This is a genomic window from Haloechinothrix alba, from assembly GCF_900188115.1.
Taxonomy (GTDB): Bacteria; Actinomycetota; Actinomycetes; order Mycobacteriales; family Pseudonocardiaceae; genus Haloechinothrix; species Haloechinothrix alba.
On the sequence record NZ_FZNW01000001.1, the window covers coordinates 283,813 to 336,263 of the forward strand.

At 69.6% G+C, this 52,451-nt stretch carries 48 protein-coding genes and 1 tRNA gene (1 of these 49 running past the window's edge); 22 read left to right on the plus strand and 27 right to left on the minus strand.

The annotated features are described in order from the left end of the window. A protein-coding gene (locus CHB84_RS01340; protein WP_089299593.1) for a histidine phosphatase family protein crosses the window boundary here: on the plus strand, positions 1–464 show its 3' portion. Its footprint begins 166 nt before the window's first position; the window shows 464 of its 630 coding nt (coding positions 167–630); its start codon lies off the left edge, out of view; it ends in the stop codon at positions 462–464. A gap of 42 nt (positions 465–506) precedes the next feature. Here the strand turns inward: CHB84_RS01340 and CHB84_RS01345 are convergent, their stop codons facing one another. The 5 genes from CHB84_RS01345 to CHB84_RS01365 all read right to left on the minus strand — a co-directional run bounded on the left by CHB84_RS01345 (position 507) and on the right by CHB84_RS01365 (position 5,601). Then, positions 507–1,781 carry an MFS transporter gene (locus CHB84_RS01345; RefSeq protein WP_089299594.1) on the minus strand — a complete coding sequence of 425 codons (1,275 nt, stop codon included), beginning with the start codon at positions 1,779–1,781 and terminating at the stop codon, positions 507–509. Positions 1,782–1,931: 150 nt separating this feature from the next. Beyond that, positions 1,932–3,389 (minus strand): hypothetical protein, encoded by a 1,458-nt coding sequence (locus CHB84_RS01350; RefSeq protein ID WP_089299595.1) that lies wholly within the window; start codon positions 3,387–3,389, stop codon positions 1,932–1,934. Positions 3,390–3,401: 12 nt separating this feature from the next. Continuing rightward, a complete protein-coding gene (locus CHB84_RS01355) occupies positions 3,402–4,067 on the minus strand; it encodes a hypothetical protein (RefSeq protein ID WP_089299596.1) in 666 nt (221 codons plus the stop codon). A 136-nt stretch (positions 4,068–4,203) separates the two neighbouring features. After that, the gene (locus CHB84_RS01360; RefSeq protein WP_089299597.1) at positions 4,204–4,554 is read right to left on the minus strand and encodes a metallopeptidase family protein; all 351 of its coding nucleotides are present in this window, start codon (positions 4,552–4,554) and stop codon (positions 4,204–4,206) included. Between the two features lie 39 nt (positions 4,555–4,593). After that, positions 4,594–5,601, minus strand: coding sequence for a septum formation family protein (locus tag CHB84_RS01365; protein WP_089299598.1), 1,008 nt, complete (start codon positions 5,599–5,601; stop codon positions 4,594–4,596). Positions 5,602–5,695: 94 nt separating this feature from the next. On the opposite strand from CHB84_RS01365, the gene CHB84_RS01370 reads away from it, so the two are divergent. Continuing rightward, the gene (locus CHB84_RS01370; RefSeq protein ID WP_089299599.1) at positions 5,696–6,604 is read left to right on the plus strand and encodes a haloalkane dehalogenase; all 909 of its coding nucleotides are present in this window, start codon (positions 5,696–5,698) and stop codon (positions 6,602–6,604) included. An 82-nt stretch (positions 6,605–6,686) separates the two neighbouring features. Further along, entirely contained in the window at positions 6,687–7,952 is a 1,266-nt protein-coding gene (serS, locus tag CHB84_RS01375; protein WP_089299600.1) for a serine--tRNA ligase, read from the plus strand. A 216-nt stretch (positions 7,953–8,168) separates the two neighbouring features. Here the strand turns inward: serS and lhgO are convergent, their stop codons facing one another. Further along, complete coding sequence (lhgO, locus tag CHB84_RS01380; RefSeq protein WP_089299664.1) at positions 8,169–9,359, minus strand: L-2-hydroxyglutarate oxidase; 1,191 nt, start codon at positions 9,357–9,359, stop codon at positions 8,169–8,171. Between the two features lie 112 nt (positions 9,360–9,471). On the opposite strand from lhgO, the gene CHB84_RS01385 reads away from it, so the two are divergent. Genes CHB84_RS01385 through CHB84_RS01400 form a run of 4 tightly spaced genes read left to right on the plus strand, consistent with a single transcriptional unit; the run spans position 9,472 to position 13,306 of the window. Beyond that, positions 9,472–10,629 carry a DegT/DnrJ/EryC1/StrS family aminotransferase gene (locus tag CHB84_RS01385; RefSeq protein WP_089299601.1) on the plus strand — a complete coding sequence of 386 codons (1,158 nt, stop codon included), beginning with the start codon at positions 9,472–9,474 and terminating at the stop codon, positions 10,627–10,629. Between the two features lie 28 nt (positions 10,630–10,657). Beyond that, on the plus strand, positions 10,658–11,614 hold the full coding sequence (locus tag CHB84_RS01390; protein WP_089299602.1) for an NAD-dependent epimerase/dehydratase family protein: 957 nt from the start codon (positions 10,658–10,660) through the stop codon (positions 11,612–11,614). Then, on the plus strand, positions 11,607–12,122 hold the full coding sequence (locus CHB84_RS01395) for an acyltransferase (RefSeq protein WP_217898436.1): 516 nt from the start codon (positions 11,607–11,609) through the stop codon (positions 12,120–12,122). The genes CHB84_RS01390 and CHB84_RS01395 overlap by 8 nt, the downstream gene beginning before the upstream one ends. Positions 12,123–12,127: 5 nt before the next feature. Next, positions 12,128–13,306 (plus strand): glycosyltransferase family 4 protein, encoded by a 1,179-nt coding sequence (locus CHB84_RS01400; protein WP_089299604.1) that lies wholly within the window; start codon positions 12,128–12,130, stop codon positions 13,304–13,306. Between the two features lie 4 nt (positions 13,307–13,310). On the opposite strand, the gene CHB84_RS01405 is transcribed toward CHB84_RS01400, so the two are convergent. Continuing rightward, the gene (locus CHB84_RS01405) at positions 13,311–14,267 is read right to left on the minus strand and encodes a Gfo/Idh/MocA family protein (protein ID WP_089299605.1); all 957 of its coding nucleotides are present in this window, start codon (positions 14,265–14,267) and stop codon (positions 13,311–13,313) included. Beyond that, positions 14,264–15,370 (minus strand): DegT/DnrJ/EryC1/StrS family aminotransferase, encoded by a 1,107-nt coding sequence (locus CHB84_RS01410; RefSeq protein WP_089299606.1) that lies wholly within the window; start codon positions 15,368–15,370, stop codon positions 14,264–14,266. Before CHB84_RS01410 ends, CHB84_RS01405 begins: the two co-directional genes overlap by 4 nt. Positions 15,371–15,613: 243 nt before the next feature. On the opposite strand from CHB84_RS01410, the gene CHB84_RS01415 reads away from it, so the two are divergent. Further along, positions 15,614–16,336, plus strand: a complete 723-nt coding sequence (locus tag CHB84_RS01415; protein WP_089299607.1) for an acyl-ACP--UDP-N-acetylglucosamine O-acyltransferase family protein — start codon at positions 15,614–15,616, stop codon at positions 16,334–16,336. Between the two features lie 8 nt (positions 16,337–16,344). Further along, complete coding sequence (locus tag CHB84_RS01420; RefSeq protein ID WP_245818481.1) at positions 16,345–17,322, plus strand: lysylphosphatidylglycerol synthase domain-containing protein; 978 nt, start codon at positions 16,345–16,347, stop codon at positions 17,320–17,322. Here the strand turns inward: CHB84_RS01420 and CHB84_RS01425 are convergent. Further along, a complete protein-coding gene (locus tag CHB84_RS01425) occupies positions 17,264–19,396 on the minus strand; it encodes a DUF6541 family protein (RefSeq protein WP_176439734.1) in 2,133 nt (710 codons plus the stop codon). The two genes, CHB84_RS01420 and CHB84_RS01425, sit on opposite strands and share 59 nt — an antisense overlap. A 257-nt stretch (positions 19,397–19,653) precedes the next feature. Here CHB84_RS01425 and CHB84_RS01430 point away from each other — a divergent pair, with 257 nt between their 5' ends. Next, complete coding sequence (locus CHB84_RS01430) at positions 19,654–20,358, plus strand: lysophospholipid acyltransferase family protein (protein ID WP_089299609.1); 705 nt, start codon at positions 19,654–19,656, stop codon at positions 20,356–20,358. 8 nt (positions 20,359–20,366) lie between these two features. On the opposite strand, the gene CHB84_RS01435 is transcribed toward CHB84_RS01430, so the two are convergent. Beyond that, positions 20,367–21,182, minus strand: a complete 816-nt coding sequence (locus CHB84_RS01435; protein ID WP_089299610.1) for an HAD family hydrolase — start codon at positions 21,180–21,182, stop codon at positions 20,367–20,369. A 168-nt stretch (positions 21,183–21,350) separates the two neighbouring features. Here CHB84_RS01435 and CHB84_RS01440 point away from each other — a divergent pair, with 168 nt between their 5' ends. The 4 genes from CHB84_RS01440 to CHB84_RS01455 all read left to right on the plus strand — a co-directional run bounded on the left by CHB84_RS01440 (position 21,351) and on the right by CHB84_RS01455 (position 26,540). Then, the gene (locus CHB84_RS01440) at positions 21,351–22,232 is read left to right on the plus strand and encodes an LLM class flavin-dependent oxidoreductase (RefSeq protein WP_089299611.1); all 882 of its coding nucleotides are present in this window, start codon (positions 21,351–21,353) and stop codon (positions 22,230–22,232) included. Next, positions 22,229–23,092 carry an alpha/beta fold hydrolase gene (locus tag CHB84_RS01445; RefSeq protein WP_089299612.1) on the plus strand — a complete coding sequence of 288 codons (864 nt, stop codon included), beginning with the start codon at positions 22,229–22,231 and terminating at the stop codon, positions 23,090–23,092. Before CHB84_RS01440 ends, CHB84_RS01445 begins: the two co-directional genes overlap by 4 nt. A gap of 119 nt (positions 23,093–23,211) precedes the next feature. After that, positions 23,212–24,441 (plus strand): UDP-galactopyranose mutase, encoded by a 1,230-nt coding sequence (glf, locus tag CHB84_RS01450; RefSeq protein WP_089299613.1) that lies wholly within the window; start codon positions 23,212–23,214, stop codon positions 24,439–24,441. A 242-nt stretch (positions 24,442–24,683) separates the two neighbouring features. Beyond that, positions 24,684–26,540, plus strand: a complete 1,857-nt coding sequence (locus CHB84_RS01455; protein ID WP_245818482.1) for a glycosyltransferase — start codon at positions 24,684–24,686, stop codon at positions 26,538–26,540. An 80-nt stretch (positions 26,541–26,620) separates the two neighbouring features. Here the strand turns inward: CHB84_RS01455 and glfT1 are convergent, their stop codons facing one another. The 4 genes from glfT1 to CHB84_RS01475 form a co-directional block, all read right to left on the minus strand. Further along, complete coding sequence (glfT1, locus tag CHB84_RS01460; protein ID WP_245818483.1) at positions 26,621–27,562, minus strand: galactofuranosyltransferase GlfT1; 942 nt, start codon at positions 27,560–27,562, stop codon at positions 26,621–26,623. Positions 27,563–27,575: 13 nt separating this feature from the next. Next, positions 27,576–28,397 (minus strand): galactan export ABC transporter ATP-binding subunit Wzt/RfbE, encoded by an 822-nt coding sequence (gene wzt / locus CHB84_RS01465; protein ID WP_089299615.1) that lies wholly within the window; start codon positions 28,395–28,397, stop codon positions 27,576–27,578. A gap of 3 nt (positions 28,398–28,400) precedes the next feature. Continuing rightward, on the minus strand, positions 28,401–29,345 hold the full coding sequence (gene wzm / locus CHB84_RS01470; protein WP_425432258.1) for a galactan export ABC transporter permease subunit Wzm/RfbD: 945 nt from the start codon (positions 29,343–29,345) through the stop codon (positions 28,401–28,403). A 100-nt stretch (positions 29,346–29,445) separates the two neighbouring features. Beyond that, positions 29,446–30,300, minus strand: coding sequence for a class I SAM-dependent methyltransferase (locus CHB84_RS01475; RefSeq protein ID WP_089299616.1), 855 nt, complete (start codon positions 30,298–30,300; stop codon positions 29,446–29,448). 107 nt (positions 30,301–30,407) lie between these two features. Here CHB84_RS01475 and CHB84_RS01480 point away from each other — a divergent pair, with 107 nt between their 5' ends. Together CHB84_RS01480 and CHB84_RS01485 are read left to right on the plus strand one after the other, a co-directional pair. Beyond that, on the plus strand, positions 30,408–31,604 hold the full coding sequence (locus CHB84_RS01480) for a polysaccharide pyruvyl transferase family protein (RefSeq protein WP_089299617.1): 1,197 nt from the start codon (positions 30,408–30,410) through the stop codon (positions 31,602–31,604). A 92-nt stretch (positions 31,605–31,696) separates the two neighbouring features. Next, positions 31,697–33,418, plus strand: a complete 1,722-nt coding sequence (locus CHB84_RS01485) for an acyl-CoA dehydrogenase family protein (protein ID WP_176439736.1) — start codon at positions 31,697–31,699, stop codon at positions 33,416–33,418. 115 nt (positions 33,419–33,533) lie between these two features. Here CHB84_RS01485 and CHB84_RS01490 read toward each other — a convergent pair whose 3' ends face one another. Together CHB84_RS01490 and CHB84_RS01495 are read right to left on the minus strand one after the other, a co-directional pair. After that, positions 33,534–34,121, minus strand: coding sequence for a bacterial proteasome activator family protein (locus tag CHB84_RS01490; RefSeq protein ID WP_089299619.1), 588 nt, complete (start codon positions 34,119–34,121; stop codon positions 33,534–33,536). A 187-nt stretch (positions 34,122–34,308) separates the two neighbouring features. Beyond that, a complete protein-coding gene (locus tag CHB84_RS01495; protein WP_089299620.1) occupies positions 34,309–35,292 on the minus strand; it encodes an NAD(P)H-quinone oxidoreductase in 984 nt (327 codons plus the stop codon). A 200-nt stretch (positions 35,293–35,492) separates the two neighbouring features. Between CHB84_RS01495 and CHB84_RS01500 the strand changes: the two genes are divergently transcribed. Then, positions 35,493–37,034 (plus strand): M28 family peptidase, encoded by a 1,542-nt coding sequence (locus tag CHB84_RS01500; RefSeq protein ID WP_089299621.1) that lies wholly within the window; start codon positions 35,493–35,495, stop codon positions 37,032–37,034. Between the two features lie 129 nt (positions 37,035–37,163). Beyond that, positions 37,164–37,248: transfer RNA gene (locus CHB84_RS01505), tRNA-Ser, on the plus strand. Between the two features lie 101 nt (positions 37,249–37,349). Here CHB84_RS01505 and CHB84_RS01510 read toward each other — a convergent pair. From CHB84_RS01510 to CHB84_RS01520, 3 genes are read right to left on the minus strand one after another with little or no spacing between them, the layout of a single operon-like run. After that, on the minus strand, positions 37,350–38,636 hold the full coding sequence (locus CHB84_RS01510) for a tyrosine-type recombinase/integrase (protein ID WP_089299622.1): 1,287 nt from the start codon (positions 38,634–38,636) through the stop codon (positions 37,350–37,352). Between the two features lie 27 nt (positions 38,637–38,663). Further along, a complete protein-coding gene (locus tag CHB84_RS01515) occupies positions 38,664–38,864 on the minus strand; it encodes an excisionase family DNA-binding protein (RefSeq protein ID WP_089299623.1) in 201 nt (66 codons plus the stop codon). A 15-nt stretch (positions 38,865–38,879) separates the two neighbouring features. Beyond that, a complete protein-coding gene (locus tag CHB84_RS01520; RefSeq protein WP_089299624.1) occupies positions 38,880–39,302 on the minus strand; it encodes a single-stranded DNA-binding protein in 423 nt (140 codons plus the stop codon). Between the two features lie 617 nt (positions 39,303–39,919). Between CHB84_RS01520 and CHB84_RS01525 the strand changes: the two genes are divergently transcribed. Continuing rightward, positions 39,920–40,375 (plus strand): hypothetical protein, encoded by a 456-nt coding sequence (locus tag CHB84_RS01525; RefSeq protein WP_089299625.1) that lies wholly within the window; start codon positions 39,920–39,922, stop codon positions 40,373–40,375. 20 nt (positions 40,376–40,395) lie between these two features. Here the strand turns inward: CHB84_RS01525 and mobF are convergent, their stop codons facing one another. The 7 genes from mobF to CHB84_RS01560 form a co-directional block, all read right to left on the minus strand. Then, the gene (mobF, locus tag CHB84_RS01530; RefSeq protein ID WP_089299667.1) at positions 40,396–44,970 is read right to left on the minus strand and encodes a MobF family relaxase; all 4,575 of its coding nucleotides are present in this window, start codon (positions 44,968–44,970) and stop codon (positions 40,396–40,398) included. Positions 44,971–45,223: 253 nt separating this feature from the next. Continuing rightward, entirely contained in the window at positions 45,224–46,129 is a 906-nt protein-coding gene (locus CHB84_RS01535) for a prolipoprotein diacylglyceryl transferase (RefSeq protein WP_089299626.1), read from the minus strand. Beyond that, positions 46,126–46,743 carry a GGDEF domain-containing protein gene (locus CHB84_RS01540; protein WP_089299627.1) on the minus strand — a complete coding sequence of 206 codons (618 nt, stop codon included), beginning with the start codon at positions 46,741–46,743 and terminating at the stop codon, positions 46,126–46,128. Before CHB84_RS01540 ends, CHB84_RS01535 begins: the two co-directional genes overlap by 4 nt. After that, on the minus strand, positions 46,740–47,390 hold the full coding sequence (locus CHB84_RS01545) for a hypothetical protein (protein WP_245818484.1): 651 nt from the start codon (positions 47,388–47,390) through the stop codon (positions 46,740–46,742). Before CHB84_RS01545 ends, CHB84_RS01540 begins: the two co-directional genes overlap by 4 nt. Further along, positions 47,383–47,646: a hypothetical protein gene (locus CHB84_RS01550; protein WP_089299629.1), complete on the minus strand. Its 264-nt coding sequence runs from the start codon at positions 47,644–47,646 to the stop codon at positions 47,383–47,385. The genes CHB84_RS01545 and CHB84_RS01550 overlap by 8 nt, the downstream gene beginning before the upstream one ends. After that, positions 47,646–49,445, minus strand: a complete 1,800-nt coding sequence (locus CHB84_RS01555) for a type IV secretory system conjugative DNA transfer family protein (RefSeq protein WP_176439737.1) — start codon at positions 49,443–49,445, stop codon at positions 47,646–47,648. The genes CHB84_RS01550 and CHB84_RS01555 overlap by 1 nt, the downstream gene beginning before the upstream one ends. After that, the gene (locus tag CHB84_RS01560; RefSeq protein WP_176439738.1) at positions 49,442–49,699 is read right to left on the minus strand and encodes a helix-turn-helix transcriptional regulator; all 258 of its coding nucleotides are present in this window, start codon (positions 49,697–49,699) and stop codon (positions 49,442–49,444) included. Before CHB84_RS01560 ends, CHB84_RS01555 begins: the two co-directional genes overlap by 4 nt. A gap of 195 nt (positions 49,700–49,894) precedes the next feature. Between CHB84_RS01560 and CHB84_RS01565 the strand changes: the two genes are divergently transcribed. Beyond that, on the plus strand, positions 49,895–50,257 hold the full coding sequence (locus tag CHB84_RS01565) for a GntR family transcriptional regulator (protein WP_089299669.1): 363 nt from the start codon (positions 49,895–49,897) through the stop codon (positions 50,255–50,257). Between the two features lie 38 nt (positions 50,258–50,295). Here the strand turns inward: CHB84_RS01565 and CHB84_RS01570 are convergent, their stop codons facing one another. After that, the gene (locus CHB84_RS01570) at positions 50,296–50,493 is read right to left on the minus strand and encodes a hypothetical protein (RefSeq protein WP_089299631.1); all 198 of its coding nucleotides are present in this window, start codon (positions 50,491–50,493) and stop codon (positions 50,296–50,298) included. Positions 50,494–50,699: 206 nt separating this feature from the next. Between CHB84_RS01570 and CHB84_RS01575 the strand changes: the two genes are divergently transcribed. Together CHB84_RS01575 and CHB84_RS01580 are read left to right on the plus strand one after the other, a co-directional pair. Then, entirely contained in the window at positions 50,700–51,479 is a 780-nt protein-coding gene (locus CHB84_RS01575) for an aminotransferase class IV family protein (RefSeq protein ID WP_089299632.1), read from the plus strand. A gap of 55 nt (positions 51,480–51,534) precedes the next feature. Then, positions 51,535–52,383, plus strand: a complete 849-nt coding sequence (locus CHB84_RS01580) for an SUMF1/EgtB/PvdO family nonheme iron enzyme (protein ID WP_089299633.1) — start codon at positions 51,535–51,537, stop codon at positions 52,381–52,383. Positions 52,384–52,451: the final 68 nt, after the last annotated feature.

A 52,451-nucleotide genomic window follows, 5' to 3' on the forward strand; every position in this document is an offset into this window, starting at 1 on the left:
CCACGCGCGCCCAGCAGACCGCGACGCCGGTGGCCGCGGCGCACGGGGTGGACCTTCAGGTCATCGACGGGGTGCACGAGGTGTTCGTCGGGCAGCTGGAGGACCGCACCGATCGCGAAGGGGTGGAGGCCTACGCGCAGGTGTTCCTCCCGTGGATCCAGGGCGAGCTGCACCACACGATGCCGGGCGGGGAGAGCGGCATCGAGGTTCGCGACCGGTTCGTGGCCGCGATCTCCGAGGTCAGGGCCAAGCATGAGGAGGAGGACCCGGACGGCACCGTCGTCATGGTCAGTCACGGCGGTGTCATGCGTCTCGGTGTGGAGTTGCTCGCCGACAACGTTCCGCGGTCGGGCCGGGTGTCCGGGTTGATCGCCAACACCGGAGCGGTGGTGCTGGAAGCGCATCGCGACGGTCGCTGGCGGTGTGTCGCCTGGGACGGTGTCGACCTGTCCGGTCACGGTTGATCGCTGCCGGGCCGGGCGGCCCGAGCTCGAGCGTACGGCTGATCATGCACGGTCGGCACTGGAGTCGGTGCCTGCCGCGTCCACCTCGGGACGGAAACGGCGCAGCATGAGCAGTACGGCGGCTGCGAGGAGCAGCTGGCTGCATCCGGAGACGACGAACGTCATGCTCGGGCTGTCCAGCAGCCTGGTGAGAACACCGCCGATCATCGCGCCCGCCGGGATGGAGCCCCACACCAGGGTGCGCCATACGCCGATAATCCTGCCGAGCACGCCGTCGGGTACCAGCAGTGCGCGCAGGGTGGCCAGGATGACGTTGACCGTCACCACCGCCGCCGCGAACAGGCCGAACAGCGCGGCTCCCACGACGGGGTTGCTCGTGAGGCCCATGGCGGCGAATCCGATACCGGCGGCGGCGACGCCACCGACGAGCACGGGTACGCGACGGAATCGCCTGATCATCCTCGGGGCGATCGCCGCCCCGCCGAGACCGCCGAGCCCACCGATGAAGGCGAACATCCCGAATGCGGCCTCGCTGAGCTCGAGGTCCTCGAGCGCGTACAGCACGAGCTGCGCCTGGGCGAGTTCGGCGAGCAGGTTCAGTGCCGTGGCGATGAGGACGAGCCGCAGCATCAAGGGGCTGTTCACCAGCCAGCGCATACCGTTGCCGAGCTCGCTGCGCAGGCGAGCGCGGGGCGTGCCTTCTCCAGATCCGTCCTGCTGGTCTGCTCCGGCCGCGCGCTGCGGGTGGTAGGAACCGAGTAGTCCGAGCAGCAGCACGGCCGCGATGGCGTAGGCGATCGAGTTGAGCAGGAACGGGAAGGCAGCGAACAGCGCGAAGGTCAGGCTGCCGACGGGTCCGCCCGCGAAGGTCTGCCCGACGATCTCCACGGACTGCAGCTTGCTGTTGGCGCCTTCCAGGTTCCGGCGGGGTACGACCGCGGGGATCAGCACGTTGCTCGCGGTGTCGGCGACGGTCTCGGCGGAGCCGATCAGCATCGCTGCCGCGTACACCGTCCAGATGGAGATGGCGTCGAGGTAGACGAACCCCGCCGTGAGCCCCACGACGAGCGCGCGGGTCACATTGGCGATGATCATCGCCTTCTTGCGGTCGACCCGGTCGAGGACCGTGCCGGCGAGTACCCCGAACAGTAGCCACGGGAGGAACTGGATGGCCGCCAAGCCCGCGATGAGCAGGGGGTCGCGGGTGAGGGTAGCGGCCAGCAGCGGGAAGGCCACCTTGCCTATGCCGTCACCCAACTGGGAGAGCGTACTCGAGGACAGCAGCCAGTTGAGCCGGTTGTCGCGCTTACCACTCATCGCCGTGTGGCCAGCCTGAAACGACAGGTCTGCCTCCCTCGCCAACAGTCAATCTCATCATCGTGTCACGACGAGGGGTGATTGTGCACCGTCGGAAAGTAGCGACGCCAAGGCTTCGCTAGAGGCGCACCCGCACGGCCGGCGGGGGACCTACCGTTCGTAGCTTTCCGTGGGTGTGCTCTCGCCGATCACCGGGGGGACGATGGGGTTTCCGGTGTCCGGGTCGCGCTCGATGTCCCCGTCGTGCGTGGTCTCGAACAGGTGCTCGTTCTTGAGGATCTCGGCCGCGCCGCGTTCGGTGCTGTCGTCCTTGCCTGAGCCACGGCCTGCCCCGCCACCAGCCATTCCTCCGGCGCGTGACCCGCCTGCGGCCTGCTGCGCGGCCGCTGCGCCTCCGCGGGTGACGCCGTCGCCACGGGCAGGCGCCCCCTGGCCGCCGGCGTGTCCGGCGGCGCGGCCGGCCGCACCGCCCCCGGGGCGACCCCCGGCGGTCTGCCCCCCGGAACCCCCCGAGACTCGTTGCCCGGCATAGCCACCGCGCGGAGTCCCGGCACGCGGCCCGCTCCGGGTGCGATCCCCGCCTGCGCCGCTGGTGCCCGCACCCCCGACTGGCATACCGCCCACTGCGCCCTGGCGTGTGCCTGCAGGTGCACCCGAGCCGGCGCCGGCGCCCTGACCGGCACCGGAACCGGCGAGGTGGCTCGCAGCCGACTGCGCACCCGGAGCAGGCGCCGCACCTGCGCCGCCTGCTCCCGACGCGACACCCGCACCGGGCGCAGGCACGTTCCCACCGGCAGCCGCAGGCACACCCCCGCCCGCGGAGCCGCCCGCGAAGCTGGAGTGGGTGGCCCCGTCGGTGCCTCCCGCCAGGTCCGGTGGGGCGGTGAAGGCCGGTTGTTGCGCTGCCGCGGCCTGGTACCCGCTGTCCAGCTCGTGCATCACCCGTGCCGCCTCGGCGTGCTTCTCCTGCGCCTCGTCCTGTTTGCGCTGCAGTTCCAGGTAGCGGGTCGCCGCGCCGACGGCACTGCCGGCGCTCGCCTGCTCCCGCACCGCCGCCAGCTCCGCGTTCTGGTCGAATCCCGTCGGTTCCGGCATCGCGTTCTTGCCGGTGGATGCCGCGTCGGCCTCCTCGGCCAGCCGGTTGGACCCGAGGTGGATGCCTTGAGCGGTGGAGTCGCTCCACGTCGCCGCGGAGCGGAAGAACCCGTGCGCGGCATCGGCGGCCGCGCCCTGCCACAGGCTCTGCTCGGCATTGGCGGCGTCACTCAACGCCTGTGCGACGTCGCTGAGCCAGTTGCCGAACTCGTTGGCCACGCGCCCCTTCTCGTGTATGTCCTCCGGGGACATGTTCTGGTGCGCGAACCGGTACAGCTGCTCGTGGGAGTAGCCCAGGTAGTCCGAACCGGCGTAGGGAGCGTCGCCCCGGGTGTCCTGGCCCTGCGCCAACGAACGCTGCTGCTCGTCCCGGTATCGCGCGGCTTCCCGCTGCGCGTGGTACTCGGCGATGACGGGGCCGCCGAAAGAGGGGCTTTCCTCCAGGGCTTCGTCGTGGGCCTGTTCCTGTACATCCGCCTCGTACTCGCGCGGACCCGGCTGCTGCTCACCCATCACAGCTCACCTCTATCGCGTCCCTTCGGGCAGCAACGGCTCGAGTCGTTCGGCCGGCTCCTCGACGAACCCGCAGGCGTCGTCTGTGTCGCCGTGCCGCATTGTTGCGCCGACGGTCGCACGGGATTCGGGTTCGACCTCCATGGAGATGTCGCAGCTGACTTTGGCGCCGACGCCGGCACGGATCTGCACTGCGGGGCGATCGTTGACCTCGCCGGGGAAGATACGTACGGGATCGTGTGCGGATAGCTCGTCGTGAACGTAGCCTGCCTGCAGGTTCACTCCGGCGGTACCCGTACCTTGCTTGCTCGCCTGGCAATTGTTGTCCACGCCTGCAGTGGATGCTTCGCCTGGAGGGAAATCCTCGGCGGCGAGGATGTCATCAAGCAGTGCCTCCCTGGCGTCCTCGAATGCTGCCTTCATCTTGGCCAGGTTCGGCAGCAGCGACCGCTCGTCCCCGTCGATCACCCGCACGTTGTGTTCGGCGACCTGGTAGGCGTACGGACTGGAGTCCAACATCGCCCGCTGTGCCAGATACTCCACGTTTCGGACCTGTTCGCTGTCGGTGACATCGGTGGCGAACCCCGAGGTGACGAACTCGGCACCCGCGCTACCACCGGAAGCCTCGCCCTCGCTTCCGGCAAGCGACTCGTCGGCGAAGCTCGCCCCGTCCGCCATGAACCGTCACCTTCCCGGACACAACTCGACCCGCATCCCGGCCGACCCGCTACGCTGTGCGACCAGCCGGGCAGGTTCCGTCACTACTGTAATGGCTCCGGCGCGTCCGGTGGGACGATTCGCCGAACTCGCCCGGTCAGCCCCAGCCCAGCTCGTGCAGGCGCTCGTCGTCGATGCCGAAGTGGTGCGCGATCTCGTGTACGACGGTGACGACGACCTCGCGGACGACCTCGTCCTCGGAGTCGCACATGGCGAGGATGGGGTCCCGGTAGATCGAGATCCGGTCCGGAAGGAACCCCCCGTAATCGTGCATGCGCTCGGTGAGCGCGACACCGTGGTACAGGCCGAGAATGTCCGGCTCCTCCTCGTTGCGCTCCTCCACGAGCACCACCACGTTGTCCATCGCCTCGGCGAACTCGCGTGGCACCTGGTCGAGCGCTTCGGACACCAGCTCCTCGAAGCGGCTTCGCGGCATGTCGACCGGCATGGGTGTCACCGGGCCATCGGAACGTAGCGGGCCGGATGGTCACTCATCGCCGGACTCACCATCCTCATCGGACTCGGCGTCCTCGCCCTCCTCGCTGTCCTCGGCGACGCTACCGGTCACCGGCGCCAGGCCGGAACCGTCGTCGAGGACAGCCCCCACCTTGCAGTTGACCAGGTGCGATCCCGCGTCCCAGCTTGCCTCCTCGCGGGTGTCCCACGCGACGATCAGGTCGTTGTCCTCGAGGTCCTCCCCGCCCGTGTAGTCGTCGGCCCGGTCGGCGCAGACGGTGTCGAGCCATTCCATCTGCTCGTCCTCGCTCGGGTAGTCGTCGAACTCCTCGGACAGATCGACGACAGCGATCATCTCGTAGGCATGCGGTTCGGAGCAGTCGATCGGGTCACCCACGGCCTTGTCGTCGAGCGCGAGGCACGTCCCTTCCTCCCACACGTCGGACTGGTCCTGCGACGCGACGGAGTCCGTCAGGTCCTGGAGCTCCCCGCCAGGGGCGGGCCTCCACAGGCCGCAGTGCACCTTCCGTTGACCGGCCTCCCAGTCGGTCTCGTTCGGGAAGATCGCGCTGACCTGGAACTTGCCGGACGGGTCCAGCCCGCCTTCCATGTACTCGTCCGCGGGGCCAGTGCATCGCTCGTCGACGATGTCCTGCCACTCCTCCAGGTCGGGGGGCGGGCTCGAGTCCGGGTAGTCGGTCGATACGTCGATCACCGCGGTGACCTGGAACTGGTGGGGTTCGTCACACTGTACGGTTTCCATATCACGTGCGTCACCGGCCGACCACGCCACGCAGCTTCCCGGGTGTGCGGAGAACTCCGCCGGGACATGAGTGCCGTCCCCGTCCGGTTCGCCGCCCGCTCCGGGATGGGGCTGCTCGGGGGCCGGGGCCTCGGGTTCGAAAGGCGCGCTGAACACGAAGGTCGAGGTCAGGGCAAGCATCGCCCCGAGTGTCGCGCCGACCATCAACAGCCGGGCGTACGTCAGCCGGTTCCGCGCCTGGAACCGATCGGTCCCGGTCCACATCGCTTCCATCATGCCTTACGCCTCGGTCATGCACCTGCACATGCGCGGATTCGAGTCGCACTCGCGCACGGTGTGGTAGCTCCGGCATTCCCGCTAGCCTGAACGAATGCGCTCCTTGAGAACTCCCGCCGCGCGGTTCGCCGACCTGCCCGACTTCTCGTACGCACCACGCTACGCGGGGGTCGCCGATGGCGAGGGTGGTTCGTTGCGCATCGCATACGTCGAGGCGGGTCCCGCGGACGGTCCGCCTGTCCTGCTACTGCACGGTGAACCAACCTGGTCGTACCTGTACCGCAAGATGATCCCGATCCTCGCCGAGGCAGGCCTGCGGGTGATCGCTCCCGACCTGGTGGGGTTCGGTCGCTCGGACAAACCGACCGAGGTGAGCGACCACAGCTATGCCCGGCACGTCGAGTGGGTGCGAGAGCTGATCTTCGACCACCTCGGTCTCCGCCAGGTCACGCTGGTCGGGCAGGACTGGGGTGGGCTGATCGGGCTGCGCCTCGTCGCGGAGCACCCGGACCGGTTCGCTCGCGTTGTTGCGGCGAACACCGGCCTGCCCACCGGGGATCACGGCATGCCCGATGTGTGGTGGGCGTTCCGGGATGCCGTGGTCGGGGCCGAGACGCTCGATATCGGCAGGTTCGTGCAGTCCGGTTGCCAGACGACACTGCCGGACGGCGTGCGAGCGGCGTATGACGCCCCGTTCCCCGACGAGAGCTACAAAGCAGGCCCCCGTGCGATGCCGACGCTGGTGCCGACCAGCACCGACGACCCGGCTACCCAGGCCAACCGCGCCGCGTGGCGCACCCTCGCGCGCTGGCCGGGCCCGGTGCTCTGCGCTTTCTCCGACGGTGACCCGATCACCGGCGCGATGGCGCCCATACTGCGCCGCAAGCTCGCCGGTGCGGTGGGGCGCGAGCATCCCACCATCACCGGCGCCGGACACTTCCTCCAGGAGGACGCGGGTGAGCGCCTCGCCAAGTCGGTGCTGAACTTCGTGCGCGGGCGCTGACGGGTGACGCCGTCCGCCTGCCTGTGACGAGGCCGACGGCCCGAAAGTATCCGGGTGGTACCGCCCGGATACGCTGCACACCGTGATCGATCCACGGATTCTGCGCGAGGAGCCGGAGACCGTGCGCGCCTCGCAGCGCGCGCGGGGTGAGGACGAGAGCATCGTCGACGAGCTGATCGAGCTGGACGAACGCAGGAGGTCGGCGATCGCGCGCGCGGACTCGCTGCGTGCCGAGCAGAAACAGCTGGGCAAGAGCATCGGCAAGGCCGACGGTGACGAGCGCGAGGCCCTGCTGGCGCAGGGCAAGGACCTGGCCGCTCAGGTCAAGAGCGCGGAGTCCGAGCAGTCCCTCGCCGAGGAGTCGTTCGGCGAGCTGCACGCCAAGCTGCCGAACGTGGTGCACCCGGACGCCCCGCCGGGCGGCGAGGACGACTTCGTGACGCTCAAGCACGCCGGGACTCCCCGTGAGTTCGACTTCACCCCTGCCGACCACCTCGATCTCGGCGAGCGGTTGGGCGCGCTGTCCACCGAGCGCGGCGCGAAGGTCTCCGGGGCGCGCTTCTACTTCCTCACCGGCGTCGGCGCGCAGCTGCAACTGGCGTTGCTGAACCTCGCGGCGGCGCAGGCGGTCGAGAACGGCTTCCAGCTGATGATCCCGCCGGTGCTGGTGCGTCCGGAGATCATGGCGGGTACGGGCTTTCTCGGTGAGCACGCGAGCGAGGTGTACCGGCTGGAGCAGGACGACCTCTACCTGGTGGGCACCTCTGAGGTGTCGCTGGCGGGCTACCACTCCGAGGAGATCATCGACCTGTCCGCGGGCCCGGTCCGGTACGCGGGCTGGTCGACGTGTTTCCGGCGGGAAGCCGGTTCCTACGGGAAGGACACCCGCGGCATCATCCGGGTGCACCAGTTCGACAAGGTCGAGATGTTCGTGTTCTGCCGTCCCGAGGAGGCCGAGGCCGAGCACGCCCGGCTGCTCGCCTGGGAGGAGGAGATGCTCGGCAAGGTCGAGCTGCCGTACCGCGTCATCGACGTGGCCGCGGGCGATCTGGGCACCTCGGCTGCCCGCAAGTACGACTGCGAGGCGTGGGTTCCGACCCAGGGCGCTTACCGGGAGATGACGTCGACGTCGAACTGCACGACGTTCCAGGCGAGGCGGTTGAACACCCGCTACCGGGACGCGGACGGCAAGCCGCAGCTCGCCGCGACGTTGAACGGGACGCTGGCGACCACCCGGTGGATCGTCGCCATCCTGGAGAACCACCAGCAGGACGACGGGTCCGTACGTGTGCCCGCGGCGCTGCGCCCGTATCTCGGTGGCAAGGAGCTCCTCCGGCCCGTCTCCTGACAGCCTGTCCCGGCACTGGGTACCGGCAGCTTCACGCTGCGTACGCCCCTCGGCGAGTTCGACGGCACGTTCCGGGGTTCGCCGTTCAAGCCAGGGCACGGCCCGCCGTCGAAGGCCACCGGTAGGTGGTCCGTTTCCGGCGGCACGACGCAGCTGACCGGAACGTTCGTCGCCACGCTGCGCTGAGCAGCCGTGCGGTAGCGCACCCGCCCCGCGTCACCGCGACGCGGCGAGCGAGTCGCAGATGTGCTCGGCGATCTGCAACGCGCTCGTCGCGGCCGGTGAGGGCGCGTTGAGCACGTGCACCTGGTGCCGGGCGCGTTCGATGAGGAAGTCGTCGACGAGGGAGCCGTCCGGCCGCAGCGCCTGCGCGCGGACACCGGACCCGAGCGGGACGATGTCGGCCGGTCGGATGGCGGGCACCAGTCGCGCGAGGCTCGCTGCGAACCGCCGGACGGACAGCGACCGGCGCACCTCGTCGATCCCGGTCGGTAGCGCGTACCGGCGCGCGAGCCGCCACAGCCCCGGGTAGCGGGCGATCTCGGCGAGGTCGCGCACGGAGACGTCCCGCCAGCGGTAGCCCTCCCTGCGCAGCGCGAGCACCGCGTTGGGCCCGGCGTGCACGCTGCCGTCGAGCATGCGTGTCAGGTGGACACCCAGGAACGGCAGGCTCGGGTCGGGAACCGGGTAGATGAGCCCGCGCACCAGGTTCCGTCGCTGCGGCCGCAGCTCGTAGTACTCCCCGCGGAACGGCACGATCCGTGCGCTCGGGGACACGCCCGCCAGCCGCGCGACCCGGTCGGCATGCAGGCCGGCACAGTTGACGAGCCCGTCGGTGCGCAGTGTCTCGGAGGCTGTCACTACTTCCACGCCGCCGGAGGTGCGGCTGTGCATACCAAGCACCCGCGTGTCGAGCCGTAGGTCGGCACCCGCGCCGGTCAACTCCGCGACCATGGCCCGGCAGACGGCGGCGAAGTCGATGATCGCCGTCGACTCCACCCGCAGCGCCCGCAGGCAGGACACCTCCGGCTCGTACTCCCGGGCGCGCTCCGGACCGATCACACTGGCAGGCACCCCGTTGGCGTGCGCGCGCTCGGCAAGCACCCGCAGGGCGTCGAGCTCGCGTTCGGAGGTCGCGACCACCAGCTTGCCGCAGACCTCGACGGGCACCCCGTGCTCGCGGGCGTAGGCGATGATCGACCGGTTGCCTGCCACGGACATGCGGGCCTTGAACGACCCGGGTCTGTAGTACAGGCCCGCGTGCACGACGTTGGAGTTGTGGCCGGTTTGGTGCGCCGCCCAGCGCGGTTCCTTCTCCAGCACGGTGACGTGGGTTCCGCGCCGGGTGAGCTCGCGCGCTACGGAGAGCCCGAGAATGCCGCCGCCGATCACCACAACGCTCCGCACAGCCAGCAGGGTAACGAACCGTGTCGCGTCGGACCCCGAGAGTGAGTTACTCCGGATGGCCGAATACGCTGTGACCGATCCACCCGCGGTGGGCCGACGCGACAGGAGGGCCATGTCGGATCCTGCTCCGCACGTCGGCGGCGAGACGCCGATCGCACTCGGCAGGCCCACGGTCGGGGACGCCGAGCTGGCAGCGGTCGCCGACGTGTTTCGCTCCGGATGGCTCGCAGGGGCCGGACCGACCTGCGAGCGGTTCGAGGAGCGGTTCGCGCGCGTCACCGGTGTGCGGCACGCGCTGGCCACGAGCAGTTGCGGGGCGGCGCTGCAGCTCGGCCTGCGGGCGCTCGGCGTCGAACCCGGAGACGAGGTCGTCGTCGCCGACTACACGTTCCCGGCAACGGGCCACGCGGTCGTGCGGGCGGGCGCGACCCCGGTGTTCGCCGACGTACGCGCGGACACCGCCACCGTCGACCCCGCCGCGGTGGCCGCGGCGCTGACCCGGCGCACCGTGGGCATCCTCGCGGTGGACGTGGCAGGCCAGCCCGCTGACTACGACGATCTCGCGGCGATCGCCCGGCGGCATGGACTGTGGCTGTTCGAGGACGCAGCGTGCGCTGCGGGAGCGACGTACCGCTCGCGCCCCGCTGGCAGCCTCGCCGATCTAGCGGCGTTCTCCTTCCACGGGCGCAAGGGCATCACCGCGGGGGAGGGCGGGGCTCTGGTGTCCGACCGGTCCGAGCTGGTCGAGCGCGCGCGCAAGCTGCACACCTACGGCATCAGCCAGGCGGCTGCCAGCGAGGGCTCGGCCGAGCTCCCGGTGCCCTGCTTCGACGAGGTCGGCGACAACTACCGGTTGTCCGACGTGCAGGCGGCGATCATGCTCGCGCAGCTGGACAGGCTGCCGGACCTGCTGGCGGCGCGCAGGCGGGTGGCGGAACGTTACCGCGCGGCGTTCGACGGGCTGGACGGTGTCACTCCCGCTGTGGAGCTACCGGACCGTACGCACGCGTGGCAGGCCTACCACCTCACCGTTACCGGTGGCCTCGGACGCGACCGCGTCGCAACCCGGTTGCGGGAGCGCGGGATCGGCTGCGGGTTCGGCACGTACGCGTCCCACCTGCAACCGGCCTACGGCCGGCAACCGCACCTGCCGGTATCGGCCGAGCAGTTCGCCACCCGGCTGTCGCTGCCCATGCACGCCAACCTGACCGACCGAGAGGTGGATCGCGTGATCGACGCCGCGCGCGATGCCGTGCGTGCGAGCGCCTGATCGGCATGGAAGGAGATTGACCGAGAACATGTCCGAGAAGAGGGTCTTCTTCGCAGGTGGTGCGGGGTTCATCGCCTCGCACACGATCCCGATCCTGCTCGAGCGCGGGTACTCGATCCGGATCTTCGACAACATGCGGCGCGGTGACCGCGCCCGGACCGAGCGGTTCATCGCCGAGTCCGGTGGCCGGGTCGAGCTGGTGGAGAAGGACGTGACCAACGGTGGACCGGTGCGGGAGCACATGGCCGGATGCACTCACGTGATCCATTTCCCGACGATGTCGATCAACAAGTCGGTCGCCGACCCGCACGAGTCCGTGTACCTCAACATGATCGGAAGCAACAACGTCTTCGCCGCCGCTGCCGACGAGGGGGTGCGGCGGCTGGTGTTCGCCTCGACGGCCTCGGTGTACGGCAACCCGGCGAAACTGCCGATGCACGAGGACGACGAGCTCGCCCCGCTGACGCCCTACTGCATCAGCAAGCGGGCCTGCGAGGACCTGCTCGGGTTCTACCAGCGGGAGCGGGGCCTGTCCTGGAACGCGTTGCGGTTCTTCAACGTCTACGGGCCGGGGCAGCGGGTCGAGGCGTACTACACCTCGGTGATCAACCACTTCCTGCAACGCCTGCGCGCGGGCGAACCTCCGGTCATCGACGGCAAGGGTGAGCAGTCGATGGACTTCGTCCACGTGCACGACATCGCGCGGGCCGTTGTCGCCGCGTTGGAGAGCGAGCGGGGCTGCTCGCCGATCAACATCGGCACCGGAGTCGACACGTCCGTCGCGACCCTTGCCACGTTGCTGATCGACGCGGTCGGTGTCGATGTCGAGCCGCGGTTCAACCCGCGTGACGTGCTGGTCGCACGTCGAGCCGCGGACATCGGTCGGGCGCGGGAGATGCTCGGCTGGGAGCCGACGATCACGGTCGAGCAGGGCATGGCCGATCTGGTGGCCGCTACCGAGCCCGTGGCGGTGGGCAGTGTGTGAGGCGTGCCGGCCTGCCGTGCGTGGCGGGTTCTCCGCGGCGTTCCACGCCGAGCACGACATCCCGCCGAATCCGTACAACGCGCACGCGCGGATCACCGGTGAACCGGTGATCGGCGAGGGCACCTGGATCGGGGCGTTCACGGTCCTCGACGGTGGCGGTGGGTTGCTGCGCATCGGGGACGGCTGCGACATCGCGGCAGGCGCGCAGATCTACACGCACAGCTCGATGAGGAGGTGCGTGTCCGGCCGGGCCTACGACGCGGTGGACAGGGAGGCGGTCAGTATCGGCAACCATGTCTTCATCGGGCCGCACGTCACGGTCATGCCCGGGGTATCGGTGGGGGACTCGGCCGCGGTCCTCGCCGGCTCGGTGGTCACAGGGGACGTGGCCGCGAGGTCACTGGTCGCGGGTGTTCCTGCCAGGCCGATCGGGCACCTGGATATCGACGGCCCCGAGGTGCGGGTGGTCTATGACCGGGCAGGGCAGGACCCGGGCAGGGCGGTGTGACGGGGATGCGGATCGCGGTCGTCAACAACTTCTACCCACCGCGCGTGGGCGGCAGCGCGCACCTCTCCGAGTCGCTGGCCAAGGGATATGCCGCCCGTGGGCACGAGGTACTGGTGATCACGGCGGAGCACGCCGGGGCGCCCGCGCTGGAGGACGTCGACGGTATCCGGGTGGTGCGGCTGCCTGCGGTGAACCTTCCCCGGACCAGGCTCGCGGTGAACTTCGACATCGCCTTCTGCGCGCGACCGTCGCTGCCTCGCAGGGTCGGCGAGCTCCTGGACGCGTTCCGCCCGGACGTCCTGCACCAGCACGGCCAGTTCTTCGACCTGACCTGGGCCACCGGGCTGTGGGCGCGGAGGAACGGGGTGCCGGCCATGCTCAGCGTGCACACCAGGTTGGAGAGCCCGAGCAGGGTCTACGGGGCGGCGTTCGCAGTGCTGGACAGGTTCGTGGTCGCGCCGTTCATGCGCCGGTACAAGCCGACCTTCGTGGTGATGGACGTGCAGATGCACGACTACATCGCCGAGAAGTACCGGGGTGGGATATCGGGGACGGTGCACACCCCGGTCGGTATCGAACCAGCACGCGTCCGGGGCGGGGACGGCCGCCTGGTGCGGGACAGGCACGGGATCGGGGACGCACCGATGATCCTGTCGACCGGACATGTGATCTCGCTGCGCGACCGGTTGACCCTTGTGGAGGCGATGCCTGCCGTGCTGGCGGCGCTGCCGGACGCGCGGCTGGTGGTGGTGGGTGGCATCTACTACGACGCGTTCCTGCGGCGGGCACGCGAGCTCGGGGTCGAGCACGCGATACTCGCGACGGGGCCGGTACCGAGAACGGACATCCCGCACTACCTGGCCGCCGCCGACATCGAGTGCCACGACCTGCGTGGCTACGGGTTCGGCACGGCCAGCCTGGAGTGCATGGCCGCCGGGGTGCCCGTGGTCTCCGCCGTGCGGGAGGACAACTTCGGCGACATCAAGCTGATCGACAGGGGCAACGTGCACCTGGTGCCGAAGGAGGACCCGGCCGCGCTGGCACGCAGGCTGGTGGATGCCCTGCGCGACCCGGAGGAGGCGCGGGCCATCGCCAGGGCCGGTGCCGAGCTGGTCGACGAGAACTTCTCCATGGAGGCGGTACTCGACAAGCACCTCGATGCGCTGCAGAACCTGGTGCGGTGAGCGCCTACCGAATCGCCTGCGCGCGCACATCCGACACCACTACATGGGGCGGCAGGATCGAATCGCGCTCGGTCGCGGCATCGACGGTGCCCTCGACGAGGTCCAGGAAGCGGTCGAGCTGGGATGCCAGCGGCTCGCGGACGGTCAGCAGCTCGGGAATCTCGATCACGGTTTGCTGCCGGTAGCCGCGGCCGCCGTCCGACACTCCCTCGTGGGAGACGTGCCGGTAGATGGTGACGTCCCTGCGCAGCAGGTCGATCTCGATCAAGCGGTCCAGCTCCGAGACCGTCAGGGTACGGATCTTGCGCTGCCCGATCCGGGATGCGGACACCGACGCGAGGCCCCTGTCGAACGACAGCAGGGCCTCGAGCGTGTCCTCGGCGCCTGCCAGGGACTGCGGGTGGAAGTGGCCTGCCGCGGCGGTCGTGTCCCGCGGTGCCGCCCCGCCGAACAGCTGGATGGCCAGATCCACATCATGTACCAGCAGGTCCCAGGCGACCCCGGTCCTTATCCGCGCGGCGTACGGTCCGTGCCGCGCGCTGCGAACATGAACGGGCTCGCCGAGCAGCGCGCGAGCGGTCAGCACCGCCGGGTTGAACCGTTCGAGCAGCCCGCACATCAGCGGTATTCCCCGTGCGGCTGATACGTCGAGGATGTTCCTGACCTCCGCGATGTCGTTCGCCACGGGCTTCTCGATGAGCAGCGGCCTGCCCTCGTGCAGCACATCCATTGCCAGCTCGTGGTGCATCTCCGTCGGCGCCGACAGCACAACGGCATCCACATCGGACAGCGAGTCGATCTCGGGCGTCCAGTCCACAGAGAACCGTCTCGCGACATCCCGCCCCGCTTCGGCACGCGGGTCGATCACCCGTACGAGCTCGGCACGATCGCTCTCGGAGATGACGCGGGCGTGCAACGCACCCATGGAGCCGGTGCCGACGAGCGCCAGCCTGTGCGTCATGCGTGAAGGGCCTCTCGTACCACGGCGACGATCGTATCCAGCTGCTCGTCGGTGAGGGCGGCATGCACGGGCAGGGAGAGCACCTCCCGCGCGGCGGTGGCAGCGACGGGCACGTCCCCGGGCGAGGTGGGTGCGACGAGCGGGTGACCGGTGTAGCAGTCGTAGTCGAAGACCACGCGCGGGTAGTACACGCCGGTGCCGACGCCGCGCGCCGCCAGGGCGGACGCCAGCTCGTCCCTGGAGAGGTGCGCCTCGGGTCCGATCCGCACGGTGTACTGGTGCCAGACGTGCGTACGTCCGGGCAGCTCCTCCGGTACCGACACACCCGGTATGCCTGCCAACCCCTCGGACAGCCGCGCCGCGTTGCGCCGCCGGGTCTCGGTCATCTCGGGCAGCCGTGCGAGCTGCGGAATGCCGAGCGCGGCATGCAGGTCGGTCATCCGGTAGTTGTTCCCCGGGATCTCGTAGGAGTACCGGGCACGCATGCCGTGGTTGCGTAGCATCCGCAACCGGTCGGCCAGCGCGTCCGCGTCGGTCGTGATCATCCCACCTTCGGCTGTGGTGAGGTTCTTGGTGGCGTACAGGGAGAAACAGCCGAGCCCGTACGAGCCGGCCGGCCTGCCTGCGAACGCCGCCCCGACCGCCTGGGCCGCGTCCTCGACGATGTGCAGGTCGTGCTCGGCTGCGATCGCTGCCAGCTCGTCCATGCGCGCGGTCTGCCCGTACAGGTGCACCGGCAGCAGCGCGCGGGTACGGCCGGTGACGGCCGCGGCGACGCGTTCCGGGTCGAGGGTGAGGTCCTCGGCGTCGACGTCGGCGAACCGTACGGTCGCCCCGGCCTGGATCGCCGCGTTGAGCGTGGCGACGAAGGTGAACGGGGACGTCACGACCTCGTCTCCGGGGCGCAGGCCGAGTGCCTGCAGCGAGGCGGCCAGCGCGGTCGTCCCGCTGTTGACGGCAATGGCGTGCCTGGTTCCCGCGATCTCCGCGAAACCCTGCTCGAGGCGCCGTACCATCGGCCCCTGCACCAGGGCTCCGGATCGGATGACTTCGGTGACCAGCGGCTCCGCGTCACTGACGTCCACGGCGGTTATCGGGATCATCCGTTCTCGCTCTCTCAAGCTGGGCGTGAGGTCGTGCGGAGAGGCCGGGTGCGGTCCGGTTCGCGATGGCAGCCGATGACACGGACGTGCGTCACGGTACCGTGCCGGTACGCGCGCGCCGGGAACCCGCGTCGCGAGGCACGTCCGTCGCGGGTGGTGCGCGCCGGGTGATGCTTCCCCTGCCCGAGGTGAATGCCCCGACCGAGGAACGAGACCCCTTGTGGAGAGACGGATCCGACCGCCGTGTCCAATCACATCCATGACACCGCCGTGATCGCCGATGGCGTGGAGCTCGGTGACGGCAACGTCGTCGGCCCCTACGCCGTCCTCCTGGGGCCCGCGGTGATCGGCGACCGCAACTGGATCGGTCCGCACGTGACGATCGGTGCCCCTGCCTCGGACACGGCGGCGCCACACCCCCGTGTCTGGGAACACGGCCCGGCGGGAGATCCGGCGCTCGACGGGTACGGCGTCGCCATCGGCGACGGCAACCGGATCCGGGAGTACGCCAGCGTGCACCAGGGCACCTGGCGCACGACCCGGCTGGGCAGCGACGGCTATCACCTGCGTGGGGTACACATCGCGCACGACTGCGTGGTCGAGGACGGTGTGGTGCTGGGGTCGAACACTGTGCTGGGTGGCCACTGCGAGGTGTGGTCGGAGGCCAACCTGGGGCTGGGAGTGCTGGCGCACCAGCGCGCCCGTGTCGGACCGGGTGCGATGGTGGGTATGGGCGCGGTCGTGTTGAGCGAGGTCGGGCCGTTCGCGGTGAGCGCGGGTGTTCCCGCCCGCATCACCGGAATCAATACCGTCGGGCTGACGCGGGCCGGGCTCGACGAGCAGGGGATCGCCATGCTGCGGCCGTACCTGCTCGGCCAGTGCGCGCTACCGGACGGGGGCGTGCCCGCCTGGGTGGCTGCGCGGCTGGCCGCGTGGGACTCCCGCCCGGAGCGGGGGCGGCGATGAACTCGGCCGTGCCGCGCGCAAGTTCCCTCGCGGAGGTGGAGGCCGAGCGGCCCCCGCGGGGCGGCACGCGCGGGGCGCGCGTCGTCAACGCGCTGCGCTCGCTCGCGGTGGTCGTGGTCGTCGCCTTCGCCTGCTACTACCTGGCCCGTAACTGGGGCGAGTTCCGGGCGACGATCTCCGGAATCGCGTGGCAGTCCGCCACGCTGTCGCTGCTTGTGCTGTGCCTGGCCATCGCGGTCACCACCTACGGCTGGCGGGTCATGGTCGACGACATCGGCCCGCCGGTCGGTTACCGGAAGGCCGCGCAGGTCTTCCTGGTCGGCCAGCTCGGCAAGTACGCGCCGGGTTCGGTATGGCTGTACCTGCTGCAGATGGAGCTGGGCAAGAAGGCAGGCCTGTCCCGCGCACGGGTCTTCACCGCCGCGCTGGTGCACACGGGTATCGGCCTCGTGATCGGGATGCTGGTCGGGGTGGTCGCGCTGCCGGTCATCCTCGACACCAGCCCCGCCGCCCGGTGGGTGCTGGTGCTGCTGCCCGTAGGCCTGGTCGCGATGCACCCCGGGATCCTGACCCGGATGACCTCGCTGGTGTTGCGGGTACTGCGCAAGCGCGGGCTGGATCACCGGCTGCGGATGCCGACCATCGGCAGGATCATCGGTGCCTCGGGCGCGGCCAAGTTCCTGCAGGGACTGCACCTGTGGCTGCTTGCGAACTCGGTCGGCACGCCCGGCTTGCTGGGGTTGCTGCTGTGCGCAGGCGCCATGTCGCTCGGTATGGCGGCGGGCACGGCCGCGCCGGTCTTCCCGGCGGGGGTGGGCGCGCGGGAGGGCGTCATCGTGGCGGTCCTCGTGGTCAGTGGTATCGGCGCGGCGCAGGCCGCGGCGTTCGCGGCGGCGTCGAGGGTGATGTTCATCCTCGCCGATCTGATCACCGCGGCGGGCTCGGTCGCACTCGCTCGGACCGCGTACCGGTCGGGACGGGAGTAGGCCGCTCGGCCGTGGTCGTGATCTCGTAGATCGCGGCAGCCTCGTTGCGGAACCTCGGCTCGAGGAACGCCAGCGTGTCCAGCTCGGTGAGGCCGGGTTGGCGGTGGTCTCCCGGTGGCAGCGCGAGGTGCCCGTGGGTGCCGACGATGACCCACCGGACACCGAGCTCGCGTACGGCCCGGCGCACGCGCGGTTCGGTCTCGTAGTCGCGGAAGCGCTCGGCGAGCAGCCGCGCCCTCGGTGGCTGCAGGGAGTCATCGAAGTGCCCGGCGACCGTGCGCACCCCGGTGAAGGCGTAGGTCCACACGGTACCGTCGTGCCGGTTGTTCAGGGCCCACTCACCGGGCTGCGCGAGCTCACCGAGCTTGCGCATGGCCTCGATCTCGGCGGCGCTGACCGTCATGTTCACCGGGTTCTCCGGCGGCGGGTTGCCGTACCGCGGCCCGATCAGCGCGGCGTTGGAGTGCGCGTACAGGCCGTGGGTGAGCACGGCGAACCCGCACAGCAGTGCGGCGCCGATCGTGCCGGAGCGGGACGTGTGGTGCCCGGCGAACGCGCGGGTGCTCGCGTCCCGCAGCACGGCTTGCAGCTCGGCGAGGCCGTGCGCGGCGAGCACCGTCATCGGTATCGCCGCGATGGCCATGAACCGGAAGGGGTCGTTCCACCACGGCCGGGTCAGCTCGAGAACCAGCGGATGGTCCGAGATGGCCACCACGAGCCAGGCGAGCCCGGTCAGCAGGGCGGCGCCGCCGATCCATCGCAGGTTGTGCAGCCGGAGGAGGAACACCAGGCCTGCGAGCAGTGCCGCGGACAGCCACACCTGGGCGGTGCCGTCGGAGTGCGGGGACGGGATCAGCTGGAACGTCAGCAGTGCACCGACCGCGCCGCTGAAGTCGAAGGGGGCGGGCCACCCCTCGTAGGGGAAGCCGCTATCGGTGCGCAGGACGGCGGCCGCCAGGTGCGGCGCGGTCAGCAGGCCACCTGCGAGGGCGGCAGCGAGGATCGCCGCGCACTCCGTGCCGACCGATCGGACGCGCGCCCCGGCGGGGAGTGCTCCTCCCGGCAGGTCGGTCTCGCCTCCCCGCGCGATGCGGAGCCAGCGCTGCGCCAGCATCGGGATCGCGAGCAGCATCGCGGCGAGCAGCGTCCCCGGGTGGATCACGAGTAGCCCGCAGGCGACCAGCGCGGTGACCAGCCCGGTGTCCCAGCGCACGCGTTCGACGAACCGGTGGAGCGCGACCACCGCGGCGGGGGTCAGCGCCAGGCCGAGCAGGAACGGGAGCAGCGGGCCACGAGCCATGGACACGTACAGCAGCGTCGCCGGGGCGACCGAGACCACCGCGACCATCCCGGCCAGCGTCGCGCGACCGTGGAAGGACCGCACCAGGGTCGCCAGGGACAGCGCGAGCAGGGCGGGCAGCAGGACCGTGTTGGCGTTGAGTACCCCCGGTACCGCCACGCCGGTGATCGGATGGGCGAGCGTGTATGCCAGCGCGCCGATCAGGTGATAGGCGTGCGGGTAGAACAGCTCGTTCGCGTCGCCGAACCGGTTGACCGTGGTCATGCCGGTCGCGCTGCCGTCGTGGGTCTCGTGGATGTAGCGGATCCCGTTGGCGTGGAAGGCCGCGTCGTAGCCCTGCGAGACCGCGGCAAGCGAGCCGAGCCCGTGCAGCACGGTGTAGAGCCCGACCACCGCTGCCGCGACGACACACGCCAGGACGGCGAGGTGGGCGGTACGGCTCCAAGCCGGTCCCGGGGTGCGCGTTCCGGTGCGCGCACCCCGGCTCTCTCGCCGGGCAGCGAGCCGGTCGTTCAGCCGCCGGGCCAGCACCGCGAGCGCGACGGCCACCGCGGTCGCCCCGAGGAGACTCGGCGTGGTGAACGGCAGACCGGCCACAGCCAGCCACGGTCCGGCGAGCCCCGCCACCGCGAAGGTCAGCAGCGGTGCCGTCCCGGCGAGGACCCACCCGCGTAGCCCGGCGGCCCACCCGGTGGCCAGCCCGGGCGCGATCATCAGCACCAGGTAGATCGCGATCGTGCCTGCCGTGGCGGTCGCGGTCATGGTGAGCGGCACGGAGTTGCTTCCTCGGCTACGCGCTGGTTGAGGGCGCCTGCCGGATGAGCCGGACGGAGTAGGGCTGCTCCGGTGGACGCAGCGATACTACTCCATATCGATCAGTGGGCGATGACCTGACTCGCGCATGCGCGTGGTGGCCGGAACGGGATGCCGCGCGCGTCCGGTGGAGTGCGGCACCCGGCGGCGCGCACGCGGTCCACCGCTTACCTACGGTCCCGTAACCTCACAAACCTACGGTCGCGTAACCTGGTGACATGGCAGAACTCGTGTACCCACCGGTCGTGGCGGCGTGCAAGACGATGTTCCGGGTGCTCGACCTGCGGATACGCCTGGTGGACACCGAGCACATCCCGCGTACCGGGGGCGCGGTCATCGCGTGCAATCACGTGAGCTACCTGGACTTCATCTTCTGCGGGCTGGGTGCGCTACCCGCCGACCGGTACGTCCGGTTCATGGCCAAGCAGCAGATCTTCGAGCACCGCATCGCCGGTCCGCTGATGCGCGGCATGCACCACATCCCCGTGGACCGGGAGGCCGGCCAGGCCTCGTACGACGAGGCCGTGGACCGGCTGCGTGCCGGTCAGGTGGTCGGGGTCTTCCCGGAGGCGACGATCAGCCGCTCATTCACCGTCAAGGGCCTCAAGACCGGGGCCGTGCGGATGGCAGCCGACGCCGGAGTGCCGCTGGTGCCGATAGCCCTGTGGGGCACGCAGCGGCTGTGGACGAAGGGCAGGCCACGCAAGCTGGCCCAGCGGCACGTGCCGGTGGAGATCCATGTCGGGGCGGCGAGTTACCCGGACCCGGGCGACGACGTGGCCGGGGCCACGGATGACCTGCGGGCTCGTATGCAAACACTGCTGGACGAGGCGCAGCGCGCCTACCCGGACGCGCCCGGCGAAGGGGAGCAACCGTGGTGGCTTCCCGCGCATCTCGGTGGTGCCGCCCCGCTGCCGGAGTGATCCCCGCGTCAGAACCAGCGCTCGAGTACCTGGGCGACACCGTCCTCGGTGTTCGGCGCGGTGATCTCGTCGGCGACGGCATGCACGTGCGGGTGGGCGTTCGCCACGGCCACGCCGTGCCCGGCCCACTCCAGCATCGCGATGTCGTTGGGCATGTCGCCGAACGCGAGCACGCCGGTGGGATCGATGTCGTACCAGCTCGCGACCTCGGCCAGGCCGGTCGCCTTGGTGACCGCGACGGCGGATATCTCGATGAGCCCGGCGTTGCTCGAGTAGGTGACCGCGACGGCGTCGTCGAGCACCGCTCGCGCGGCCTCGGCCATCTCGTCCGAGGTCATCCGCTCATCGCTGGCGAGAAGCTTGATCGCCGGGTGACCGAGCACCTCGCCCCGTGTCACGAACGTTCCGCCGGTGTCGTCGCCCCAGGGGTTGTGGAACTCGCTCTCGATGACCACCTGGGCCACGCTGGTGTCGTAGGCGCAGGAGCCCGCTCGCTCCGCTCCGAAGCGGGCGCGGGGCAGGATCTGTGCGAGGGCGTCGGCGACATCGTGGAGCAGCACGGGATCGAGTCCGCGCGTGCTGAGAACCCGGTCGGCGCCGATGTCGTAGAGCACGGCGCCGTTGGCGCAGACGGCGTAGCCGGTTACCCCGCCCGGCCCGGCGATCGCGGGGATCCACCGCGGAGGGCGCCCGCTGACCAGAACGAACGGGACGCCCTCCTGGTGGACGTTGCGCAGCGCGGCCTTCGTGCGGGGCGTGAACGTCTGCAGTGGCGTGATCAGGGTGCCGTCCACGTCGGAGGCGATCAGCTGGGGTCGGTGCACAGTATGTGGCCCTCGCGGGTGACTCGTGGGACTCTCCGGACGTTCACGGTACCGTCGGTTCGGGGCCGCATCGGGTGCTGTGGCGAACATCGCAGCTCAGAGCGTCGACCTCGGGTAACGGCGAGGCGGGGGTCACCCTGATGAGGCAGAGACGATACTGTGCCAGCCGTGCGGGCCGGCATTGTGATCTTGACTGAGGACAGGTGGTGGTCTGGCGAGCCCAAATGGCGAGCAGCCGAAGAGTTGGGTTTCGACCACGCCTGGACCTATGACCATCTCGGGTGGCGTTCGCTCGTCGACGGGCCGTGGTTCTCCGCGATCCCCACCCTGACGGCAGCGGCGATGGTCACCGAGCAGATCGAGCTCGGCACGTTCGTCGCCTCGCCCAACTTCCGGCATCCGGTCCCGTTCGCCAGGGAGCTGATGACCCTGGACGACATCTGCGACGGGCGGCTGCTGTGCGGCGTCGGCGCCGGTGGCCAGGGCTACGACCGGGCCGTGTTCGGGGAGGGCGAGATGCCACCCGCCCAGCGGGTGGACCGATTCACCGAGTTCGTTGAAGCGCTCGACGGCCTGCTGACGCGGGACGAGTTCGACTACTCGGGCGAGTACTACACCGCTGCGGGAGCCCGGAACCTGCCGGGATGCGTGCGGCATCCGAGGGTTCCGTTCGTGGTCGCCGCGAACAACCCGCGCTCGCTGCGCCTGGCCGCCCGGTTCGGAGGGGGCTGGGTCACCACGGGGCATCCCAGCGAGGACCTGGACGGCTGGTGGCGCGGGGTCGCCGACATCGCAGGCGAGTTCAACCGTGCCGCCGAGCAGGTCGACAGGGATCCGGGGGAGGTTCGTCGCTATCTGAGCCTTGACGCGGCTCCCGTGTATTCGCTTACCTGTGTGGACACGTTCACGGAGGCTGCAGAGAAAGCACACAAGCTGGGGTTTACCGATGTCGTCGTGCATTGGCCGCGGTCCGCCGAGCCGTACGCTGGGCGGGAAGCGGTCCTCGAGCGCGTCGCCGACGAAGTACTCGAGGAGGTCCGGGATCTGTGAATGAAGCGACAATCGCCAAGGACAGCGACATGCGTGCACCTGTATCCGGCACGGTAGATCGAGCCGACGGGGCGCAGTTGCGATGGTGGCGAACCGGTCACGGCGAGCCGGTGGTGCTTGTGCACGGCTCGTTCGACGATCATCAGAGCTGGTCCCCGCTGGTATCGCAGCTTTCCGGGCGTGCCGACCTGACCAGCTACGACCGGCGTGGGCACAGCGCGAGCAGCGAACCACGCGGCCAGGGAAGTATCCGGGCGGACGCCGAGGATCTTCTCTCCGTGCTGGACACCGTGGTCGGTGGGCCCGCGCACCTGGTGGGGCATTCGTACGGAGCATCGGTGGTCTTGCTGGCCGCGGTGTTGCGCAGGGATGCGGTACGCAGTGTGGCGGTCTACGAGCCACCGCTGTACGGGCTGCTCGACCACAACCCGGTGGCGAAGGTGTTCGGCGCGGAGACCGGTGTGTGGATGGCGCACGCCGCTGAGCTGATCCGCTCGGGCAACCCGGGCCAGGGGGCGCGGGTGTACGTGGAGAAGGTCGGTATCGGCAAGGGCAGCTGGGAAGGCCTGTTCACCAGGGAGCAGCGCATGACCATGGTGTCCAACGCCTACACCTGGCTGGACCAGTACAACGACCCCAGCGGGCGGTCGGTGGATATCGGGACGCTGTCCTGGGCGCGCTTCCCGATCACACTGGTCGCGGGCGAGCGGAGCTGGGAGCTGAACAAGCTGGTGATCTCCGAGCTCGCGGAGCGGCTGCCGCTTGCCCGCAACGTCACGCTGCCGGGCGCGGGCCACGCCGGGCACCTCACGCATCCTGCCGAGCTCGCGGCGGCCCTCGCCCCTCAGCTCCGCGCCTGAGGCCCTCGGTGGCCACCGGGCGGCGTCTCTGAGGTGCCCTGCGGGGCTGGGTATCGCGGGGTGCGTCGGTGGTCGGGTAGCTCGTTCGTGTAAGCGGAGCGCCGGTACTCTGGCGCCCTGTGACACCGCACACGAACGCTGCCCGTGCTACCGGTGCCGACCTCGCGGATTTCGACCTGGTTGTCGTCGGATCGGGCTTCTTCGGGCTCACCATCGCCGAGCGGGCCGCCCGTGAGCTGGACAGCCGCGTGCTCGTCCTGGAACGGCGCCCGCACATCGGCGGGAACGCCTACTCGGAGCCGGATCCGGACACCGGTATCGAGGTCCACCGGTACGGTTCCCACCTGTTCCACACGTCCAACGAGCGCGTGTGGGACTACGCCAACCGGTTCACCCGGTTCACCAGCTACCAGCACCGGGTGTTCTGCACCCACCGCGGGCAAGTCTACAGCTTCCCGCTGAACCTCGGACTGATCAACCAGTTCTTCGGGCGGTCACACAGCCCCGACGAGGCGCGGGCGTTGATCGCGGAGCAGGCCGCCGAGATCGACACCTCGCAGGCGCGCAACCTGGAGGAGAAGGCGATCTCGCTGATCGGGCGCCCGCTGTACGAGGCGTTCGTCAAGGGGTACACGGCCAAGCAGTGGCAGACCGACCCGACCGAGCTCTCCCCGTCGATCATCACCCGCCTCCCGGTGCGCTACACCTTCGACAACCGGTACTTCACCGACACCCACGAGGGCCTGCCCGTCGACGGCTACACCGCGTGGCTCGAGCGGATGGCCGAGCACCCGAACATCGAGGTGCGGCTGTCGACCGATTACTTCGCCGTCCGAGCGAACATCCCCGCAAGCACCCCCACGGTGTACACCGGGCCGATCGATCACTACTTCGACTACTCGGCAGGCAGGCTCGGGTGGCGCACCCTCGACTTCGAGCGGGAGGTCGTGTCCACGGGTGACTTCCAGGGGACCGCGGTGATGAACTACAGCGACGAGGACGTCCCGTACACCCGGATCCACGAGTTCCGGCACTTCCACCCCGAGCGCGAGGACCGGCACCCTCGGGACAGGACCGTGATCGTGCGGGAGTACTCCCGGTTCGCGGGCGAGGACGACGAGCCGTACTACCCGATCAACACCCGGGAGGACCGGGAGAAACTGGAGAAGTACCGTGAGCTCGCCGGGCGGGAGGCCCGGGAACGCAACGTGCTCTTCGGCGGCAGGCTGGGTACGTACCAGTACCTGGACATGCATATGGCGATCGGCTCAGCGTTGTCTACATTCGACAACAAGGTGGCCCCGCACCTGACTCGCGGCGCCCCGCTGGATGGTGCGATCGACGCATGATGGGCACCCCGGCACCCCGTGTCGGGTGACACGACACCTCGTGTTGGGCGCGAGGACACTGTGGATAATCAACACAGCGTGCCCCCACGCCGTACTCGCCTTCTTGAGACACGGGTGGGTGATCCCGACAATCACGCATGGTGACGGCATGTTGCCACATGTGATGCCCGTGACGCGCGTGAATGCGCGAGATGTACGTTATCCGCAATACGGCACAGCGAACCGGCCGGAGGATCAGGGTGATGCATAAGTACATCGAGCGCGGGCAGCTGCTCGCGCAGCGTGGGCTCTACGCGGGCCCGTCCGATGTGGTGAGCAGGGACCTTTACGGCGAGGTGACCTGTGGGCGGGCGCTGCGCAGGCGCGACAGCGTCACCCTCCAGCCCGGCACGTGCGTGTCCGCCAACACGTACTTCGGGCGGTTTCCCGCCACCTTCTGGCAGCGCTGGACCGGGGTTCGCGAGGTCCGGCTCGAACTGGTGGCAAGCGGTAGCGGCCGCATCTTTGTGGACGCCTCGGACTTCGTCGCCGAGCCCCGCACCGTGACGGCCCGCCCCGTGGACGACGCGGTGGCCGAGACCATCACGATGAGCGTGCCGATCGACCGGTTCTACGACGGCGGGGCCATGTGGCTGCGGTTGGAGACCGAAGGGGCGCAGGAGCTCACCGTGGAGCGGGTGCGCTGGCTGGTCGACGCGCCGGAGTTCGTGCGCCCGACCGCGATCACGATCTGCACCATGAACCGGGCGGACGACTGTATGGCGACGCTGCAGACGCTGGCTGCCGAGCTGGACGAGCTCGAGACGGTCAGCACCGTCTACGTGGCCGACCAGGGCACGGACACCGTGGAAAGCCGTGACGGGTTCGAGCAGGTCGGCAAGGATCTCGGGGGCAGGCTGCGCTACATCAGGCAACCGAACCTCGGTGGGTCCGGCGGGTTCACAAGGGGCCTGTTCGAAACCGTCGGCGAGGACGACGGCTCGCGCACCGGCGTGCTGTTCATGGACGACGACGTGCTGCTGGAGCCGGACATGGTGGTGCGGCTGACGGCGTTCGCCAACCGCACGAACGACCCGGCCATCGTCGGTGGCCAGATGCTCAACCTCCTGCACCCGCACCAGCTGCACGTCGGCGCGGAATGGGCGAGCCTCAACACTCTCGAACCCGGAATCCCGTCGCGACACAGCCATGCCACGGCCGACCTGCTCGGTCTGCGGCCAGGGATGGACCGGCCGGACCGGCAGGACCGCAGGGTCGATTCCGGGTACAACGGCTGGTGGGCCTGCCTGATCCCCGCCGAGGTGGTCGACGAGGTCGGCTACCCGATGCCGTTCTTCTTCCAGTGGGACGACGCGGAGTACTCCTACCGTGCCGCCGCGCACGGCATCCGGACCGTCACCCTTCCGGGGGCGGGCGTGTGGCACGCCGACTTCGGGTGGAAGGACTGGGACGAGTGGCACCGGTACTTCAACCTGCGCAACTCGATGATCACCGCGGCCCTGCACAGCCCGTTCGACCGTACGGTGCTGACGCGGGTGCTGCTCGCCCAGTTCGTGCGCTACCTGCTCGGCAGCCAGTACGGGCTGGCAGCCACGCTGATCAAGGCGGTCGAGGACTTCCTCGAGGGGCCTGAGGTGCTACACGACGGCGGGGTGGCCGCGATGCGGGAGATTCGCCGGATCAGGGGACAGTACCCGGAGACGCAGCGGCAGGAGCCGCACGAGATTCCCGGCATCGCCTCCGGCGACATCGGCATCGTCAACGCGGGTCCCCGGCCGAGCAAGGAGCGGTTGGTGCTGATCAAACGGATCCTGTGGCGGGTCCTTGACAAGCATCCGTACGCCCTGGGTGCGATCCCGGCCGACGAGGCTCACTGGTGGCACGTGTCGCTGTTTCACACCGCCGTGGTTACCGACGCCTCGCAGGAGGGTGTGCGGGTGCGTACGTACGACCGTGGACGCATGATCGGGCTGGCGCGCCGCGCCGCGAGCACGCTCCTGCGGCTGCGCAAGGAGGGGCCCCGGGTGCGCGAGGCGTACCGGAGCGCTCTGCCCGAGCTCACCAGCAGGCAGAACTGGGCACGCTTGTACGGCAAGTAGACCTCGTTACGGACGCCGGCGCAGCCCGGAACCCGCTCCGGGCGATGCTCCGTACGTTGCCGTGCCTGTGGCCGACCGGCTCATGCGGAACCATCCTGGTACCGGTGGAAACGTTCCCGGCGGCCCTGACGTGCGAGGCGTAGCCACTGCAGGAACTCGCGCGGGCTGCGCTTGCACGCGACGAAGTACAGTCCGAAGCGGACGATCTCCAGCGCGCCGATCTTGCGCATCCCCGGCTGGGACAGCAGGTACCCGCGGTTGCGGTAGGTGTAGTAGCGCTTGGCGGCGCCCGCGGGGTCCTGGGCGTGCAGCCTGCCGCCGAGCATGGGCCTGAACTCGGCTGTCCCGTTCGGGTGCAGGTAGGCGGTGCGGGTGGTGGTGCCGAACGCCAGCCCGGAACGCACCAGCCTGCGATGGATCTCCACCTCGTCACCACGCAGGAACAGGCGCAGGTCGGGCACCCCGACCACCTCGAGGGTGGTGGCGCGGAACAGGGCCCCGTTGAACAGCGACGCGATGCCGGGCAGGAAGCCGTCGCCCAGCTCGGCCAGCGAACGCTTCCAGGTCAGTCCCCTGCGGAGCGGGAAAGCGAGGGTGTCGGGGTGGTCGATATCGACCACGACGGGTGAGACCGCGTCGAGCTCGCGAAGGTCCGCCTCCTGCCGGAGCACGGCGAGTACGTCCTCGTCGGCTGGGCAGCCGTCGTCGTCGGCGAGCCAGACCCAGCCTGCCCCGAGAGCGAGCGCGTGCAGCATTCCGAGCGCGAACCCGCCTGCCCCGCCCAGGTTGCGGCGCGAATGCAGGTAGGTGGTCGGCAGCTGGCAGTTGCCGACCACGTCGCGCGCGAGCTCGGCCGGATCGTTGTCGACCACGATCAGGTGAGTCACGGGGTGTGACTGGGCCGCGATGGCCTTCAGGGAGTGTGCGAGCGACTCGTGCCGGTCCCGGGTGACGACGACCGCGACCACCGAGTCCGCGGTCGGCTCGGCCGCACCGGCCGTGCCACTCGCCGCCCCGGTCACGATACTGCCTCGATCACGATGTGTAGCCGCTTCCGACGGGTGTGGAGGATTCGATGCCGAGACGCTTCGCCGCCTCGGCGCCGATGGACTCGTACGGGTCCTTGCCCTTGTACGCGGTGAGTACCTCACGCAACGATCCCCGTTGGCGCACGTGCCCCTCGTCCAACCAGACGGCCGAGGTGCACAGCTCCAACAGTAGCTCGTCCTGGTGCGAGGCGAACACAAGCGCGCCGGAGCGTTTGACCAGATCCACCAGCCGGTTGCGGGCCTTGTTCATGAAGGCGCTGTCCACCGCGCCGATGCCTTCGTCGAGCAGCAGGATCTCCGGGTTGATCGAGGTGACCACGCCGAGGGCCAGCCGCACCCGCATCCCCGTGGAGTAGGCGCGCAGCGGCATCTGCAGGTAGTTGCCGAGCTCGGTGAACTCGGCGATGTCGTCGACGCGCTTCTGCATCTGCTTGCGCGTCATGCCGAGGTAGAGGCCGCGGATCATGATGTTCTCGTAGCCCGAGATCTCGTTGTCCATACCGATGCCCAGGTCGAAGACCGGCGCCACACGGCCGACGATGCGAGAGGAGCCGCGGGTGGGCTCGTAGATCCCGGACAGCAGGCGAAGCAGCGTGGACTTGCCCGACCCGTTGTGGCCGACCAGCCCGACCCGGTCGCCCTCGTGGATCGACATCGTGATGTCCTGCAGCGCCTCGATGATCGGCACCTTGCTGTCGGTGCCGATCTTGCCGCCGACCTTGCCGAGCACCTTCTTCTTCAGCGAGCGGGTCTTGGCGTCGAAGATCGGGAAGTCGACGTAGGCGTTGCGCACGTCAATGCTGACCATAGTTCACACCCAGTAGGAGACTCGGGAACGGTAGTTGCGCATGACCACGACGGTCAGCAGCCAGCCGACGACCGTGAAGCCGCCGACGACGAACCAGTGGTGCAGGGACTGCACATTGCCGATCATCGGGGCTCGGATGATCTCGAGGAAGTGATACACGGGGTTGAACTCGTAGAGGTACTGCCGCCAACCACCACCCGTTTCGGGGAACTTCGCGGCCAGGATATCGATAGACCACACGATCGGGGTCATGAAGAAGAGCAGGCTGCTCACGGCCGCGATCACCTGGGGGACGTCACGGAACCGGGTGCTGGTGATCCCGAGGAGAAGGACGACCCAGAGCCCGTTGAGCGCGAGGGCGCCGAACGCCGGGACGGCCATCAGCGCGGTGACGTTCAACCCTGGCTGCGGGATGCCGCCTTCCTCGATGATGGTGTAACCCGGCTGGGCGAGGGCGGGGAAGAAGATCGCCAGGATCACGACGTAGACGATCAGGTTGTGCACGAACATGATCATCAGCCGCCAGACCGTACGCAGTGCGTACACGGTGAGCGGGGCGGGCAGGTGCTTGATCATGTCCTCGTTCTCGATGAACGCGTTGGAGCCCTCCTGCAGGCACCCGATGAGGAAATGCCAGGTGATCAGCCCGACGGTGATGTAGGGAAGGAAGGTGGCGATATCGGCCTGGAACAGCTGGGAGTAGAGCAGGCCGAGCGCGAACGCGGTGACCGCCATGCTGATCGTGATCCACAGCGGCCCGAGAACCGACCTGCGGTAGCGCTGCTTGATGTCCTGCCACCCCAGGTGGCTCCACAACTCGCGGGCGGCGACACCCGCCCGGAGGTCGTCGAAGGCGCGCCGGAAGCTGCGGCTCGCGGGCAGACGGCCGGGAGGTACCGCGCCCGGCTCCTCCGGCTGGTCTGACGTGAGCGTGCTGATGGTGTGCACGAATGAGCAGGGTACCGGCCGCCGCCCGCGCCCCGTGAGGGAGCCGAAGGTGACAGCCGGCTCCTTCTATGGAACCGGGGTCACCTTCGGCTCGTCCCGCTCAGGTCAAGCGGACGACGACTTGGCGGTCGTGGTACGTGTAGGCCTCGTAGCTGAAGCCGATGCCGGTCCGGTCGACGAATTCCCGCCACGCCCGGTACTCGTGCCGCTGCCAGCCGGGGTAGTTGAAGAACTCGTCGAACACGATGACGCTCCCCGGCCCGAGCCGCGGTTCGAGCTGCTCGAGTACCGTCGCGGCGGCGCTGAAGAGGTCGCTGTCGATGTGCACGAAGTCGATGGAGCCGGGATGCTCGGTGAGAAACCCGGGCAGCGTGTCGTCGAACAGGCCCACCACGAGTTCGGCGCCGGGCACGTCGGGCGGTTCGTCCATGGCGAACGTCCCTTCGGCGATGCCGGGCAGCCAGGCTTCGGGCAAGCCTTCGAAGGAATCGAACCCGTACACCCTGCCGTCGCCCCGCGCCTCGGCGATCTGACGCAGCGTGGTGCCGGTGGCGACCCCGAACTCCAGCGCCAGCCCGCCACGCGGCGCCAGCGAGAGGCCGTGGCGGAGGGTTTCGGCCGGGTGCGCGAACGCCGGGCACCCGACGAGGTGTTCCTCGGCGAACCGGCTGCTCTCCAGTGCGGCCGCGCGGTCACCCGCGTAGAACGTGTCTCGCCGTGAGCGCACCTCGAAGTCGCCGATGTGGTCGATCGCCCGGTTCACCGCACGTTCGATATCGGCACCGAGTTCGGCCCGCATCTTGTCGAGGTGCTGTTCGGTCTCCTCCCGCAGGTGCGTCACCTCGTCCCGCAGCCGTTCGGTTTCGGCGCGCTGCGGTTCGGCAAGCCGGTCGGCGAGGCGGTGCGCCGTCACCGCGATCTTGGCGCGCGCCGCTCGGCGCAGTCGCTGCAGCATCGAAGCCTCCTACCGCTCGTGGTCACGGTTCGCCCGCGGACGGGGACACGGTCGAACAGGGCGATGCCTGACAGCGTACCGAGCGGTGACACGCCTATCATGGGCCGATGCCCAGCAGTCCAGCCGACGTGCCAGTCGAGCACGAATCCCGCTCCCCGGTGTACTACCTGGTCGCGCCCGTGGGAACACCCAACTACGGTGATGAGCTCATCGCGGCGGGCTGGCTGCGTTACCTGGCCGAGCACGCTCCCGGGGCGACGGTGTGGCTGGACACCCATTCCCCCGGCCCCGCGCAGGTGCTGCTCGCGGGAATGCATCCCGGCCTGCGGGTCACGGACACGCTGTGGCGGTTGTGTGGTGCGGCGCCGTCCGAGGAGCCGTGGCAGGTCAGCTCCTGGGTGCAGGCCACCGTGCAGAGTCCGGGAATGGCCCCGCACCTGCATCACGGGATCGGGCTGCTGCACAGTGCGGACGTGCTGCACGTGCTCGGGGGTGGGTACGTCAACGCGTTGTGGCCACGGCATATCGGCCTGCTCGCCGGGGTGCTCGCGGCAGCATGCGTCAGCGGGGCTCGCACCGCTATGACCGGGCACGGGCTGCTGCCGCCCGCCGCCGGAGTTGCGGCGTTGCTGCACGCCCTGGTGGCGCGTTTCGACGTGGTGGATGCGCGGGACCGGCCGTCCGCGGAGCTGCTGGGGGTCGAGCGCGGTGTGGACGACGCTTTCCTGGCGCTCGGCGCGGACGGCTACTCTGATGTGGACGCGTGCTGGCCGGGGCAGGAGCCGCCCGATGTACTGCTGTGCGTGCAGTCCGACATGGTGCGCGGGACCGTGACCGAACTGGCTGCGACGGTGCTCGCCACGCTGCGCGAGTGGCGCGTGCCGCCACACCGGGTGTGTTTCGTGGAAGGCATTCCCCGGGTCGATCGGGAGGTGTTCGAGCTGCTCGAGCACGAGCTTCCCGGGGTGCGGTTCTACCCGTTCTCCGACGTCTGGGACCGGGGCCTGCCCGCGCGGGCAGGCCAGGTGTGGATCTCCACGCGCTTCCACGTGCACCTGGTCGCGGCCGCTGCGGGAGCGTCGGGCGTGGCCCTGCCGGTCAGCGAGGAGTACTACGCCGTGAAGCACCGCTCGCTCGCCGAGCTCGGCTCCGGGTGGGACGTCGCCGGGGGCCTGGGCGGCCCACTACCGTGGCCGTCCGGGGGAGGGTTCGACCCGGCTGAGCTGGCTCGGCTGACGCGGGAGAAGCGCGACCTCGCCAAAGGGGTCTATGCCCCGGCGGCGGAGCCGGACGGCGACGGGTAGCACGGGCGTGGGTGATCCGCGCGGCACGCTGTGCGGGTACGGCCGCGTGAGGAATGATGGCGGGGAGGCTCCGACCGAGGAAGGGAGCACGGATGACCGCAACACGTGACGCGACGGCACAACCGTCCTCGTTCGCCAAGTCCCTGTTCGCCGGTGCGCTACCGGACGACATGGTGTTCCCGTACCCGCAGCTGGAGAAGGACGAGTCCCGTACGGTTCGGCAGTTGATCTCGTCGGCGCGGGACTTCCTGGACGACAACTACGACTCGCGGACCGTCGAGGAGCAGCGCTGGGTCGGGGACGAGATCATCAGCGGCCTCGGTGAGCGGGGGTTGCTCGGCTTGTACGTCGCGCCCGAGTACGGCGGCCAGGGGCTGTCCCAGACGGGGTACTGCCGGGTGATGGAGGAGTTCGGCGGGTACGACGCCAGCCTGTCCGTGGTGATGGGGGTGCACCAGTCGATCGGGATGAAGCCGATACACATGTTCGGCACCGAGGACCAGAAGGCGCGGTTCCTGCCCGACCTGGCCGCAGGCCGCAAGCTGGCGGGGTTCGGGTTGACCGAGCCGAGTGCTGGCTCGGACGCGTACAACGTGGCGAGCTACGCCGAGCAGCAGGCCGACGGGTCGTTCGTGCTCAACGGGGAGAAGCGCTGGATCGGCAACGGCGCCAAGGACGTGGTCGTGGTCTTCGCGCGCTGCGAGACGGGCCATGTCGCGCTGACCGTCGAGCGCGGCATGGACGGCTTCGAGGCGCCGCACCGCTTCGACACCCTCGGGCTGCTCGGCAACGATCTCCGCAAGTTGACGTTCAACGATGTGCGCGTGCCCAAGGAGAACGTGCTCGGTGAGCCGGGAGACGGTTTCCGGATCGCGATGTCGACGCTGAACAACGGCCGGATGTCGCTCGGCACCGGCGTGGTCGGCGCGACGAAGAAGCTGATCGAGCAAGCGATCGAGTACACCACCAACCGCGAGCAGTTCGGCATGTCGCTGTCCGAGTTCGAGCTGGTCCAGGACAAGGTCGGCTGGATGGTGTCCTATCTGTATGGACTGGAGTCGATGGCGTACATGACGACCGGGCTCGTCGACTCCGGGGTCGGGGATTACTCGGTCGAATCAGCTATGTCCAAAGTGTCCTCGACCGAGTTCATCTGGTACGCCGTCAACAGGGTTTTCCAGCTCATGGGCGGTACCGCGTACATGGCGGACTCGCCGATCGCCAGGACGTTGCGCGACACCCGGATCTTCCCGATCTTCGAGGGCGCCAACGACGTGCTGCGCGCGTTCATCGCGCTGTCCGGGATGAAGGTGATCGCCGACGAGTTCGAGGATCTTCGGAAGATCGAGCTCAGCGACCCGATCAGGACGATGGGAACCATCGCCGACTTCGTGCGGGGTCGCGTGTCACGCACCCTGAACCCCGCGCAGCTGGAGACCGCGCATCCGGCGCTCGGTGAGCACGCCGACGCGGTAGCCGACCAGACCAAGCGGTTGCGCGGCACCGTCGAGAAGTTGTTGCGTGCGCACGGCAAGGACGTCAAGTTCAGGCAGCGGCACCAGAAGCGGCTGGCCGATGCCAGTACCGACATCTTCGCGCAGGTCGCCACGATCTCGCGTACCACCTCGCTGTTCGCCGACCAGGGAGTGGAGGCGTCCGGTCAGGAGCACTATATCGCCGACTCGTTCTGCAACCGTGCCGCCGCACGCGTGCGTAGCCAGCTGAACCGTGTCGAGGACAACGACGACCAGCAGATCCACTCGATCGCCAGGGTCGCCTACAACCACGGCGGCTACGGCCCCAAGCTGCACTGACCCGCCCAGCCCGCCGGGCAGGTGGGAGCCGAAGGTGACAGCGGGCTCCTTCTATGGAACCGAGGTCACCTTCGGCTCCCACGCGATGCCGGTCGCGTTGCGCGGGGACGCGCCATCAGAGGTACTGGCCGGTTCCGGTGACGCCGTGTTGGGTCGGGTCGATGCCCTCGCCGGTAGCACCGGCACTGCTGCCGGCGGGCAGCCCCTTGCGCATCTGCTCCAGCTGCACCCGTGCTGCCATCTGCTGGGCGAACAGTGCGGTCTGGATCCCGTGGAACAACCCCTCTAGCCACCCGACGAGCTGGGCCTGGGCGACCCGCAGCTCGGCATCGGAAGGTGTCGTGTCCTCCGTGAACGGGGCGACCAGACGCTCGAGCTCCTCGCGCAGCTCGGGCGCGAGCGCTTGCTCGAGTTCCTTGATGGATGTCTCGTGGATCTCGCGGAGGCGGTTCCGGCTGGCGTCGTCGAGCGGAGCGGCGCGCACCTCTTCGAGGAGCTGCTTGATCATGGTCCCGATCCGCATGACCTTGGCTGGTTCTTCGACGAGGTCCCCGACCCCTTGGCTCTGGTCCCCCTCGGCTTCGGACGGGACGCGCGCCTCGCCGACCGGCGAGCCGTCCGCACCGACCACGACGACGCGCTGCGACTGCTCGCCGTTACCGGAACCCTGTTCGGGCTGCTGGGAGGATTGCGGCTCAGTCATCTGTTTCCATCCTGTTCCCTGTCGCGACGCGAATGCTCCGTATCGAGAGTAGCCGGACCCGTGCGCGGTTATGCACCCCGTCGCTGTCGTCGGCCACCGGAGGCGGTACACGGCAGGCGCACGGTCGCCGCCGGGCAGGTGCGCGCCGCTGGGCCGCACGGGAATCGAGGTGACGAGCAGTCTCGCGCTAGTCGTGGGAGTGCGCGGCGAGCAGGATCTTGCCGAACACCCCGCCCGCGTCGAGCGCGTTGTGCGCGTCCGCGGCATCGGGCAGCGGGAAGACCTCGTGGACGACCGGTGCCACGGACCCTCGCTCCACCAGCGGCCACAGGCGCTGGCGCACCTCCGAGACGATCTCGCCTTTCTCGGCGACCGGCCGGGCGCGCAGTGTGGTGGCCAGGATGGTGGCGCGCTTGCCGAGCATCCTGCCGATGTCCACCTCGCCCTTGCGTCCGCCCTGCATACCGATGATGGCGAGCCTGCCGCCGGTGCGCAGCGCGGAAATGTTCTTGTCGACGTAGGCAGCGCCCATGAGGTCGAGGATCACGTCGGCCCCGCCGGTCGCGTCCTTGATCTCGGAGACGAAGTCCTGCTCGCGGTAGTTGATGAGGATGTCCGCGCCGAGTTGCCTGCACCGTTCGAGGCGCGTGGCGTCGCCCGCGGTGACCGCGACGGTCGCGCCGAGCGCCTTGGCCACCTGGATGGCATGCGTACCCACGCCGCCCGCGCCGCCGTGTACGAGGATCACTTCGCCTTCGGCGAGCTTGGCGCCCATCACCACGTTGGACCACACGGTGCACGCCACCTCGGGCAGCGCTGCGGCGGCGAGGAGCTCCACCTCGCCGGGGACGGGCAGCAGCTGCACGGCCGGTACGGCGACCTTCTCGGCGTAGCCGCCACCGGAGAGCAGGGCGCAGACCTCGTCACCGACTCGCCACCCGGTGACGTCCTCGGTCACCTCGGCGATGGTGCCCGAGCACTCCAGGCCCGGGTACTCGCTGGCGCCGGCTGGTGGCGGGTAGTAGCCACGCCGCTGCAGGACGTCGGCGCGGTTCACCGCGCTGGCCGCGACGTCGACGAGAACCTCGCCGGGACCGAGCTCCGGCTCTGGTACCTCGGACCAGGTCAGTACCTCGGGGCCGCCTGCCTCGCTGATGGTGATAGCACGCATGAAGATCCACCCTACTTGTCTCGCGCACCAGTGACACTACGCCGCGCATCCCGGGAACGGACCCGGTCGGGGAATACCTACGAGCGGACCCTTGACCGCGCCGGCTCGGGACGTAAGGCTGTGCGGTTACCGGACGCGCCGGCCGGGACACGCTCGGTGAGCCCGGCCGGGACGCAGCAACGAACCAGGGGAGTTCTTCGATGTCACGTTTACGGAAGGCGATCGCGGTCCCGGCCGCGGTCCTGGCCGGCGCGGCCCTGGCGGTTACCACCGGCCCGGCCGCCCTGGCCGGGTCGGGCAGTGATGCGGCGGACCTGCCGGACGAGCTGGCAGCCTCGATCAAGCTCGGCGAGGTCAACCGGCACCTGACCGCGTTCCAGCGGATAGCTGCCACCTCGGACGGCAACCGGGCCTCTGGAACGGAAGGCTATGACCGGTCGGCCGAGTACGTGGCAGGCAAGCTGGCCGACGCCGGGTTCATCGTGTCGCGCCAGGAGTTCCCGTTCGTCTATTTCGAGACGCTCGCCGAGGAGCTGGCCAGCGGGGGCGAGGAGTACGAGATCGACATCATGCGGTACAGCCCGTCCACACCGGAGGGTGGGCTGAGCGCTCGGACCGTGGCGGCGCCGGAAAGTGACGAGCCGGGGTGCGATGCCGATGCCTACGACGGTGTCGATGCCGACGGGAAGATCGCCCTCATCCAGCGGGGTGCGTGCACGTTCGCGGCGAAGCAGGAGGCCGCCGCCGAGGCCGGGGCTGCCGCCGCGGTGGTCTACAACAACGAGGAAGGCCCGTTGCACGGCACCCTCGGCGCCCCGTCCGGCAACGGGATCCCCATCGGTGGGGTCAGTGACGCCGCGGGCGCCGAGCTGGTCGCGGCAGCCGGTGAGGAGGCAACGCTGGATCTGCGCGCGATCACCGAGGAGCGCACCACCTACAACGTGGTCGCCGAGACCAGGACGGGTGCGACGGACAATGTGGTGATGGCCGGTGCGCACCTGGACAGCGTCGTGGAGGGCGCCGGCGTCAACGACAACGGCACCGGTTCGGCTGCGCTGCTGCAGACGGCGTTGGAGATGGGTAGCCAGCCCGACGTGAACAACGCGGTTCGGTTCGCGTGGTGGGGTGCCGAGGAGGTCGGCCTGGTCGGCTCGACCCACTACGTGCAGAGCCTGAGCTTCGAGGAGCAGCTCGACATCGCGATGTACCTGAACTTCGACATGGTGGGGTCGCCGAACGGCGGGTACTTCGTGTACGACGGCGACGGTGACGAGTTCGAGCAGCCCGGGCCACCCGGATCGGACGCCATCGAGCGAAGCTTCGTCGAGCGGTTGTCCGAGCAGGGCGTGGCGAGTGAGCCGTCGGAGCTGAACATGCGCTCGGACTACGCCGAGTTCATGGCCCAGGGCATCCCGGTCGGCGGGTTGTTCACCGGAGCCGAGGACACCAAGACCGAGGAGCAGGCGGACAAGTGGGGCGGTCAGGCCGGGGAGGTCTTCGACCCCTGCTACCACACCGAGTGCGACCACATGGGGAACGTGAACCGGGGCATACTCATGGACAACGTGTCAGCGATCGCGTTCGTGGCCGGTTCGTACGCCCTGAGCACCGAGGACGTGAACGGTCTTGCCGCGGGGGAGTCCGCCTCGCACGCGGAACGTGCTCAGCAGCGTGCCGTCCAGCTCCGCTCCACCACGCTGGACCGGTCCGGTTCCGCGCACGCCGAACCGGCCCCCAGCTAACCACTGGGTTGAGCTGAATGACGCTTTCAGTCCGTCACGTGGACTGAAAGCGTCATTCAGCGTGGCCCAAGGCGCCGGTACGTTCCGTGGGTGCACCAGCTAGGCTGGGGCACAGCGTGCGCGCTACGGGGAGGCGTGGCAGAGCGGCCGATTGCACTCGCCTTGAAAGCGAGCGACCCGAGAGGGTCCGGGGGTTCGAATCCCCCCGCCTCCGCTTCTGTGACCTGCGGCGACGTAGTGAACGAGCTAGGCCGCCACGCGAGACGTGGCGGCCTAGTCTCATGTTCAGTTTCAGTTGCACCACAAAGGCGGTGCTCAGTCGGCTGAACCGTGGTCCGCGTCGCCATCCTCACCCGGCCAGAACAAGCCACCCATCTTGTCGGCGATCGATGTGCTCAACTCGCTGGTGATGTGCTGGTACCGCGTGGTCATGCCGATGTGCGACCAGCCCATGACGTCCATGACGGCGCGGGAAGGTACGCCCAAGACGAGCAGCATTGTGGCGGCTGTATGTCGGGCATCGTGCAGCCGAGCGTCCCGTACGCCGGCGTCGTTCAGCAGATCCTTCCACTCCTTGTGATCACTGCGAGGGTGCACGGGACGCCCCAACCGGTTCGTAAACACCCAGTCTTCGTCGTGCCAGAGGTCGCCGGCCTGCGCGCGTTCGAGCTGCTGGTTGTGCTCGTGCTCACGCAACGTTGCAACGACCTGCGCCGGCACTCCGACTGTGCGCCTTCCGGCTCGCGATTTCACCTCTTGGGCGATAACGCCCCCACCGTGACGTTGCGGGCAGTGACCGGCATGTCGACGACCACACGGATCATTCTCAGAGCACCCGTGCTGCCATTTCACGGGTTGCAGTGATCGGCGAACGGTGATGGTGCGCCCTTCATAATCAATGTCTCGCCACTGCAGGCCGAGGGCTTCACCTTTCCTGAGGCCAAGTGTCAGCGCGAGAATGAATCGCGCACCGTTGCGCCGCGAATGGCAGGCCTTCAGGATCTGCTGTGCTTCCTCCTTGGTGAAGGGCGTGATCTCCTCGTCGGGAACCCGCGGAGGTCGAGCGACCTGCGCGGGGTTGCCAGTGAGGTGACCGCGGCGAACGGCTTCCCCGAGCGCGGTTCGCACCGTGCGGTGGGCCTGGTGAATCGTCGCGGGGCGCAACGTCTTGCCGTGCTTCCCTGTAGTGGTGGCGAGCTTGCGGTACAGGCTCTCCAGGTGTTCCGGCTGCAGCCTGTCGAGTCGGTGCGCACCGATACCCGGAATGAGATAGCCGTACACGGCCGCGCGGTATCCAACGAGGGTGTTCCGCCGGACAGTGGGCGCTGCGATGTTCTCCACCCAGTGCGTAAGCCAGTCCTTGACTTTCCAGGGGCGGCCGGGCTTGCGAACCGTTCCCTTGTCACGCATGTCGAGGAGCTTGCGGTATGCCTCGTGGGCGTCAGCTTCGTTCTTGCGCATGACGTGCCGACGGTCAGGCGTGCCGTCGTCGCGGATACCGACGGTGACGCGTGCGTGGTAGTAGCCGTCCTTCTCGCTGTAGTAGAAGCTCCCCACGCCGCTGGGGTTGCGGGTGTTGTCAGTGCGCTTCCGGCGTGCCATCGCTGATTGTGTTCCTTTCCCGGCCGGTCAGGCGGCGTGATGTTGGTTGGTGAGTTGCTCGACGTACTTGGTGACTGCGTCGGCCGGGACGCGACGCAGGCGGCCGATGCGCACCGTGTGGATGTGACCCGCCCGGATCAGGTCGTACATGGTGGTCCGGCCGATGCTGAGTCGTTGCGCTGCGGCTTCGACCGTGAGCAGCTCGCGGGGTTCCTCTGGTCTGTCCATCGGTGCTCCTCTTGGCTAGAAGGGTGGTTCGTCGTTTTGGGTGGTTTGGGGTGTGCTGGTGGTGTCGTTGCTGCGGGTGGTTTTGGTGATGGTGGCGGTGGCGTAGCGCAGGCTGGGGCCGATGTCGTCGACGGCGAGTTCGGTGACGGTGCGTTTGTCGCCGTCCTTGGTTTCGTAGCTGCGTTGCCGCAGCCGGCCTTGCGCGATCACGCGGGAGCCTTTGCCGAGGGAGTCGACGAGGTTTTCGGCGGGTTGGCGCCAGAGGGTGCAGCGCAGGAACAGGGCCTGGCCGTCGTGCCATTCGCCGGTGTCGCGGTCGAAGGTGCGTGGGGTGGAGGCGATGGTGAAGTTGGCGACGGCGGCGCCGGATTGGGTGAATCGCATTTCGGGGTCGGCGGTGAGGTTGCCGACGACGGTGATGATGGTTTCGGCGGCCATGGTGGGACTCCTTGTCAGTGGCGTGGTGAGTAGTTACAGGGGTGGTCCGCTCGTGCGGGTGGGTTGGCTACGTTGGTGGGTGGGACGGGCCAGCTAGGTCCTGGCCCGTCCCCTGCCGGGTTAGCGTGGCTCGTAGCACTGACAGCACACTTCGCCGTGTGTGGCGGGGCGCTGTTCGCAGGACACGCACATCGCGGTTCACCTCCTTTCGTCGTCGTGGTCGGTGAGGACCCGTACCTATGGCTGTGTTCCGTCCCGTGCGGATGGGAGTGGAGGAGGTCGGCGGCCCCGTCGTCGCCGGGGCAGGCCCTGCGCCTGCCCCCGCCTGCCGTGAGCGGCCGAGCGCGGAGGCTCGCGGTCACGGTCTGAGTGCTTGAGCTCCCGTCGAAGCCGGCGACAAGCCGGCGCCTCGACGGGAGGTCGAGCTGTCCTTGACCGGGAGCAAGCCGGCCGCACGGTCGGGGCCGCCGGGCTCCGGAGCGGCCGCGCCCAGCTCCGGGCCCGGGACAGCCGGGCCGCCGTAGGCGGCTCGACCAGGGGCTTGGCCGGCGCGGCCCTGAGCGCGAACCGGCACCGCACGCGAGGTGCGCCGGTGTTCGGAGTACCTGGGGTTGTCGGTGGCGGCTGTCACCCTGATGCGCATGGAGGTCACCGAGCAGGACATCGCGCGTATCCCCCGCGGGAATGTGCGCGTGCCGGTGGCCGAGTTCGTCGAGGTGTGGCGCGCTGGTGAGCGACGTAATGAGGAGCAGACTGCTCGGGGTGTGCGGGATTGGTACGCCGCTGGTGTGATCATGACGTGCCGCTGGATGGCGACGGCCACCGTGCGGCCGAATGACGGCCGCCGCTGGTATCCGGCGCGGGCGCCGGTTACCTCGCGCACGCGCGGGGCGTATGAGGAGCTGATCGAGGCCGAGTTCCTGGCGGCCGAGAAGCTCGCTATGAAGCAACCCCGTCCGGCGTGGTTGGCCAAGCGGGTGGGCTGGATCGAGGCGGTGTGCGCCACGCTGCGGTGGGCGTGGCGCCGTTCCGGGCCAGCGCCGCTCGAGCTGGACGCGGCCCCTGAGCGTTGAGGTTTGCTCGGTCGTCATGCTCACCACCCGCCGACCGGGTCGAGCTGCATGGTGTCGTGTTCGACGGCGGCGGCCTGCTCGGCGGCCTGGTCTTGTGCGTGCCACTGCGCCAGCTGGGCCGCGCGAGCCTCGTCGGCCTCGCGTTGCCGCTCGGCGGCTTCCCGCTGGGCGATCTCAGCCAGCGCGCGCTGTGCGCGTTGCACTGAGTCGGCGGTGTCGTCCGCGCTGGGTACCCGCACGGTGTCGTCCTCGGCCGGTGCCGGTTCCTCGACGGCAACCTCGCGCAGGTCGGGCCGGGCCGACTCAGGCTGCTGTTCGGCGACGTCGTCAGTAGCGGCCTCGGCTTCCTGCGCCGTGCCGGCGTCGAGGTCACCGGGCGAGTCCACCGTGTCGCGGCCCCCTGTCCGGTCGGCGTCGGCGTCCTCGACGCTGACCGCTTCCCGATCCCGGGGGGACTCGGGCTCGGCCTCGGCTGCCCGATCGGCCGCTGCAGTCTGCTCCGGTTCGGGCCCAGGTGCGATGGCGGCGTGGTGGTCGGCCTCGCGCTCGCGCTGCACTTCGGCGAGTTCATGCTCGCCGGTGACGTGCCTGTGTGGGTCCTCGATCGCGTTCGCGGCCTCGTGCGCGGCCAGCCATTCCTCGGCGGTGACGTGGTCGTCGGTGGCGGGATCGGCGTCGGCGCCGCGTGCGGAGAGTTCGGCGGTGGCGCGGTCGCTGGCGGCGCGGGTGGCGGCGGTGTGGGCCAGCCAGCGCCCGCGGGCCTGCTCGGCCTCGCGCAGGTGCGCTGTGCGCGCGTCGAGGGCCTCGGCCAGGGCGGCGGCCTCGTCGGCCTGCTGCCGCAGCTGCGCCTGCCGCTCCGGGTCGCTGGTGGCCTCCGCCTCGGTACTGCGCAGGCTGGCAGTGTGGCGGTGCTGGTCGGCGGCCTGGATGGTGCCGGCGAGTTCGTTGCCGACATACCGCGGCGCCCACGCGGCCTCGCGCTGCGCGGCACGCACCCGCATCCGCAGCTGGCCGTCGCTCATTTCCAGCTCATCGCGCTGCGACTCGGGCCGGCCGAGGGCGCGCCAGGCGCAGCGCCAGGAGGCGTAGGCCTCCACCTGCCCCGCCCTCGGCGGCGTCCCGATCGGCTCGGCGGGATCGTCGTGGCCGGTCAGTTCGCGGTGCGCGGCCACCGCGCCCGCGCGAGTTACCCAGTCGCCGGCCTCGCTCGGGTCATCGGGCACTGGCCCGAGCGCTTCGATTGCCCATTGCGGCGGGTTCTCTGCGACCTGCTCGCCGAGTGTCCGCTGCCGCTGGTCGGCCGCTGCAGCCAGCGAATCCAGGTAGGCGCGCCAGTCGGGTTCGTCGACGGTGGGTACGCGGTCGGCGTAGCTGTCGTCGCGGGGGTCGAGCGTGTTGCGGCTGGCGATGCGGTGATACAGCACGTTGCTCAACTGCCGCGCGCCGGACAGCGAGCGGTCTCCGACGGCGTCGGCGAGCACCGCACGCGGGTCGTGGCCGGCGAGTTCGGCCCGGCGCAGGATGCGCGAGAGGGTGGCGCTGCCGTCCTCGGCGGCCAGCCGTGCCCGCTCGTCGGAAGTGAGGGCGCCGGTGTCGGCGAGTTCGTCGAGCCAGCGTGCGGTGCGACCGGCGGTGGCGAGTTCACTGGCGTCGGCGAGCAGCTCGGCTGGCGTGCGCACCGATTCCATGTCCTGGGCGGACTCGGTGGCCGTGGCCAGTGCCGAATGGTCGGTCTCGGCGCCGTCGAGGGTGGCGGCGAGCACGGCGGTTGGGGACTTGTGCACGGCTTCGGTGTTGACAGCGCCCGGCGCCGCGTCCTCGGGCACGGCGCGGGTGGTGACGTGCGCGGTGTTGGCCTCGCGACCGCGGGAGAGGCCGACGTAGAGGGCGTCGGCGCCGGTGGTGGGGGTGATGACGGTGTGGCTGGCGTCGACGGTGAGGCCTTGGGCGGCGTGCACGGTGGAGGCGTAGCCGAGCGCGACGTGCGCGGCGACGTAGTCGGCCGGCAGCGTCATGCGCTCGCCGAGCTGCTCCCCGTCGGTCGTGCGGCCGTGGATGGGGGCGACGACGAGGTGGCCGTCGTCGCCGGCGGCCAGGACGCGGTAGTGCTCGCGGTTGATGGGGCCGCGCCGGTTGCCGGCGTAGCCGGCCAGTTCCCACCCGTTGCGGCGCGCCTGGATGACGTCACCGACCCCGGCGTAGGTGCCTTGCGCGGTCAGTGGCACGCCGTGCTCGTTCACCTGGCCGAGCCGCACCAACTCGGCGCGTAGCTCGGCGGACAGCCGTGCGGCTTGCTCGTTGGTGTCGACGAGTAGCACCGACCGGCGGCCGGCGAGGGTGTCGCCGAGCCACGCCCGCGTCGCGGAGGCTTCGGCCTGCTCGACCGCGCCGGCATCGATCAGCCGCCCGTGCTGGTGGTAGTCGTGCAGGACCGACTCGTCGCCGGCGCGTAGCCGTAGGGAGGCGTCGCGTTCCCAGGTGTGGTGGAACCGGCGGGCTTCGGCGAGTTCGTAGCTGGCGCCGGCCTCGGCGAGCATCTCCATTCCACCGCCGGCGCCGACGGCGGCCAACTGCTTATGGTCGCCCACGAGTAGCAGCTTCGCTCCGGCGGCCTCGGCGTGGCTGTGGATGGCGGCCAGATCGGCGGTGTCGCTCATGGCCGATTCGTCGACCACGACGAGGTCTCCGGCGGCCAGGCGCCAGACCTCGTCATCTGCGGCGGCTCGGCCGTCGGCGAGCCGGTCCTGGGTGGCCAGCCAGCGGGCGACGTTGCGGGCGTCGAGACCTTCGCCGGCCAGGACTTCGGTAGCGATCTGGCTGGTCGCCAACCCGACCACGCGGCGGGACTGGCCGTCCCACAGGTCCGGGTCTTGCCATGCCTTCGCCAACGTGCCGACTACAAAGGACTTGCCGGTGCCGGCGGGGCCGACGAGGGATTCAATCCGGGCACCGGAGGTCAGGGCGCCGCGCACGGCGGCGGCCTGATCGGCACCCAGTTCGATGCCGGCCTCGCCCAGCTCAGCGACGAACTGCTGCGCCTGCGCGCTGGGCAGGGCGGCGGCGTCGGCGTGGGCGGTGGCTGCGGTGAGCACCCGTTCGGTGTGCACGTGCTCCGGTGTGGCATACAGTCGCCCGGCCGGGGCGTCGTAGGCGGAACGCCCGTTCGCGACGCGCAGCTCGTCCGGCAGGGCGGCATCGCCGGGGCGTTCGGTATCCAGAGGAACCGCCAGCGCCAGAGCCTGTTCGGTCAGTGTGTTCAACACGGTGGTGACCTGGTCGCCGTTGTTGGTGGCGAGGTGATCGGGCAGGGCGTCGCTGATCGCCCGGGTGAGGTCGGGCTCGGTCCAGGCGGCCTTGCGGGACTGCACGTCCGCTAGGGCGGTTTCGATGACCGCGCGCGGCGAGAATGCCTGCGGGTGTGGCTGCTCGCCGGCGAGCTTGAGCACGTCACCGGCGACTTTCTCGAGGCCGCCGGCGACCTCGGAGCGTAGTTCGCGGTCCCACCGCTCCAGCCGCGCTTCCACACTTTCCCCGTCGTGGGACTTGCTCTGCCGGGTCGCGAACGTGGCCTGGCGCTGCAGCCGGTCCAGCTCCAGGCTGTTCGGGCTGCGGTCGAACTTCGTTTCGAACGCCTCGACCAGTTCGCGGGTGCGGCTGGTGATGGCGCGCCGACGGGAGGAGAACAGGTCCATGACCTCGCTCGGCACCCCGAGCACCTCACGCGCCTTGCCGTCCGGGCGGGTCGCGAACTGCACGCCCAACGCGCGGGAGAGGTGCTCCTCCATGGTGCGCTCCCCCACGGCGGCGGCCGCGCCCCGGAACTTGTGGATCGCGCGGGAGTCGAGGGTGCGCCATGTGCCGTCGGCGCCCTGCACGCGGTTGAGGATCGCGTTATGAATGTGCAGCTGCGGGTCGTGATCCCGGTTGTCGTGCTGAAAAAACGACGCGACCGTCCAGTCGTGCGCGTCGACGTAGCGGCCGGCGGCCCCGCCGTGGTGGCCGACCCGGGAGTAGCCGGCATGCTCGGCCAGATACTCCAGGGTGGCGTTGTTGCCGGCCCAGATCGCATCTTCCACCGCCTGCCGGTGCTGCGCCCACGCCTCGGCGGCATGTTCATCGCCGGCTGTACGGGCCTGTACTTCTTGGGCCTCGAACGCTGTATGCAACACGGTGACGGACTTTTGGACGCTGAACGTCGCGTCCAAAAAGGCCACGTTCCGCCGTGCCCGCTTGCCCGCGTCCAGTCGGAGTTCAGCGCGGCGTTCAGCACTGGCGTCCGGTTCCGCTTCCAGCGCGGCGGCGTACAACTCGTCCTCGGACAGATACTTCCGTCCGGTGTGGCCGAGCGTGGACGCCTCCGACCACTGTTCAGGGTCGGTGAACGCCTCGTCGCGCGGGTCGAGGAAGTGCTCGTACAGCGCGGTCATGTCCTGGTGATCCACCAGCCCGCTCAACCCGAGCGCCTCGGCGCCGCGGCCGTACCACCGGCCCGGTGGCTCGCCGGCCGTCACGGCGCCGGTGTAGTAGTTCTCCCGACCCTGCGCGACCGCATCCAGCAGATAGTCCGCACCGTGTCCCGAGGAGATGGTCAGCATCCCGACCACCCCGCCACGATCATCATCGGGACGCCGGGCAAGATCAACTCTGGGTGCGGGTCACCGCCGGCGGCAGCCGGCGCACCCGCCCGTCGGATCATGATGCCTAGGTGTGTCTTCTTCTGTGGCTCTTTGTCTTCTGGGCGGTGCTCACTCTCTGTATGGCTCTGGTAGTCAAGGGTGGCTACGTCGAGGAGTAGTGATCGTGGGTGTCGTGGGGTGGTGCTACTGCTGCATGTGGTGATGACGGGATTCATTGCGGGACCTGCCCTTCGGGGAACTTCTCAGCGAGATGCGGTTCTGCCGGCTGGCGTCGTAAGGCCTTCAGGGCGTGGCCGGCGCTGCCTCGGGACACGTCGGCCAGCTGCATCAACTGCGCGGTCGTGGGCAGTACGCCGTGCTCGCGGACATAGGCCTTGGCGGCCTGCTCCGCGCGGTCCCGCGCCGGAGCTGCGCCGGTGCTGGCGGCCACGGCGTCGTCGTTCGCGGGCACGGCCTGTACGGAGTCGGACGTGTGAACCTCGGACGGCTGTACGGGCTCGCGGTGTACGGCGAACGATTGAACGGTCGCCGCCTGTACGGTGTTGGACCGTTCAGCCTCCGGGGACGGTGTACGGTGCCCGTTCGATTGAACGGCTGGTACTTGAACGGTCGCTGGATCGTGCGGCGTCGGCTCGTGTTCCGCGTGGTGTTCGGTGGCCGCCGGTGCCTCGCCGGGCGTCGGCTCGGCCGGCTTGGCCAGCTCGGCCCGGGAGGTGCTGGCTGGCTCGTCGCGGCCGGCGATGAGATACAGCAGGTGGGCCACGACGGCGACGGCGATGGCTGGCCAGGCGCCGACGCCGAACCGCAGCTCGGTCGGCACCTGGTGCATGCCGCCGGCGAGATAGATCGCCTGGGCCAGCCCGGACAGGCCGGCGGCCAGCACGACGACGGTCCAGGCGTAGCGGCATCCGCTCGGGGACAAGCGGGCGGTGGCGACGTAGGCGACCACGGCCAGCCCGTCGGTCATCACCGGGTACAGCCCGGCGATGAACTGCGGCGTGCCCGCCGCCAGGGCCACGGCATAGAGGCCGTGGGCGGTGGCCACGACGGCGCCGAGGGCGACCACGAGGCCGGGCAGCCACAGGGCCGTGGACACGCGTGCTCGTGGGGTGGTCATGAGGCGTCCTTCCGCAGATCGCGCAGCCGGTCGGCCGGCGCGGTGGTGGGCAGGCTGGCTAGGGTGTGCCGCTGGTGTTTGGCCCGGTACATGGCCTGGTCGGCCTGGTGCAGCAGCTCGGCCAGGCTCACCGTGTCGGCGTAGCTGCTGGTGGTGTGGCCGACGCTGGCGGTGACCACGAGCTGGTGCCCGTCGACGCACACGGGCCGCGTCAGCGCCCGGGCCACCTCGCGTGCGCGGCGGGCGCTGGCCTCGGGGTCGGTGCGGCCGAGCCAGACGGCGAACTCGTCGCCGTGCAGCCGCACCGGCACCTCACCGCGGCCGGTGGCCGCGCGCAGGCGGCGCGCGATCACGGTCAGCAGGGCGTCGCCGGCGCGGTGCCCGTAGGTGTCGTTGACCTGCTTGAACCGGTCCACGTCCAACAACAGCACCCCGACCGGCCCGGACCGGGGGCGCGCCCGCCGCGCCAGCGTGCGCAGCCGGTCCCGGCCGGGCAGGCCGGTCAACGGGTCGTAGCGGGCCTGCCGGTGCCAATACCGGGCCGCGCCCGCTGCGGCCAACAGCCCGAGGGTGGGCACAAGCGCGGCAAGCCAGATGGCCAGAGCGGGGATCATCGCCGACCACCTCCCCCACGCCGCAGCGACCGGGTAGCCGCGAACTGCTCCTCGGTCGGCTCCGGCGCCGGCTCGTCCCGGTGGCCGGCCCACCAGGCGGCAATGCGCTCGGCCGCATCACTGAGCGGCACGGGCGTGCGCTCGGCCGGTGGGGAGTGGTTTTCCAGCGAGCAGGCCCCGGCCACGGTTTTGATGCGGCGAATGACGCCGGGCCGGTAGCGGTCGTGCCAGTCGGCGGCCAGGGCGATGCTGGCGCGCTCACCCTGATAGGCGGCCAGCCAGGTGTGCATCAACCACAGCAGCTCCTCGACCACGTCGGGGTGCCACATCCAGCACTCCGGTAGGGCGGCCGCCGCGTCGGAGTAGCGCAGCAACACCGCGTGCAGCCACGCCACCAGCTCGCCCAGCACCCTGCCCGCTTCGCTGCGGTCGGCGGGCAGCATCAGCCAGGAGGGCACCGGTTCCGGCTCGGCGGCACCGCCGGTGGTGTTGACGTGTGCGGCGAGCTGGTCGACCAGCGTGGCCAGCTCGTCCACCCGCCTCCGTATGTGGTCGAGTGTTTCGATGCGCCGCCGGAGGCCGTCGACCTCGCTGGCCAGTCCCGCGATGGCCTCGACGGTCGCGTAGGCCGGTTCGGACTCACTCATGGCAACCCCCATCGCCGTCGGTGCTGTCGTGCTGGGTGGTGGTGAACAGGTCGAGTTGTTCGGCCGGTTGCCACGTGCCGTCGCGGTAGACGGCGTCGGCGGCGATGCCGTGCTCGGCCCGCAACTCGGGCTCGATGCGGCGCAACCACGCGCGGCGCTGCCGGGGTGAGGCGTGCCGCCAGTGGTTGCCCGTCTGGGCCTCGTAGCGCCGGCGCGCCACCCGTTCCAGCGATTCCGGCGTCGGTGCTGTCGCCATCACTGACCACCCCCGTCCGCATCGGCCGAGGCGTGGGTGTTCGCGCGGTCGATGTCGAGGTGGACGCCGAGCCGGCGGCGGGCGTGGGCGAACTTGTCTTGGGCGGCCCAGGCCTCGGCGCGGTCGGCGAACCGCAGCCACGCCCGCTGCCACCGATCCAGCCGGGCGGCCCACCGTGTCGCGCGGGCTACGGCTTTGACGTCGTGGCGTTTCCACGCCATCTGGACTTTGCCGACCGCGGCGGGCATGTTCCGCCGGATGATCAACACCCGCCCGGGCGGGAGTTGGGCGATCTGCGCGGAGGTCAGGACCGGCACGCGGCGGGTGCTGCGCGAGCTCTCGTGCCCGTCGCCGCCCCAGGTGGGTACGTCCTCGTAGCGCTCCCCCGTCAAGCTGGAGTAGGCGGCCAAATCGTCAGGGTCGCGCATCGCCCCGAAGATCAGCAGGGAGGCGGCATTGTTCAGGATCGTGCCCGCACCCTCGTGGCCCCAGCGTTGTTTGAGCTGGGCCCGCGACTGGGCGGCGATGTGGATCGTGACGCCGCGCCCGCCCATGTCGGCGGTCCAGTTATCCAGCGGGACGGGGCAGATCAGGGCGGCCTCGTCCAGCGCCAGCGTCAACGGCGGATCCAGCCGGCCCCCGGGCTGGTGCGCCGCCAGCCGGCGCGCCTCCCGGGCGATATGCCCCGTCAGCGCGGTCACCAGCGGCGCCACCTGGGCGTCCTCGGCGCCGAGCATGTAGATCGTGCCCCGCTCCGCCAACAGCGCCGCCACATCGAACGAACCGTGCTCGGCGGCCGCGGCGGCGGTGGCATCGGTCAACCAGCCCAGGGCAGGCATGATCGTCGCGCAAATACTCGAGCGGGTGCGCTCGTTCGTGCCCAAAAACTGGACCGCGTCCTGCTCGTAGGCCGGCTCGCTCGAGCGGCGCAGAAACCGCTGCACCTGCGAGCTGGCGCTATCCGGGTCCGACACCCACGCGAGCACATCCCGCATCGACCCGTCACCCAGGGCGGCGGCGTGCAGCAGGGCGGCCAGTACCCGGCGGGCCTGGCCAGCCCAGAACTCCCCCTCACCCTCCTTCCCGGGCGCCGACACGGCCGAAAGCAGATCGGCCGCACGCGCGGCCGCGGTAGCCGGCTGCTCGCACCCGGACAGGGGGTTGAACGTCACCGACGAGGAAAGGTCACCCAGCCCGCTGGGGTTGAACACCCGCACCGGGCCCGCCTGCGAGCGGCACGGGCCGGTCAGCTCCACCAGATCCGTGCGGGTGCTGGTGGCAATGACCGCACCGGGCGCGTCCAAGATCCGGCCGGCCAGCTCCCCCGTCTTACCCGTGCGCGGGCCCCCGATCCGCAGGGTCACGTCCTCGATCGGCGACCAGATACGCAGCCAGCCGACCCGCGCCAACGGCGTCGCCACCTCCCGCGCCGGAACCGTCCACCGGCGCCACCACGGCAGCTCCCGCAGGCTCGGCCGCAACACCGACGCCTTGAGGCGCATCGGCCACGACGAGGCCACCCGCAGAATCGTCCACCGTGAGGCCACACCCTCATTCCGGCGCGTGCGCCGCGACCAGCGATGCACCGTGCCCGCCGTACCCGTATGCGGCCGCACCGCCACAAACAGCACACCCAGCACCAGCGCCGCACCCGAAAGCGCCACCCACGGCCAGAACTCCCGACCCGGCGTCGCTGCCGGCATGCGCTGCATCAACACACCCGCACCCAGCACCACAACACCGGCAAACGCGGCCTTCACCAAAACCAGCGGGCGCGCACCACGCGTACTCCTGCTCATGCCGCACCCCCGGCATGGCCGGCGTTCGCCTGCGGCCCGTGGTATTCCGCGGCTCGCGTCGGCGCCGCGTGTTCGCATGCGGTCAGGTAGTCGTGGACTGCGTCGCCGGGTATGCGGACGGCACCCTTGCCGGTCCCGATTCGCACGGCTCGCAACGCACCGGTCTCTACGGCGCGGTAGATCGTTGCGACCGAGACATCCAGGGCAGCCGCGACCGCCTTCACCCTGTACAGCCGGGTATTCTCGAGCTGCATCGTTCCTCCCGAGGTTTCGATGTGCGCCCCGGTTGGTGTGGCCGCACCGGCCGGGGCTTCTCTGTGCTGCTGCGTTGCTGGTGATGAACCAGCGAAGTGAGCTAACAGAACTAGCTTAGCTATCTTAGATGGTTGTGACAAACGAGTTGAGCCGTCGAAGCTGTCTGGGATGGCTGTGCTCGTATGCTGTGGGGCATGACCACGCTCGATGCCGAGGACGCGCGGCCGGCGTACCGGCGCGTTGCCGATCAACTGACAGCGGCGATTGAAAGCGGGAAGCTCGCGCCTGGTGATCAGTTGCCGACCCACAAGGCGCTCGCCGACGAGTACGGAGTCGCCGTGGAGACGGCCAAGCGCGCCCTCACCGAGCTGCGGAACGCGGGGCTGGTCGTCACGAGGCAGGGCAAGGGCTCGTACGTCCGGCGTAAGCCCGATGACGAGGAGAGAAGCGAGCCGGTGGTCAGCGAAATCAGCGCGAGGGTTGACGAGTTGGCCCGCGAACTGGAACGGGTCAAGGAACGCGTGGCGGCCTTGGAAGCTGACTCGGCGGGGGAGTAGGCGCGCCTGGTCGTTGTCCGCTGTGTCACTAGCAGGGCTCAGCCGGCAACGGCCCTGATGAACTCGCTGAGCATGTCCACTGCGGTCACGAACCACGTGGCGGCACCACGCATCCATTCGGCCGCATCCGCCGGGTGCCTGACGACTGCCACCATGATCAGTGCCAGCACGGTCAGCCAGATCACCTTCGGTAGCAGTCTGGGCCGCGGTGGAGCCGGAATCGCATTCTTCGCCATGGTGGCCTCCCTGTCGGAGCTCGCTGCGTGAGCCGGTGTTGCCGTTGTTGCTCATGTCTTCAGCGTGCGGCGAGAATCCGGCTGTGAGTACTGTCCAACTAGGGCCGAACCGCTGAACTTCTGCCGAACCGGGAGCGCTGAACTTTCACTGAACTTCGGGCGGGTGCGGCTACACGAGAAGGCGCTGAAGTGCGAGGCTGGCGGGTATGGAACTGAATGGCGCCACTCCGACGCTCGACCAGATGTCGGCGCTCGCGTTGACCAACTACGGGCACTTCACGTCGATGCTCGTCGAGAACGGTCGAGTACGGGGTTTGTCCCTGCACATGCAGCGGCTCGCGAAGGACTGCCGGTTCCTCTTTGATGCCGACCTCGACACCGACCGTGTGCGTGACTACGTGCGTCAGGCGTTAGCGGAACGGCGAGAGGCGATCGTGGTCCGCGTGACCGTCTACGATCCCGCGCTGAACCTCGGCACCATCGGTAGCGACGCGGACCCGCACATCCTGGTCACCACGCGGGAAGCCGGGGCGGCCTCGCCGTCACCGCTGCGGCTGCAGGCCGCGTCTTATCAGCGCGAGATCCCGGCGGTGAAGCACATCGGTCTGTTCGGTGCCCTCCAGCGTCGCCGGGCTGCACAGCGGGAGGGCTACGACGACGTGTTGTTCCTGAATCCCGACGGCACGATCTCCGAGCTGGCGACGTCGAACATCGGGTTCATCCGTGACGGCCAGGTCGTGTGGCCCCGATCGGAGTGGCTGAGCGGGGTGACCATGACCCTGATCAACCAGGCACTGGACGAGCCCATCACGGCCAAGCCCTTGACCCTGTCGGACCTGCCAGGCATGGAAGCCGCCTTCGCCACGAACGCGGCAACCGGGATACGCCCGATCGCGTCGGTGGACGGCACCGAATGGCCAACCGAGCACACGATGCTGCGGGAGCTGCGGGAGCTGTACGCGGACATCCCAGCCGAACCGGTGTAGGAACGCTCTGCGGGCGGCTACCCTGCGAGAAGGTGATCGACTAGGGGGTGGGTACGTGGCGACTGTCCAACACTGGTCCGGCGTCGAGGTGCGCGCGCTGCGGGATGCCAAGCGCATGAGCATCCGGGAGTTCGCCGCGCACCTCGGGGTCAGTGAACGCATGATCTCCAAGTGGGAAGCCGGTGGCGAGTCCATCACGCCGCGACCGGTGAACCAAGCGGCGCTGGATACCTGCCTGACGCGCAGCGACCCGGACACACAAGCCCGGTTCTCGTACCTGACCGGCGACTCGCTGGTCCCCGGCAACGGTGACGCGCAGGTCGACCTCGTCGGCGCCACGGAAACGCGCCACCCGGTCGATGGGCGCCTCATGGTCAAGGTCGAGGGCAGTGTCTACCTGTCAGGGCCCAGCAACGAGCCGGTGTGGGTGCCGGACTTCTACATCGACGTCCACCCGGTCACGAACGCCGAGTACTCCCGTTTCGTCGCGGCTACTGGTCACACGCCACCGCAGCACTGGGTCGACGGCACCTATCCGGAACGGCTCGCTGATCATCCGGTCGTCTTCGTGACCTGGAACGACGCGACCGCCTACGCCAATTGGGCTGGCAAGGGGCTGCCCACCAGCCAGCAATGGGAGAAGGCCGCGCGGGGCACGCGCGGGACGGTGTACCCCTGGGGCGATCAGCCCACGCCGGCCAAGTGCAATGTCCGCGAGAACGGGGTAGGGGAGACGACCGCGGTTGACTGTTACCAGAGTGGCGTCAGTCCTTACGGCGTGTACGACCTGTGCGGCAACGTATGGGAATGGTGCTCCACCGAGACCAAGCCGGGCCGACACGAACTGAAGGGCGCGGCCTGGACGAGCCCCTTCAACCCCGAGTTTTGCCAGATTAGTGCGTAGGCTGGCTGGCCGTGTTGATGGCGTCGAGCGCGTGTTGGAGGTCGTCGGGTAGCGGGTCGGCGGCTGTG

Excerpts from the sequence above, each read along its gene's own strand:
- CHB84_RS01345 (WP_089299594.1), bottom strand. The coding sequence starts at position 1,781 with ATGAGTGGTAAGCGCGACAACCGGCTCAACTGGCTGCTGTCCTCGAGT.
- CHB84_RS01350 (WP_089299595.1), bottom strand. The coding sequence starts at position 3,389 with ATGGGTGAGCAGCAGCCGGGTCCGCGCGAGTACGAGGCGGATGTACAG.
- CHB84_RS01355 (WP_089299596.1), bottom strand. The coding sequence starts at position 4,067 with ATGGCGGACGGGGCGAGCTTCGCCGACGAGTCGCTTGCCGGAAGCGAG.
- CHB84_RS01360 (WP_089299597.1), bottom strand. The coding sequence starts at position 4,554 with ATGCCGGTCGACATGCCGCGAAGCCGCTTCGAGGAGCTGGTGTCCGAA.
- CHB84_RS01365 (WP_089299598.1), bottom strand. The coding sequence starts at position 5,601 with ATGATGGAAGCGATGTGGACCGGGACCGATCGGTTCCAGGCGCGGAAC.
- CHB84_RS01370 (WP_089299599.1), top strand. The coding sequence starts at position 5,696 with ATGCGCTCCTTGAGAACTCCCGCCGCGCGGTTCGCCGACCTGCCCGAC.
- CHB84_RS01385 (WP_089299601.1), top strand. The coding sequence starts at position 9,472 with ATGTCGGATCCTGCTCCGCACGTCGGCGGCGAGACGCCGATCGCACTC.
- CHB84_RS01390 (WP_089299602.1), top strand. The coding sequence starts at position 10,658 with ATGTCCGAGAAGAGGGTCTTCTTCGCAGGTGGTGCGGGGTTCATCGCC.
- CHB84_RS01400 (WP_089299604.1), top strand. The coding sequence starts at position 12,128 with ATGCGGATCGCGGTCGTCAACAACTTCTACCCACCGCGCGTGGGCGGC.
- CHB84_RS01405 (WP_089299605.1), bottom strand. The coding sequence starts at position 14,267 with ATGACGCACAGGCTGGCGCTCGTCGGCACCGGCTCCATGGGTGCGTTG.
- CHB84_RS01410 (WP_089299606.1), bottom strand. The coding sequence starts at position 15,370 with ATGATCCCGATAACCGCCGTGGACGTCAGTGACGCGGAGCCGCTGGTC.
- CHB84_RS01430 (WP_089299609.1), top strand. The coding sequence starts at position 19,654 with ATGGCAGAACTCGTGTACCCACCGGTCGTGGCGGCGTGCAAGACGATG.
- CHB84_RS01455 (WP_245818482.1), top strand. The coding sequence starts at position 24,684 with ATGCATAAGTACATCGAGCGCGGGCAGCTGCTCGCGCAGCGTGGGCTC.
- wzt (WP_089299615.1), bottom strand. The coding sequence starts at position 28,397 with ATGGTCAGCATTGACGTGCGCAACGCCTACGTCGACTTCCCGATCTTC.
- CHB84_RS01475 (WP_089299616.1), bottom strand. The coding sequence starts at position 30,300 with ATGCTGCAGCGACTGCGCCGAGCGGCGCGCGCCAAGATCGCGGTGACG.
- CHB84_RS01480 (WP_089299617.1), top strand. The coding sequence starts at position 30,408 with ATGCCCAGCAGTCCAGCCGACGTGCCAGTCGAGCACGAATCCCGCTCC.
- CHB84_RS01485 (WP_176439736.1), top strand. The coding sequence starts at position 31,697 with ATGACCGCAACACGTGACGCGACGGCACAACCGTCCTCGTTCGCCAAG.
- CHB84_RS01490 (WP_089299619.1), bottom strand. The coding sequence starts at position 34,121 with ATGACTGAGCCGCAATCCTCCCAGCAGCCCGAACAGGGTTCCGGTAAC.
- CHB84_RS01495 (WP_089299620.1), bottom strand. The coding sequence starts at position 35,292 with ATGCGTGCTATCACCATCAGCGAGGCAGGCGGCCCCGAGGTACTGACC.
- CHB84_RS01500 (WP_089299621.1), top strand. The coding sequence starts at position 35,493 with ATGTCACGTTTACGGAAGGCGATCGCGGTCCCGGCCGCGGTCCTGGCC.
- CHB84_RS01510 (WP_089299622.1), bottom strand. The coding sequence starts at position 38,636 with ATGGCACGCCGGAAGCGCACTGACAACACCCGCAACCCCAGCGGCGTG.
- CHB84_RS01515 (WP_089299623.1), bottom strand. The coding sequence starts at position 38,864 with ATGGACAGACCAGAGGAACCCCGCGAGCTGCTCACGGTCGAAGCCGCA.
- CHB84_RS01520 (WP_089299624.1), bottom strand. The coding sequence starts at position 39,302 with ATGGCCGCCGAAACCATCATCACCGTCGTCGGCAACCTCACCGCCGAC.
- mobF (WP_089299667.1), bottom strand. The coding sequence starts at position 44,970 with ATGCTGACCATCTCCTCGGGACACGGTGCGGACTATCTGCTGGATGCG.
- CHB84_RS01535 (WP_089299626.1), bottom strand. The coding sequence starts at position 46,129 with ATGACCACCCCACGAGCACGCGTGTCCACGGCCCTGTGGCTGCCCGGC.
- CHB84_RS01540 (WP_089299627.1), bottom strand. The coding sequence starts at position 46,743 with ATGATCCCCGCTCTGGCCATCTGGCTTGCCGCGCTTGTGCCCACCCTC.
- CHB84_RS01545 (WP_245818484.1), bottom strand. The coding sequence starts at position 47,390 with ATGAGTGAGTCCGAACCGGCCTACGCGACCGTCGAGGCCATCGCGGGA.
- CHB84_RS01550 (WP_089299629.1), bottom strand. The coding sequence starts at position 47,646 with ATGGCGACAGCACCGACGCCGGAATCGCTGGAACGGGTGGCGCGCCGG.
- CHB84_RS01555 (WP_176439737.1), bottom strand. The coding sequence starts at position 49,445 with ATGAGCAGGAGTACGCGTGGTGCGCGCCCGCTGGTTTTGGTGAAGGCC.
- CHB84_RS01560 (WP_176439738.1), bottom strand. The coding sequence starts at position 49,699 with ATGCAGCTCGAGAATACCCGGCTGTACAGGGTGAAGGCGGTCGCGGCT.
- CHB84_RS01565 (WP_089299669.1), top strand. The coding sequence starts at position 49,895 with ATGACCACGCTCGATGCCGAGGACGCGCGGCCGGCGTACCGGCGCGTT.
- CHB84_RS01570 (WP_089299631.1), bottom strand. The coding sequence starts at position 50,493 with ATGGCGAAGAATGCGATTCCGGCTCCACCGCGGCCCAGACTGCTACCG.
- CHB84_RS01575 (WP_089299632.1), top strand. The coding sequence starts at position 50,700 with ATGGAACTGAATGGCGCCACTCCGACGCTCGACCAGATGTCGGCGCTC.